Source organism: Paenibacillus sp. IHBB 10380 (genome assembly GCF_000949425.1).
Lineage (GTDB): Bacteria > Bacillota > Bacilli > Paenibacillales > Paenibacillaceae > Paenibacillus_AQ.
Genome location: NZ_CP010976.1, coordinates 1499459 through 1557129 on the forward strand (window position 1 = coordinate 1499459; position 57671 = coordinate 1557129).

Below are 57671 nucleotides of genomic sequence, written 5' to 3' on the forward strand. Positions count from 1 at the left end.
AAGACAAAGCTCAGGAAGGAGCTGAGTCCTAATGGCATGGGTTTCTTTAATCTTAGCAGGGATATTTGAAATGTTGGGTGTTTCGTTGATAAATAAATTCCATAAGGATCGTAATTGGCAATCCTTAGTTCTGTTAATTCTCGGATTTGGGGCAAGCTTTCTATTCCTTGCATATTCAATGAAAACACTTCCTATGGGGACAACTTATGCCATTTGGACAGGAATAGGTGCGTCTGGTGGAGCAATATTAGGAATGCTCTTATATGGTGAATCAAAAGACTGGAGAAGAATTGTTTTTATAGCCATGGTTTTAGGTGCAGCAGTAGGGTTGAAACTCGTCTCGTAAAAGCTGGTATTTAAGAATATTTTGAGGGTACCGAAGACTTTGGATTTGTTGATGTTAAAATTTTTGCAGCACGTATGCTTCGGGAACACAAGGCATCATACATGAAGAAAAACCTGAGAAATCCAGTTCTTCCTGGATATTCTCAGGTTTTTCTTCATTTCATTCTAGTACTACTCACGAAATTAGTTGATATATAATGACGCATACGAAGAGTATACTCCGTTCAAGATCGTATTAAGGGTATACATGTATCGTTTACTCGAATCCAGAGATCCGTAATTGTAGGTTGTTGTTCCCGCAGACACAATTGTACTGTGCACTTGTTTATTAGTGGTTCTGTTAACTAAGATAATCCGAATGCTAGTATAAGGAGTCGTGGGATTCGTCCATTCAATGCCGCCGTTCGCCTTCAAATGAAGGTTTGTGACAGGGTCCGGCATCACAGTGGCTGAGGCGATGGGCACAAGCGTAAACAACATAAGGAAACATAAAACCAGAATACGGAAAGCCGAGCGTTTGGGCTTGCTTTTCAATGAAATCATCATCATTATTCCTCCTTATTATTAGTTAATCTACGTCCCCTACCTATATTATCATATTATTGTTAATTTTGGTATAATATTGTTGGAATATGTACTTGTTATTAGAACAGATGCATATACAAAAAGGGAGAGGTTGAAGTAGCCCCAGCTTGGTATTCACTTTGGTGAGGGTCATTAACTTGCATTTTTTCATGAGACTTATAATGAAATGATTGAAAAAGGGAGACCTAGAGCTAGCAATCTTACTTGCTGGTTTAGCATCTTATACTTAATTCCCCCCCCCTTTAAAGTTTTTTTTAAAGAAGCCCAGTATCCACTGCCTTCTGCACCGCTTCTTCTCGATTGCGCACGTCCAATTTAAGATATACAGATGAGGCATAATTCCTCACAGTTCCGTCAGACAAGTATAATTTTGAAGCGATCGTTTTATAACGTAGTCCTTGGGCTACCAATTGTAAAATTTCTAATTCACGCGGAGTTAGCCCGTAAGTGTCCAATGTCTCCGTCTCCACAAATGGTACTTCCGTTTCCTTCTGGGGAATTTCAAGGTCTTCAAACAATTTTGATGACATATCTTGAGCGATTATCGCTCCCCCCCGATGGATGAGGCGAATCGTTTCCGCCAATTCGCGCGGCTCCATAGACTTCAACAAATAGCCGTCCGCTCCACTTCGCAGTACTTCAATGGCTTTTTCTTTTTCTTGAAATGTAGTTAGAATTAGCACGTGAATGTCTGGCCATTTTTGTTTGATTATTTTTGTTGCTGAAACACCATCCATATTAGGCATGTCCAAATCCATAAGTACCACTTGCGGCTGCACCTGCTCGCACATAGTCACAGCTTGCTGGCCATCCTCAGCCATTCCAACCACTTGTAGATCTCGTTGTCCTTCTAAAAGGGTGCGGAGGCTTTCCCGAATGAACGGTTGATCGTCAACAAGGAGTAACCGAATGACTTCGTCAGGTAGCTCCACTTGCCTTGGCAATGTGCAGGTGACGACTGTTCCTTCGCCTAGTTCGGAGTAGACAGATATTTGCCCTTGGAGATTAAAAGCTCGTTCTTTCATGGCCGTCAATCCGAAGCCTTCCTGCAAATACTCGGCCCCGAGACCATTATCCTGCACTTCTAGTCGCGTTTGCTGCTGTTCAAATTGCAAGGACACTACAATTTCTGTAGCTTGCCCATGACGCACCGCATTGGTTAACGATTCTTGCAAGCAGCGATAAAAGGTTATCTGGGCCTGTCTTGGTATTGGACATTCTTCCCCCATGGATCTAAAGCGAACGTTGACGTTGGAGTTTGTCTGAAACTCGTCTATGAGTTGCTTTAATGCCTCGATTAATGGCAGTCTGTCTTGCGGTGAATCCATTTGATGTACATAACCTCTGACTTCATCTATGCTCTTACGCGCCAAGTGTAGCAAAGAATCGAGCTTATCTTGGCCTACGCTTGTAAATAATTCAAGTCGTAATGTTTCCATACCCATGATGATAGACGTATATGAATGTCCTATCGTATCGTGAAGGTCTTTGGAGAGGCGGTTTCGCTCTTCGAGGATCGTTACGCGTTCAATTTGGGATACATACTGTTCTAATACGGTATTCTGGTCGCGAATAATTTCATTTTGCCGATGATTGACGACGAGTAGATGAAAGGCAAAACCTAACGCATAAGCCAATCCTGTGTGCACAATTATTAACCAAGGCGTACTCTGGCGTGAGACCACACTGATCAATATTGGAATAATAAGGATGGTAATAGGACCCGACCAACGATATGATTTTTGGGCACTATTCGCTGCGATCATGAATGCAGGCATCAAAAAGGAAAGATAAGCTTCAGGAAATAAAAAACTCAGATACAAACTTATTCCACCGGTAAGGATCATTTCCGTAACGAGATAATATTTATAGTTGAGTAGCAAACAAAACCAAGGCACAGAAAAAGCGATGATTTCCCAAGAAATTGCTCCCCACAAAGGTAGCGTCAGTCCTCCTTGAAATTCCACCATAGCTAGAATGAGGGAAACAGAGAATATAAGTCTAAATAATAGCAAAATCCAGTCATACCAGAACCACTGCTTGACCATATCAAACAAGTCAGTCACCTCTTTCAAACTTCAACCTAATGAACCCTAACTATTATAGAACAAACTCTCCCCACATGCACTTAACATTATTGTGCCTATGCATGGAGGGATTTAAGCAGGTTATCCTTTAATCGCTTTGATCATAAGACGAGTATAACTTCCACTCATTCGTACGACCCAATTTCCGAGCCAAGATCCAATGACCCCAAGAATAAGACCGAAAACAACCATAAGTAACGACTTTGGTAATGTATCTATTGGTATATTCATGAAGTGAACCCCTCCGAATGGAATCAGAAAAGGACTCAAAATGAGTGTCAAAGGCACGATGTACAAGACAACTGTACCGATGAGACACGCAACCCCAATAACAAATTTCTGCATCAACCAAAGAATCGCTCTCCAGTTACGAGGATCAAGAAGTTCTTCTTTAGCTTGCATCCAAAGCGGACCTTCAATTGGTTCTTTCCCTTCGTATGGCTCTATGGAGATATCTGTATAAATCTTCGTTTGAATACGTTCATACCGTACGAATGTTTGCGTAGTACGCATTACATAGGTTAGCAACGGAATCCCTATTAATGTAAAAGACATGCTTACACCAAACGTTAGGCTAACTAAGTAAAAACAAAAGTAAAACAATCCCGTAGTGAAAGTAAGTAACAAGAAGATCACATTTTGTATGTTGCGTACGAGCCGGTTTTTCAAATTTATTACACCTCCTATGATTGTTGTGCCTCTTTAATCGTCTGTAGTTTAATCCACCTACCCTTATGATTGCTAGTGTCAAAATGTCATATGACAGGTATTCAAGACAATTTGAAGACAGAATACAAAGAGGTGACAGAAGGTAACTTGTTAGGATGACAACCATTTTGTGATACTGAGAAAGTGTTATCCATTCAATACACAAGCTGGAAGGGGGAACCGTAAACAGTCTTTAACCCGTATCAGAATGAGATCAACAAAAAATACTAATAACCATTTAAAGGAGAATAAAGCTATGAAAAAAAGGACTCTTAATCTCTCTCTCGCGGCTCTACTATTATCTTCAACAGTATTTACAACTTTTACAGCGCTGGAAGCCAGTGCAGCACCTAACAAAACCGTATCTAAGCAAACAACTAAGGTAAGCTCGAAAGGCCCTATAAATTCAAAAGAAATTCAGGCGTTCATAGATCCTGTGTTTGCGGAAAAAATGAAGAAATACAATGTGAACGGGTCTAATTTTGTAGTCGTCAAAGACGGCAAAGTGCTCGTAAATAAAGGGTATGGCTATGCCGATAAGGAAAAGAAAACACTTGTAGATAAAGATACCGTTTTCCAAATCGCTTCCGTTTCGAAGACATTTACCGCCTTAGCGGCCTTGCAGCTTGCAGAAAAAGGAAAGATCGATCTCAATCATGATATTAATGAGTATCTTGGTGGCATGAAAGTACCTAATAAAACGAATAAATCGTTAACCATGTACGATATGCTAACCTACACAACTGGATTTGATTATCCGGATAAAGCACTCTATGTTGCACCTGAGTATGTGAATCAGGACATTCCAATGAAAGAGTTTATGACAGAGCATATGCCAACAGTCGTTCGAACGCCTGGAGAAGCTTATACCTACGACAATTTTGCTTTTCTACTTGCTGGTTATGCCATACAGACCGTAAGTGGTATGCCGTTCCCACAGTATATGGAAAAGAATGTGTTCAAGCCTTTAGGGATGAACTCCACTAGCTCTCGTTTCACTCCTAAGCTTCTATCCAAAATGGCCACACACTATGATCCAGATGGCAAACCTCATCCGGCATTTGGACATGCGCCAACAGATGGGGGCCAGGGTAGTATCCTTTCAACAGGAGATGACATGGCCAAGTATTTGATCATGTTTCAACAGCAGGGGACAGTTGGAGGGAAGAAAATCATTAGCAAGAAAACAGCAAAGCAGATGCAAACCTACTCGGTGTTTGCCGACAAATCGATTCCTATGACGACCGTTGGTGGATTTGAAGGCTATCGTAATGATCTCATGAATGGTCATCATGTCGTCCTCAAGGGAGGCAACATGCCTGGTCATCAATCTTTGGTCGTATTATTACCAGAGAAAAATACCGCTTTTTACATGTCCTACAACAATGATACGATGATGAGTTTAGAAGTTTATGAAGCCTTTATGGATCACTATTTCCCTGACGAGAGAGTCCCAGAGAAACAGACTTACATCCCACTGAGTGAGTCAGACGCGACTAAATACGTTGGATCTTATCAGAACACCCGATTTTTTTTCTTGAAAGCTAACTTTACATATGCAGATGGGAAGCTGCTTATGGAGACAGGAGCTAGCGGCAAACATACGTTGAAAATGATTAATCCGCTATTGTTTGAAGATGAATCTGGTAACAAACTGGCTTTTAAGAAAGATCATAAAGGTCAGGTAGAATACTTCTATTACACGAACCCCAATTCCTTAGATTTTGGTTCTGATGCCCGTAAGGTTCATCCGAAGCCAGCGTTCGCAGATGTACCTAATGACAGCGTCTATAAAACCTACATCAACAATCTGCATTCTCTTGATGTTATAAGCGCTAAATCTGGCAACCTCTTCGAGCCACGCGGCACAATGACCCAAGGCGAGTTTATGGATGTCGCTATTCTTGCCCACGGATGGGCTTTTCTTGAGGATAACAAAGAGAAGATAGTGTCCGGTGTACCTGGATTTGATCGTAATGCCCCAATTACAAGACAAATCGCAGCGGTTATGATTCAAAATCTAAAACAAGCCGAACCCGCAACCGATATCAAGCTGACGGGTGACACGGATCCTTGGGCGGTTAAAGCGATCACCGCACTAGTTTCTCAAGGTATTGTAGATCCAGATACAAAAGTAAAAGCGGATGGTTCCGTCGATTTCCGCTCTAAACAACCTTTACTTCGTCAAGAAGCTAGTGCTTTACTTGATCTTGCATTTGGATACTATACGTTGCCGATCAAGACCAAATAATCCTATTTAACAAAACACCTCGTAGTTTCATGAACACAGAGGACTCCTCTATGTTATGACTTCTACGGGGTGTTTTTTTAATGTAAAGCGTTGTTGGAGTTAGGGGGAGATATATGAAAAGTCATTGTGTATATATGAAGACTCTTATAACATAGTAGATGGTATGAAAATACACATGGAACCTTAACTGGAAAATAAAAACTAACATTCATGACAATGATTTATCATTATATTTTTTTGAAGAGGGCCCTGATAATGTCTTTGAAAATCCTCAATGGGAGGTTAATATGCAAATTATCAATTTGCTAATTAGTGCAATTTTACAAGTAATACTATTCTCAATTATCCCCTTTGTTTGGTGGTTAACTTGTGGTAGAAAAGAACTTGGATTTTTTAAATGGTTAGGCTTAAAAAAACCTATTGTTAAAAACAAAATTAAATATACAATAACTTTTGTATGTTCAATTATTCTTTTGTCGATCCCATCATTTTTAATTTTTCCACTTTTCATAGATAAATCTACGATGGCTACATCCCAATTTTCCGGACAAGGATTGTCTGCATTAATTCCAGTTTTGATATATGCTTTTTTTCAAACAGGCTTTTCTGAAGAATTGTTGTTCAGAGGTTTGTTGACCAAAAGGCTGGTACATAAGTTTGGCTTTCAAGTAGGTAATATGGTACAAGGTTTACTGTTTGGGCTTATGCATGGAATGATATTTATATCAACAGCAGGATTACTGGGTGCAATCATTATTATTTTACTTACAGGTACAGTAGGTTGGTTAATGGGCTGGATTAATGAAAAACAATCAGAGGGCTCTATCATCTCAAGTTGGTTACTTCATGGTTGTGCCAATACTTTAGCATCCATTATAGTGATGTTTAACATTCTTTAGATATATGAACCGTATATACGTTTAAAAACGCAATTTAGGCGTTTCTGCGGACAGATCAAAAACGGAGCGACTAGATGCTCCGTTTTTTTGCTTTGCGAATCTCTTGCGGACTTAAGAAGGGCAGAATTTTTCTTTGAATATGTCATTTATCGCATTATACACAAAATAATACGGTATCGTTAGCCATAGCCTGAACACTCTTTTTTTAAGTGTCTAATCTATGAGTACCCGTTTAGACTTTTGGAAGGCAACTGGTGCTTTATTTTTTTGTGCGCTAATAAATTATTCATTTAAGGTTGAAGTAAAGGCTTAAGTACAAGCGATAGTAGTGGGAAATCCATTTACTAGTAATAGAGATGGCATATGGAGGTATTGAGTAAAATCAATGTCTGTAAGAGTGTAGTGCAAATGTTAGCCTTTATATAGTTTTTGTTGATAGAAAGATTGGGGAAAGGAAGGGCTAATATATGAGTTATAGCAGCTCGAAATCTAACAGGGAAATCTTAGAATGCTCATTTAGTGATTGTTCATGTTCCGGCACTTTAAGCTGTAACGGAATTCCGCATAAGAAAGGTCCAACCGGTCCAACAGGAGCAACAGGAGCAACAGGAGTAGCAGGAGCAACGGGAGTAGCAGGGGCAACAGGAGCAACAGGAGCAACAGGAGCAACAGGAGCAACGGGAGTAACAGGAGTAGCAGGAGCAACGGGAGTAGCCGGGGCAACGGGAGCAACAGGAGTAGCAGGAGCAACGGGAGTAGCCGGGGCAACGGGAGCAACAGGAGCAACGGGAGTAACAGGAGCAACGGGAGCAACAGGAGCAACAGGAGTAGCAGGAGTAGCAGGAGCAACGGGAGTAGCAGGGGCAACAGGAGCAACAGGAGCAACAGGAGTAGCAGGAGCAACGGGAGTAACAGGAGTAGCAGGAGCAACGGGAGTAGCCGGGGCAACGGGAGCAACAGGAGTAGCAGGAGCAACGGGAGTAGCCGGGGCAACAGGAGTAACGGGAGCAACGGGAATAACGGGAGTAACAGGAATAACGGGAGCAACAGGAATAACGGGAGCAACGGGAGTAGCAGGAGCAACAGGAGCAACAGGAGCAACAGGAGCAACGGGAGTAACAGGAGTAGCAGGAGCAACAGGAGTAGCAGGAGCAACGGGAGTAGCCGGGGCAACGGGAGTAACAGGAGCAACGGGAGCAACAGGAGTAGCAGGAGCAACGGGAGTAGCAGGAGCAACGGGAGCAACGGGAGTAACAGGAGCAACAGGAGCAACGGGAGCAACGGGAGTAGCAGGAGTAGCCGGGGCAACGGGAGCAACAGGGCCCAATTTTGCTGCAGAAGGATTTTCGGCGTTCTTGTCTACTCTTACCATATCCGCTAGTACCCAACTTACTAATTGGTCTATAGCGAATCCTAATTATGGAAGTGCCAATTTTAATCAAGTGACTGGAAATTTCACAGTTCCTGTTACTGGAAGGTACTCCATTTTAGCAACAATAAATTATTCCACGACGGCTGCTCTTGGCGTAAGTCTGGGTGCCGGAATAAATCCTTATTTTATTGCCCAAAGAACATCGCCTACAATCACTGGTCTGGTGAGTGGTCTTTTCCCTATATTAAATGTTAATATTGCATTGCTTTTGACATTAAGAGCTGTTCTCGGAAATGGAGTTGTAACTTTGGCAGGAGAGTTTACACTCTCAGCAGGTGATGTTATTGGGCTGTTCTATAATGCGAACGGACTGACAGTCTCAATTAACATAGGTAGCAGTACTGTGAATGGAGTAGTTTGGTCCATGCATGAAATAACTTAAACTTCATTAATAAGACTTATTGTTGAATTTTCTCTTATAGGCACCCTAACCTCTTTTGAAATAAATCTTGATAATGTATAACCATGTGCTGGATAGATTCATTTAATAGCAAGTAAGTATTTGAATAAGCGTTTTTGAAAGAGGGGGGAGAATGCTGAAAAGGAGAAGTTGTTCAAGGAAAGAAGCCTTATTAACATTGATGATAGTTCTCGTGTTGCATTCCTCCTATATTCAGAAAAAAAAACGAAAAATCAAATGTATGATAAAGAAAAAGCGTTCTGGAAATCGAGAGCGAACGAGGAGATTCTCTCCCGTATTTCCGTGTCCTCCAAAGCCTTGTCACAGACAAAGATCAGAGCCAAGGCGATGCACCATTCCACATTGTATACATCCTGCAGATCCTGCAAAGCATCCTTCCAAATTCGTTGTAGAAAAAGATTGCTGTGGAAATATATTAATCCAAGGAAAGCAGCTTGGATTTCAAATATGGGAGATTGATGTAGAATCAAATATCAATGTGGCACAGATTAGCATTTATTCTAATTCAATGAGCACAGATGCTTTAGAGGTAGAAATTGATGGTGCAGAAAGGAAGTATATGTATGTACCTCCGGGCAGTACAACCAATTTTATAGGGCAGGGCATCAAGTCAATAAAAATTTCTTCACAAGGTAATGAGTTGACGTATGTGGAAGGGAGATATGTCATTTCAACTACCTTTCAATTACAAGCTAATTCCGCTTTAGTTAATGAACAATAAGAAAGGTGGTTCTTCAGAAAGGAAGAACCACCTAATTATTAGACTAATCGTTTTAAAGGCTGTAACGCACTGTGATACAGAATTCGCCTTGTGCTGCTGCTGTCGCTGTTAATGAAATGGTATCAAATCGTGCTACAGTGAATGATGAGCTTCCTCCTGCTGGAATAACAATTGTTTGAATGGCAGCAACGATTCCCGTCTTGAAAAAGTTTACCGTCAAAGACCCAGTGCCGGTTTCAAACTTAACATACCCTGTACCACTGATAATTTGTGATATGTTGTCAGAATAAATGGTTTGAGTACCTGCTGCAGCTAATTGCCAATTCGTGCATACTTTATCTTGCACAATGATTTTATCCGAGCAACAACTAAGTGCTGAATTACACATATACGTGTAGCCCTCCTTTAAATCTTCTTATTGGACAGGGTAACGAGTCGTTATACAGAACTCGCCTTGATAAGTACCTGGTGTCGCTGCTGGTAGCGTTATTTGTATAACGCTGAAGCGTCGGTACGTAAAAGCTAGACTTGTTCCAGGTGTAAGTGTAATTGGAGCAGGATTAATAGCAGCTCCTGTACTGTCAATAGCTGCTGGTCCGATGTCATATTGCAAATATCCCGTACCCACTATATTTTGATTAATGTTATTCGTAAAGGTAACAACTAGAACATCAGCCGCGACAACAGTGCCACTCCATGGTGTACATACTTTATCCTGAACAAAGTTCTTATCATTACAACAAGTTAAAGCGGATACAGCGGTATTACATGCCATAGCTAAATAGCTCCTATTGGAATTTCTAAACTATTAAATGCAGGCAGGAACCTGCTCGCTTGGACATCTGCCTGATCATCAAATATTTATTAAATTTTTGTATATAGCGAAATCCTATTAATAAAGTTAGAATTGACGAATAGGTTGTAGGAGCTACGGCATGATGAGAGACAAAAGTCTAATCGTTTGATAGATGAAAATCACCGTATCTACTTCAACGAAAATAATGCTTGGATTCATCAAAAATTTCTCGTTAAAAAAATTAATGAAATGACTCCATACTTGTCCCGAATATTGGATGAGGGAACTAAAGAAGGATTTTTTAAAGTTGAACATGCACAAGAAACTGCTGAATTTTTACTAACCGCAGTTAATTTCATGTTAGATCCAGGTATCTTCGAGTTGGAGGATAGTAAGCTGGAAGAAAAAAAGAATGTGGTGAAAAATATAGTTAAAAATGTAGTGATAAAAGACTGATTACATCAAAGTCGGGTAAATAAGCAATACAATCCCGTCAAGGGATTAATACTACGTTAGTGTTTGGAGGTTCTACAGAGGAATGAATATAACTACACAATTAATTAGACCTTTCCCTTCTTATGAAGAAGTATTTTATGATGATCTTGAAAATCACCGAAAGCATCTTTTACTAAAGAAGATATGGTAGGTTTTAATGTTATTGATGGAAAATACAAATTTGAGGCAGACTGGAATTACTTTATCCTCAATCAAAAACAGCAGTTAGAAAAGACCCGTGAGAATTTGAAAGCCGACGGAGACAAAAAACATTTGAGAATGCTTAGGGATTTAGCAGAGTTGAATGACTTGGAGAAAGCATATTTATTGAATGAAAAGGATTATCAAATCCGAAAGGAATTCTTTCATCAAAATAACATGATCTACTCTTATTCCAGTTTTGGTGATGATTTATTATCAACAGAAGCATTATTACGTGATTTTGAAGAAAAACAGTCTAGTGGTTGGGGACTTGAGTTTCCTGAAGTAAATGGTATTTTAGATGATGTAGCTTTCATGTCTGATAAGGCTCAGGAGTTTATGAAGGAAGAGGATGAGTCCTTAGAAGACATGCTCAAGTTCGAACAGACCAATCTCAGCAATGTTCCCAAAAATATGAATGGCGAAGTGTTTACATATGTTGGCTCATTGACTGGTTATTATTTTCAAGCGTATGGAGCCGATTGTGCGTATTTATTTTATGACAAGGATTTAGGAAAAGCTGTAATGTGTTTTGAATATACTTGATGCGAGATTTAGTAAAAAACAGATATTCATGGGGGACTTTATAATGTGGGATAATGTCTTTGAAGATGCGTTCGAAAAAAATCAAGGAGCAGGTCATGACGAAGTAACGGATTTTCTAAAGACGTGGAATGTTCAATTGTCTGAGCTAGAGATTCAGGAAATGAAGAGCAGACAGGTGCAATATAATCAATACATAACATTCGATCCATCTCTCTGGGATTTTCCGCAGAGGCAGCTTCCTTGTAGTTATATTGAATTCATACAATACTCAAATGGTGGAGAATTTCAAACCGGAGATCGATATTTTCAATATTTTAGTATAAAAGAGTTTAGAGAGTATAATCTAGCATATGAATTTCCTGAGTACATGAAGTTTGCTGTTTCTTTTGGTATGGATGGTTGTGGTAATCATTATATTTTTGATATGAGAGAAGATATGAAAAACAACGAATATCCAATCCTTGTAGCTCATTCAGGATATTTAGACTACGAAGGCAGTGTACAAGTAGCTGATTCGTTTTTGGAACTCTGTAAGGGTAGAACGTCAATGGATGATGAAATGGATAAATGTTGAACCATATCTCCTAAGCCTCAGGCCGGGGATTGGGAACTGTCGCAAGGGTGGTTTATAACTTCATTTTAATTAAGTTTTTGAGCCTGGACCACCAATGCTAGATTGCTGATTACGAGTCTCTTCTAGGATTTTTCAAAATCATCAGATGCTATGAATATACCGCCTGATAATTGACAATGATTATCGTTATCGAATATCATCATAGTGAATTGCAAAGGGATTTACTGCTGAATAATAGGTTCAGCATGTTGTCAAACGGGGGAGAAGAAATAGTGAACTGGGAAGAGTATATCCAAATGTGGGACAATGCATCGATTCAGCTGGTGGATATTCGCCAACTTGTGATAAGTAGCCGGGGGAAGCAGCAATATCTTCTCCCGGCCAGTGGTTTTATATATGTAGTGCAAGGACAAGGCACCATTTGGCTGGATGGTGATATGCATATATTTGAACGGTTTTATCTACTGCATGCAGGAAAAGGAAGCAGTATAAGCATCGAGGTTGGACAAGATGAAGTCACGTACTATTACATTTTATATAGAGGTAGCATGTCCGCCAAAGCTAGTAAGGAAATCCTGAAGATCTATCACATGAACAACCCTTTTCAGCTTCAGTATGCTTGCCGGCCTCTTGCTCCGGTCATTTTATATCGTCACGTGGATTCAATGTATGAGGAATGGAATCAGAGACAGATTCTGGAACGTTTTCATGTGAAAATCCGGTTTTATCAGTTCGTACATACACTTGTCCAGCAGCTTCAGCATCAGGGAGTTGCTTCAAAGGAAACCGATATGGTAGAACAGATCATTCAGTACATTCACGAACATTTCAATGAGTCTATTTCTCTTGAGTCATTGGCAGAGCTATGGAATTACAGCATTCAATATTTATCGAGGCAGTTCAAACGCCGTACGGGGAGAAGCCCTATCGAATATGTGATTCAGGCGCGGATGGCTAGAGCGAAGGAATTAATGATTCGGACGGATGCCACTGCACAGGAGATTGCTGCAAGCGTAGGTTATAGTGATGTTTTTTATTTTACACGTCTATTCAAGAAGCAGGTCGGGATGACGCCAGGTCAATACAAAAAGAAAGTGAAGGAGAGCCCAGGCGGTTCAGATAGTCCATGGGAAGGGTTCGTATCCTCCATGGGCAAGAATGCTTCTTCTTGTTATATTATTGATGATAATCATTATCAATTGAAAGCAGAAGGAGACAGGCAGATGTTGAAAGGAACAAGATCGAAGATAGCGTTAACGCTGATGTTATGTTTTACACTGATACTTGCAGGTTGCACGAATGGGAACTCCAGTCGAAATAATAACCAGGGCTCAGCAGGTGGAAATTTAAAGCAAGGGGCGGAATCTACTCAAAATACGTCTTCTAATCAGGCGAAAGATGATACGAGCATGCGGAAATTATCAACAGTCATAGGGGAAATTAATGTTCCAGCACATCCCAAACGTGTTGTTGTTGACTGGGATCTAGGACCTGTTTTAGCTGTAGGGGTAACTCCGGTTGGGGCGTCCAGTACACAAATGAACTTTGCTGAATTTCTAAAGCCGTATTTATCTGACACGGTTCAAGATATTGGTTTAGAAGGGAGTATTTCCTTGGAGAAGGTATTGGATTTGTCTCCGGATGTGATTATTACTTGGAATAAGGATGATTATGAAAATTACTCCAAAATTGCGCCGACCGTCGTGTTTGACACAAGTCAGTACTCAACAATTCAGGAAGAAATTACGGCCATGGGCGATATTCTAGGTCGACAAGAAGAAGCTGAAAAATGGATTGAAGATTTTGAAATACGTACGGAAGCTGCCCGCAATAAAATCAAAAATGCAATTCCAAAAGATGCAACTATCTCTATTGTGGATTATGTTACTGTAGATAAATTTTTGATGGTGATTGGCAATTCAGGTGAACGAGGAGGTAGAGCGGCTTACGATATTCTGGGTCTGAACCCTACCCCAAAAGTAAAAAGTGAAATCATTGACAAAAAGGCGGGCCGTGTTGAAGTATCTTGGGAGACTGTAAACGATTATGTAGGCGATTACGTCATTGTGCTTAAAGTTGATGGTAAAGAGCCACCCAAGCTGCCAGTAACATGGACATCCTTGGATGCTGTTAAAAATCACCATGTGATTGAGATTGAAATGAAGAAATATTTTGCGGCAGATTCATTCTCATCTCTTTTACAAGCGGAAGATATTGCCGACAAGATCACGAAACTGGCTGCGACTGCTAAATGATCAATTTTTGTGCGATTTTTGCAATGGATATGTGTTGGAGGAATTCGCTTCTTTAGTTATCAATAATTTGGACACAAAGGTCTATTAAGCTTCTGATATAACAATAGTATAATGAAATAGACTATTCATTTCAGAGAATGCAGGTGGACGAGTGATGAAGTATTGTTATGCTTGTGGAACGGAATTACATTCCAAGGAATGTGAAGGAGAGGGCCTGATCCCGTATTGTGATTCATGTCAGGTGTTTCGCTTTCCTATCTTTAGTACGGCGATTAGTACAGCAGTGCTGAACAAAGAACGGAATAAGGTACTGTTGATAAGGCAATATAATATGAAGGATTACATCTTGTTGGCTGGTTACGTTAATCGCGGGGAATCAGCGGAAGAGACGCTGATCCGTGAGGTGAAGGAAGAGGTAGGACTGCATGTGGATGAATACAAGTACATGCGAAGCCTGTATTTCGAACGTTCCAATACGCTGATGTTAAATTACGTCTCTGTGGTATATGATGAGACACTTATGCAAATTAATCAGGAAGTTGAGCATGCTGAGTGGTTTACTTTTGATGAAGCCAGAAATGTTATTATGAAAGAAAGCTTGGCGGAGTCTTTTTTACTGACTATTCTTGAACAGGCTGAAGCAGATGACTTTGGGCGGCTAGACGGATTGATTAAAGAAAACATAAATTAAAGAAATTCTTTTTCAAACTAACCGGGTGCTTTAATTGAATAATATAGGACGATTTTATTGTGGTAAAGCTTAAATGTTGTTGTAGTAAATGAGGTTATATGTAATTTAAAAAGGGATAGATAAGGCAGGTTTATCTGCTTTATCTATCCTTTTCTTTTACTTTACATAATGCTCAACATAACCTAGTAGATTGGTATCCATGGGGAGAGGAGACCTTTGCGAAGGCAGTAGCAGAGAATAAGTCCGTGTTCTTATCTTGGACATGCTGTATAGTATCACGAGAAAGATTAGGTGCTGCTGGACTTTGAGCAGGGTACCTACATTGATAGGATGTCGTGTGAATCACTTTATAATGGTGGCTTCTGCTGTATGTATTGGCGGGAGTCTTTTTGTTCGCAAGAATGAGTTCAGCAACCATCACATTCACATGGAAATTGCGATGAGAAAAATTGTGAGCTAAAATGTTTTTAGCTAGTACGAGGGCGGTGAGATTGCTTGGTTGATATAGAAAAGAACTTTAAACATAAAGAATATGCATCACTCGAAGGTATGTGCTTCAAGCTTCGAGAAATTGAGCATATCAAGAACCAAGCAAATGATTGGGAATTAAGGCTTCAGTTTATCGAATCCCACATGATTCTTGTTGCGGCAAGCGGTCAAGGCTGGCTAACGATTGATGGGCAATTCACCGAACTTCGACAAGGCAGCGTTTACGTGTGTACGCCCGGTCAACTCGTCGAAGCAGCCGTGCACACCTTTGATGAACGGGGATTTTACCATATGCGATTCGATGTTATGGATGATGAGGGATCTTCAGTCCATTCGATGCAGATTATTAAGAGGAACAGCCCGTTTCCGGCAAAAGGGGAAGTTATCGTTACGTCTCCGGTTTCTGTTAATGCTTTGTGCGACACCATTTGCCAATACTTGCAGGACGAGGATCGTTTAAAACGGTTTCGCGGTCAAATTCTCTTTCAAGAACTGCTGCATACCATCCTGCAAGATGCCCATCTTGTACAAGAGAATGATTCGGAAACGGCCCTAGAATACGTTAAAGGCTATATCGAGCAGCATTTTCAACAAGAGCTGACGATCGATCATTTGGCCAAGGTGGCGGGAATCAGTACCCGTCATTTTATGCGATTATTTAAAAAAAGGTATGGCTGCAGCGCGATCGATTATTTGGCAGTTTTCCGAATTGAGCAGGCACAACAGCTGATGAGGTCGGGTGGGCAAAATCGTCTTCGGGATATTGCACGACATGTAGGTTACCATGATGATATTTATTTTCGGCGCAAATTTAAACAGGTATCGGGTGTGCCTCCAGCGGCATTTATGAAGAACAGCAGGAAAAAAATAGTCGCTTACGATTTCTCCAACATTGGACAACTTATTGCGCTTCAAATTAATCCTTGCGCCGCACCAGCCGATCACCCATGGACTGATTATTACAAGCGAAAGTATCAAATGGATTCCGTGCTGCCGCTAAGTTCAAATCAATGGATAAAGAGAGAAGAAATTCGACTTGCTGAACCCGATTTCATTATTGGTATCGACAATCTGGTACCTCCCGAGGAACAGGACATGCTGAGGGAAATCGCACCTACATTTTTTGTGCCCTGGGTGAAGAACGATTGGCGTATGCATTTGCGCTTAATTGGGCAATTTCTGGACAAGACAGTAGAAGCGGAGACTTGGCTTGGAAAATATGATCGAAAAGCCCTTTTTGTAAGAGAGCAGGTGAAACACGTATTCAAGGATGACAGTCTCCTCATTCTGAGAATCACCGGTGATCGTTACAATGTTTTGGGTAATAGAAGTCTGGGCACGGTGTTTTACGATGATCTGCATGTTGTGCCCGTGCGAGGCGTCGATCTTTTGAGGCCGGATCAGCAGGTAACGCCGGATCAGCTAGCGGATTTTGATCCGGATCGTTTATTGCTCATCGTAGATGAGGGCATTCTATCACAATTAAGCTGGCGAACACTCATGAACTCTAAGCTATGGAGTGATCTGAAAGCCGTCAGGAACAGCCGGGTGGACTTCCTCCCCTCATATCCTTGGGTAGAATATACGGCTTTCACCCATGAGCTTATGCTGGATGAAGTGTTAAAGATTTGGCGGGATCGTGCATAAAAAAATGTCGCTATCGTCAATATTTCCAAATTAAAAATTCATCTATACTCCTAATATATGATAATGATAATCAATTTTAATTAGAGGTTGTCATAAATAAATCAAATTATCGGGAGGATCATCAAAGAATGAAGCAGCAACGAAGTTTGATCACAGGGTTAATTATCGTATTGTTAGTCATGTTAAGTACTGCTTGTGGAACCGATAATGCCGGAAATACAGCTGGGAACTCTGGAAAAACGAGTGAAGGAGCAACTGCTGAACAGCGTGTTATTACAACTTTAAAGGGAGACATTAGTACTCCAACAGAGCCGAAGAGGGTCATTGGACTTTCGGTTGTCTACCCGGAGTTGTTATATGCACTTGGCGTTACACCTATTGCGGTGCAAAACTATCATCCGGATTTCCCATCCTATTTAAAGGAACCGTTTAAAGATACACTGAAGATGGGAGTTGCCCAAGTACCTAATTTTGAAGAAATTCTGGCTTCTGAGCCGGATTTAATTATTGCCCCTACGTGGTGGTCCGATAAAGATTATGCTCAGCTTTCCAAAATCGCACCAACTGTGCTTTTGCCGCAGCGGGATGATTGGCGTGATGAGTTACGGGATATTGGCGAGGTTCTAGGCAAAGTTGAACAGGCTAAAAAGGTCATTCAAGATTTGCAAACGAAAGAAGCTGAAGCCAAGGAGAAACTCCAATCTTTAGTTGGTGACGAGTCAGTCATGTACATGATGATTATGGCGAAGGAGATCGTTATTTACGGAGAAAATAGTGATCGGGGAAACTTCATCCATAAGAAGCTAGGTCTAAAGCCGATTAAAGATTATCCACAAGGTGAGTTAAGCCGTTCAATTTCATTGGAAAAAATACCGGAATATAATCCTGACCATATTATTTTGCAGTTAGATGATGAGTCCAGCGAAGAAGTTCGGAATAGATCTGAGGAAATGATGAATAGCTCTTTGTGGAAAAACATGACAGCCGTGAAGAAAAATCAGGTTCACATCATGGGAGGAAAGGAATGGTTTAGTCTTGGCATGTCTCCACTGGCAGACCTTAATGCTATTGACGACATTGTTCATGCTTTTGAAAAATAGACAATAATAATGGGAGGGTATGCAGTGGGCACAGTTGATTTTCAACAATTGGAAGAGAAATTTTTCCTTACTTTGAATAAGCTCGAAAACATCGTGCTTACCATCCCTGCATTGGATCTATTAAAAGTTGAAAATATGAAGCACTTAATCGACACATACGGCACGCTCATTAAAGCTAGAGAACGTTCTACAGCGGCAGCTTTTTTTATTAGCTGGTATGCTGGGGTATGCGGTGCGATGCAGTACATGCTGTATCGGGGCGACGAGTTGCTTTTGGATTTGTCATTATCTAATTTATCCGTACAATTATATGCAGGTGACCACTATCCGCTTTTTTCATTTAAAATCAACGAAGCGCGATTTAGCCAAGTTCCGATAATGGACCGTGATGATGGGTACAAGAAATCGCTTGATTCCTTTTACAGGGAACAGGTAACGCCTGTAATCCAAATTTTGTCCCAACTGGCCCAAATAAACGTTATTCCATTATGGGGACAGATCGTTAATGCGTTATATGCTCAAATGGAAGAAGAGTTGATCGAAGCATCTGATGAAAAAAGTAGAACCAGGATCATTTATTATTTCAAATTGCTCACACACGATGTCGATGCTAGTGCGTTCGCACTCCGGAAAAACCCGTTTGATATTAAACCAAACTTCATTCAACACCCCAATATCCCTGACCAAAAAATGCTAATGAAAACTGCTTGTTGCTTGGCTTATTGCTTGGATAGCGAATTTGGCTACTGCTACGCATGTCCACGATTAAAAGAAAAGGATCGGGCATTAATGAGAGCGAATGAACGTTAATTTATAGATTGAAGTTTGTAAGCTAACTCAGGGATTGAGGCGTGCCTGTTAGAAAAGGTGATTCACGCTAGTGGGATACACATAGAGTGTATGAGTCGGATACCCAGTACATTGAAGGTTTCTCCCCATACAAGATCCGGAAAGGATCTCTGCACCTTTTAGCAGAGGTCTATTTGTGTAGCAGCATGTGAAAATATCATTTATTAGAATCTATACAATTTTGCTTCTACTGGCTGCCTCCCCTAGGTAGGATTTTTTATTTTTAATTGATTAGTAGTTACTTAAATACTTCCATTTTATAGTATGATAAGACTATAGCTCATAGGGGTCTATCTGAAAAACATGAAAAAAGAATATAACCTATGGCATGAAATAGGAATTTATTTTTTTTGAGGAGGTTTAAAAATGAAGTTTTGTCTTAATCATAGTGACACTAATTTTATTGCGCTAGTCAATGCAGATAAATATAACACATTTGTAGATGAAGATTGGGAATTAGGATTGAATTGAAGAATGGGTTGTATAAGGTAGAAATTGTTCAATTTTATAATGCCGATAATGACGAACATATTGGTGGCGATAAAATAAATATGTTAATGAATTTTAATGAGATATCAAATTTTGGAGCTAATGCAGATAAAGTAATTTGGTGTAGCTATATTTAAATTAAGAGGGTACTGTGATATCACTGGTCTTTCGCCCCTCGGCCATCCAGAAACATTACGAATACATATTTTTAGATGATGATAAGGAGATGAGAGCATGACAACAAATACTACAGCGGAACAAATCCTCATTATCGAGTACGACCCTTCCTACGCTGGGGCGCTCGCTGATATGTGGAACCGCAGCAACGAAAGTTGGGGAGGCGGCACGAACCAGAGAACGGAGGACACTGTGCGCCGGGAGATGGAAATTTCGTCCAATCTCTATGCGTTTCTCGCCGTCGATGGCAAGGAGGTTGTCGGCTTTTGTAGTTTCGCGCACTACCGCCAAGACGAAGGGGCCTTGTATGTACCGCTGTTGAATGTGCGACCCGATTATCACGGCTACAAGGTCGGCCGCAATCTGATTTTGAACGCGGTTCGCAAAACAGTCGAAGCGGGTTGGCCGCGGCTCGATCTGTTCACATGGGCGGGCAACACCAAAGCTGTGCCGATGTACAAGAAATGCGGGTTCTTCTGGGAAAAAAATGATGATTCCGTCCACCTGATGAACTTCATTCCGACCATCTTGCAAACCGAAGCGCTCGCCCCTTATTTCGAGGAGCTGGATTGGTACGCAGACAGCACCCGCGAGCTCGTCATTGAGCCGGATGGTCGCCGGGAGCGCGGCTTCGATTTCTTTGATTACACCTGGGGTAAGGGAGATCTCTCCGTGCGAGCAGAATTCGAAAAGACCGGTCGTGGGCTAACCGCTCTCGACACGCCAGACTATGCAATCTCCACCGAGATCGACGATCATGATCTTGTGTTCGGTTCCGCCTACAAAGTTCGCTATCGCATCAAGAACTGCTCGGCTTCCGAACTGGCGATTGAGATCAAGGGCCAGGACGACAAGAGTATCCGTTTTGCTCTGGCTGCTGCACAAAAGATCGCTCCGGGAGAAACAGTCATTGTGGAGGGGGAATTCGAGCTTGACCCGGTCCGGGAGGAGCAGAATGACAAGAAGACCCATCCCGTTGTCATGAGCCAATGGGTTATTGGTGGCAAGCGGGCCGAATTCCGCATGGGCATCGCTCCGAAATTCCCGGTCAAGATGAAGATGGCGCTGCCAGCCAAGGCACTTTATCCGGGCATTCCGGCTGAGCTGTATCTGAACGTGGAGAACAATTTTGCCTCGGAAGCGGAGTTCGCTTTTGAATGGCCGGAGGATGAATGCGTGGAATGGGCCGAGCGTGCAGTACGCTTCACAGTTCCGGCTAAGGGCAAAGCATCTGTCCCGGTACCCTTCACCTTGCGGTCCTACGGACTTTACTCGCGTGAGGTTGAGGTGACGGCTGTTCCAGCCGAGAAGAAGGCAATTTCCTTCACAAGCAAGTTGTCTTTTCTGATGAAGGGAACTCAAGGTCGTTACGGAGGGGAAGACGGGGAACAGTGGGTCGCCGTGAACGGCGCATTCTCCCTCCATCTGGGCAAGCTCGATAATAACATGTGGATCGATTATCCTGGCTCCCACCACAGTTTCTGGTGGAACTATCCGAAGCTGGGTAAGCCGTTTGCGGAAGAATTCTCCAAGAAGCAGGCCAAAGAAGTGACGATCTACCCGGAAGGGGAGAGCCAGGTTCTCGAAGCCCTCTACGAATCGGAGGACTTTCCCGGCCTGCAGATGAAGTCGGTGGCTAAGCTGTTCGCAAGCGGCATCGTCGAATTTCATCACGAAATCTGTAACACCAGTAGCAAAGGGCTGGAAGAGAATGTGTATCTGCTGACGAATTTCGGTTTCTTCGGTAACCGGCTCATCCTGCCGTACCAGGGCCATTATGTGGATATGGGCGACGCTTACTCTGGCGATCCGGATCATTGGGACAGCGCCCAAATCACGGAGAACTGGCTGTTCTGCAAGGAAGAAAACGTCGCTTGCGGTATCTGCTGGGATCCTTCCTTGAAGCTGCTTCGCCCGGAATACCCGCTTGGGCTGGAGCATGATCTTGGCCGAATTTCCGCCGGAGCCGTCGTGCGGACGAAGCCGACCGTGTTTGCTCTGAACACCTTCGCCAAGTGGTGGGATTTCCGCTCCTTCGCCCGGAAACTGCGGAACCCGGTTGTACCGGTGCTGGACAATCATCTCGAACTGGCGCTTGGCGGCGGCAATCCGTTCGTGGCGGGGTCGCTGAATGCGGAGCTAATCGAACGAAAGATGGTTCCGCTCGCCGGGAGCCTCGAACTGTATGTGCAAAATGGTGGGGAACCGGAGCGGAAGGCCGCCGACATCGAGTTGCGCCGAGAGCAGGACCTGCACTCCGCGCACGTTGAGTTCTCTCCTGAGGAAAAGAAAGACCCGGATAACGGCGAATCCGGTTGGAAGATCCGGGCCGTCTATCGCGGTGAGGATCGGGTTCAGGAGCGGTCGGCTCTTTGGTTCCCTCGTACAGAAGCAAGTGTCATTTGTGAGATAGAGGAAGGTGCGGCAGGTCCCGTGTACACGGTGAGCAACGGAGTTCTCTCGATAGCGGCTGCCCCCGGCTTCGGCAGCGTCGTGCATTCCCTGAAGCACCAAGGCGAAGAATGGCTAGACAGCTCCTATCCGGAAGCGGTCCCGCGTTCCTGGTGGAATCCCTGGTATGGAGGACTCGGTGTGGACATCTCCGGCATGAGTGGCTTTAGCCGACAGCAGGAGCAGAGAAGTGCGACTTGGGCGGAGCGGAGTGATATGCACGGCAACATCTGGAAGGGACTCCGAATGACGACTGTCATCGAAAAGCAGGAAGCGAATCGGGGGATCACGATACACCAGCATTACCTTATGCTGCCCGGTGTCCCTGTTCTCTGTGTGCTGCATTCGGTGACCAACGAAAGTGGCATGGTTCTGCCGCATTATTCACTCACTGACGATAATTTCTTCAAGCCTTCACCTGTCTTCTCCGAAGGATGGATGGAAATCCCCGGAGAAGGAAAATTCCTTCTCGGAAAGCTGGAAGCCCATCTTCATTCCAAGGGACTCTTGCGAATCGGTGCGGTTTCTCGTCAGAACATGCTGCATGTAGTGAATAGTTGTCACAATCAGAGCGCTTCGGCGTATGTGAACAACAAAGTGTTCAGTCAAGATGTGCATCACCATCTTTCACTTCTGAATGGGGAAACCGTCTGGACACAGCAGACCTTTCTGATCTTGGGTCGAATGGCTCTGAATCCGGAGGATGTTCGTGACCTTCTGAAGCTTACCTTTGCCAGCCCTACCGACAAAAAGGAGACCTTATATGCCGATCATTGACATTCATATTCATCTGTCGGACATCGACAGCTTTCATCAAACAGCGATTGATCATTCCAAAGTCGATTACACCGCCGCCGGCCTCAAGGCGGAGTTTGACAAGAACGACGTCATTCTCGGCATTGGAATGGGCGTCACGGAGCAGACGAAGGGAGCTTTTCCCGATTCCAGTTCACCCAATCCGATGGGCCTTGACTTGGAAGACAGCGTTCCGCCGTTCTTAATGGAATGCGTCGGCATCAATCCGAACATGCTCACCGGCAAACATGCTCTGGAGGAGCTGGACCGGATCGAAGCGCGGCTGCAAGCTCCCGAGGTGGCGGGAATCAAGCTGTATGCCGGGTACTATCATCATTACGTCCATGACAAAATCTACACACCGATATATGAGTTGGCTGCCAAGTACGGCATGCCCGTGGTGATTCATACCGGCGATACTTACTCGATGAACGGATTGCTTAAGTATTCGCATCCGCTTACCGTAGATGAATTGGCTTACCAGCAGCGCGGCGTGAACTTCATGATCTGCCATCTGGGCGATCCCTGGGTGATGGACGCCGCCGAAGTGGTGGCCAAGAACCCTAACGTCTACGCTGATTTGTCCGGCCTTGTCGTCGGTGATCGGCCCCATTTTGAACGGTTCATGAACGAACCGCTGTTCATGGACCATTTTCGCCGGGCGCTGGTGTACAGTGATCATTACGAGAAAATGTTGTTCGGAACCGACTGGCCGCTCGCGCCGATCGACCTGTATGCGGAATTCGTCCGCCGTCTCGTGCCGGAGCAGCATCATGAGAAGGTGTTCTACCAGAATGCCTTTGGGCTGTTTCCGCGCATCCGGCAGCGGATCGCGGCGCTTTGAGACCATCGGCGACAGCACAGCTAGCGCAATAAAGCGCAAGAGAATGAATCATAAGAAAACAAGCCATCCCCGTAGATAAAGCGAAGGGGATGGCTTGTTTTTTGGTCAAAGTATAACAGCTTATAAGGCTTGCAAAGTCGATATAATTGCAACACTTGCCCATTTGTAGTAATAGCAATAAGCTTTATTTCCGTTGGATTTCGCTCCGAGCCGACTTGATGGGAGTTACACGACAAGCCGCTAATGTATGTGTTGGAAGATTGTTGGAAATTACGATGGAAGATGGTTCATAGCTTATAGAACGTAGTTGGAAAGGACACGGATCCAGCAAGCGCTCTATCTATTGTGTCCACAAGGCTTGTGGTGTGTTTATGGGGAAAGAATTGGTGATGCGACGTGGACTAATGTCAAATCTACTATACAACGATGGCATCGGGTTTGAATTCTTTCATATCAATATCTATGTTATAATTTTCCTGTTGATTTTCATATTAAACTAACAATAGGTCCCATGAAGCTGGTATTTAGGATGGTCGATAACAATTTAAGGAGTTGTTTATTTTGAATAGAAGATTTAAGGGGATTTATTTGGCTATGGTATTGATATTATCTTTGTCCTTAGTGTCTTGTTCCAATAACGATGGGTCGAAAGTTGCTAGTGTGCAAGAAATAGAAGGTTTAGGAACATCTATACTTCCAACAGACTCGCAAGTTGATGCCCAAGAAATAAAAGATGATAAGACTATTTCCTCTAACAATGGTTCATTCATAAACAGTCAACAATTGGGAACTACTGCATTTGAGAATTCATTCGGATGTTCTCCAGGTAATGGTAAAACCTTAAATGTATATGTTAAAAATAACAATAAGTCTGGAACCGTAATATTCAAAGTACTTAAGGATAACCAAGACTTTGAATATGTTGATGTTAGCGCTAGTAAAGGCGTATCAAGAACATTTACAATGACTGATGGCAGTGGTATGTCTGGGGATTGGAAAGTCTATGTAACTACTAGGGATGGACACTCTATCGACATAAATGTAAAAGCTGGACAATACTAGATAAATAAATAACTGTTAGTAAGGGGCTATATCAAAATGAGGCATCCCCTGCGGTTGAGCTAATTGTGGTTCTGTCGAAATAAGCCTATTTTCTTATCTATCGGCTATTCAACCTGTCATTGGTGGGATGTTCGCGTGAATCAATTATTAAAGAAGCTTCCCCCGTACTTGAGCCGGGGGAGCTTCTGTGTTTAACTTTTTTTTAGTTTTCGTACCACTGTTGTTAAAAAAAGTTTAATGTTAGACTGAGGAGTGTTATTAAGCCAACGGGAAAATTAGTGGCAAAGGGTAATTCCCTTTGCGTGAAGAATAGCTAATTAATAACACTATTAAAGTTTAAAAAATTAGCTGGTATAAGTAAGCCATCAATAAAACATATAGGGAGTAAACGATGTCTACATTATAAAGACTGTTTTGCCCGAATAACTAGTGATAAGTCATTTGAGACTATATGATATAAATGGTTATATGCATAGTGATAGATTTATAAGAAAGGCTCAATAAATATCTACTTTAACTGGATTAATGGCTGGTGGTGTAAAGAATGTTTCATATCATTATGGTTATTCAAATATTTAGCTTCTTTTGTATTTTTCAATCCATTTCACGTTATCCATTTACAATCAGAGAAATAACAATTTGGTTAGTGGTATTTCTAATGATTGGATGGGTTTCCACTTATTTTATCGGCGTATGGGGGGCCGTTACGCTATTTGGTTGTTTTATTGGCATATCCTACTATAAAAATCATAAGACTTTGACCGCTTTAGGTGTGTTTTACGGTGCCTATGCTTTGGTCATGAATTCATTTTTAGGTTATCTCGCAGCAGATCCGATGACATGGTTCGTTGAATTCATCTTTAGACAATCATCAGCCAATATTGAATATCTTCCGTATCTTTTTACGGCTATGGCACCGCCTATCATCAATGAAATCGGGCTTAGAGGTGTACGTCACTATTTTCCGCAGCTCAACAAGGATCTCATACAGGAATCCAGTAAAGTCATTCTTTTTCCGGTGATTGTTCTATTCATAATCATTATAGTTTCGGTCTATCCGATTCTATCTATTGGCAATCGAACGGGGGATTATAGTTCCTTCCATAGAACAATACTTTTAGGCATGTGGTTGCTATTTATTATTGCTTTGTTATATATGCAGTTTCAATACAATCATATTCGAAAAAGGGAAATTGAAAAGGCCAAAAGTGAGCAATTGGAGCAATTAAAGGATTACGCAGCACAGCTCGAAAAAATCTATGATGAATTCAGGGGTTTTCGTCATGACTATGCGAATATCCTATTGACGCTGGAGGATGGGATCTATAGGGAAGATTGGGATCAAGTCAAACACGTCTATGAAAACACGGTTAAGCCGACGGGGCAATTGATGCGGAAGAATGAATACAGCTTTGTGAAACTAAGGAACCTTCATGTCTCAGAGGTTAAAAGTATCTTGGCAGCCAAAATCATTATGGCTCAACAAATGAAAATAGATGTTACGTTAGAAATCGAAGAACCGATTCATGCGATTCAGATGGAATTGATTTCTTTTACCCGGATTCTTTCTATTTTATTAGATAATGCGATTGAAGCAGCGGCGAAGACGGAAGAACCCAAGCTTTGGATTGTGTTATTGGAAGATGCTATGGTTCAACGAATTATAATAGAAAACAGTAACGAAGAGAAAGTCAATTTACGGAGGCTGGAAGAACGCGGATACTCCTCCAAAGGTAAGGGACGTGGCCTTGGTTTATATAATGTACAGCAAATCTTAAAAGAAAATAAATATGCTTCACTAGAAACAGAAGCCCACTCTCATCTATTCTCACAAACGCTAATCTTAAGAAAGACTGGAGAACGGGAATGAATATTTTTATATTAGAGGATCATTTGATCCAGCAGCAACGTTTAGAACGAATCATTAAAACATTGTCGTTAAAGCATCAGATTCGTTACCGAAATCTAATTTCGACCGCCAAACCTGACCATTTATTATCGCAAATTGAACAAGTGGCCAATCATCAATTGTACTTTCTGGACTTGGAGATCAAAAACGAGAAGCATACGGGGCTCGCTGTGGCGAAGGAGATCAGAAAAAAAGATCCCTATGGCACGATTGTTTTTGTCACCACACATTCCGAGTTAGCACCCAAAACCTTTGCCTATCGGGTGGCTGCTTTAGATTTTATTGAAAAGGATTTACCAGAAGAAGAATTTATTCAAAAAGTTGAAGCGTGTCTATTAATTGCCGATGAGCGCAGAACCATTCCGGTAAGTCCCGATCTTTTTTCTTTTGAGAATAAATACACCAGCTTTCAAATTCCCTTTTCAGATATTCTGTATTTCGAGACCATTGAAATCGCACATAAAATAAGATTAATTACGAAATCTAAAGTACTTGATTTTTATGCCGAATTGCATGAAATTGCGGAATCTGATGAACGCCTCTTCCGTTGCCATCGCGCATTTGTTGTGAATTTAGCCAATATTAGATCCATAGATAAAAAGAACAAGCTTGTCTTGTTCGACCATGATGAAAGTTGTTCCGTGTCAAGAAGACTGCAAAAGGAAACCATTGAAAAGATGGAAGCATTAAGATGAAAAGAGTTTCCTAATGATCGTTCCTGAGAATTTAGGGTATACATGTTACATATGAAGTGCTAGTAGCTATGTCTTCCATGGCTGCTGGCGCTTCTTTTTTTTGGCTCAAAAGAGTACCGTTTATGAAGGTTAAAGGACTGTTGGTGATATTGCTATCTGGAATCTAACTCAAAAGCCTTATGCTAGGAATGCAGCAGGAGGCAAGGCCACACTTAATAGGTTAAGTGGTCTGCAATTGCCAAAACTAGAGCGGAAATAAGGAGCGAACAGTCATGGAAACAATGATCCAAATCAATCAATTATCCAAAGCCTATAAAGGTACCGAAATCGTGTCGAATGTCACCATGCATATTGAAAAAGGGGAGATTTACGGGTTCTTAGGACCGAATGGTGCAGGGAAGACCACAATCATGAAGATGATTCTGAATTTGGTGAAGCCCACATCAGGTGAGATCCGGATCAGCAATCAACTTGTATCCCATACGTCTTATCAATATTTAGAAAATATCGGCAGTATCATTGAATACCCCGTTTTTTATGAGCGCCTAACCGCTGTTGAAAACTTAAAGCTTCATTGTAAATACGTTGGGTATGCTGGTGAGAATCGAATTCAAGAAGTGTTAGAAACCGTGGGCTTAAAAGGCGTGGAACATAAAAAAGTGCATGAATTTTCATTAGGCATGAAACAACGTTTGGGAATTGCCAGAGCCATTATGACCAAGCCGCCCCTTTTGATTTTGGATGAGCCGATTAATGGGCTGGACCCGGTAGGAATTAAAGATATTCGAATGCTGTTACTGAAGCTAAAGAATGAGTACGGTGTAACGATTTTAGTATCCAGCCATATTGTTTCGGAGATTGAATCGATTGCGGATACGATCGGCATTATCCATCATGGAACCTTATTGAAGGAAGTGAAGATGGCTGAAATCCGAAAAGAAAGTAATTTAGAAGAGTACTTCCTAAATATTATTCAAGGAGGCAGACAACATGTTTAAACTAATAAAAATAGAATGGAATAAAAATAACCTAGCAGGATATGGGATAAAGGCTCTGATTTGTATGGTTTTTATTTTTGGAATGGTGGGAGGAATGGCTTTAATGTCAAATGCTCAAAATGAACCTATGTTTTTAGATTTTACAGCCTTTATGTCACTGGCCAATATCTTTATTCGTATTACCTTTGTCGTTTTTTCAGCCATCATTATTTCTAGGTTAGTGATTGATGAATATAAGAATAAAACCATTCAATTGCTATTTACTTATCCCATACAACGCAAAAAAGTGATTCAAGCAAAGTTAATGATTGTTCTTGGTTTCTGTTTCTTCAGTGTCGTGATTTCCACCTTAATCATTGAAGTATTGACAATCTTATTAAATCCGTCAGTTCATTTTTTCGAAACGCCAGCGTCGATGGGAGAATTGTTGGTTACTATTCCATCCATCTTAATCGCTTCAGCTATGACAGCTGGCTTAAGTCTTATTCCTTTGTCTTTCGGCATGCGTAAAAAGTCTACTGCCACAACAATTACGAGTTCAGTGATCATAGGAACACTGCTAAATGCTACGGTTTCTGATGGAAGCAGTTCAGTAACTATGTTTCAATTTATAGTCGTACCTACAGTTTTCTGTTTGTTTGGTCTAGCTGTAGCTTATCTATCGTATCGAAAAATTGACAGAATAGATGTTGCATAATCAATTAAACTTCTACAAATTTTTAACTAGAAAAGAGAGGTAATCATGAAAACAAATAAGTGGATTTGGCTAGTTATGATAGTTGGTTTGGTGGGAGTACTTTTTATGACTTCGCAATTTGGATCTAAAAAGTTGGAGATAACAGAACACATCTCATCGGAAGAAGTTCAAAGCATTGAAATCATGAATGATTCATGGGATATTGAAGTGAAAGAATCAATAGACAATCAGGTTTATGTAGACATTACGGGCAAGCAGAAGGATAAGAAGAAAGCTCCTGTTGTAGTGACTCATAAAGATAATCAATTAATCATTCAACAACATAAACAAATTGGTGGGGCCTTCTCGGCCTTTACTTTTGAGAAAGAGGGAACCATCACGATTTTAATTCCAAAAAATACAGTAGAACAAGTTACATTGATAAATAATGAAGGAGATCTCAATATTCAAACGTTAGCAACCCAAAAGCTAACGCTTCAAAATCAAGCGGGTAATGTAAAATTCAATCAAGTTGAAGCATCAGTTTTGAATGTTTTTTCTAAAAATGGCGAAATAGTTATAAAGAGGGTAGATGAAAAAGGTGAAATGAACGTTGAAACAGAAACGGGTGATATTCAAGTTGCTTATCAAAATGCGCCATCCAGCTTGAAAGTAGCAGTGGAAAATGCTAAAGGAGATACAACGGTTAACTTGGCGAATCTCTCAACTACGAAAAATACAGACGCGGAAGTACATGGAACCATTGGCGCTGGGGAGAATTCATTACATGTCAAAAGTTATTCTGGAAGCATTGGTATTAAATAAAAGAGAGACTGCTCAGAAGTCACCAAAAGCGACATAAGGCAGTCCCCAAACTCTAGAAACTAGTCTATAATTTTTTGTAAGCTTTCTGCTCTTTGTTTAACATCATTAATGGCTGTTTTGATATTACTAGTAAGATTCTCTATTTCTGCACTTAAATCATTAAGTTCACTTACAGCAAAAATATTTGCTTCCAATACAAGAGAATTTGAAGATACAATCAAGGATTTTTGACTATCTATATACGATTTTTTTGTATCCAGTGCTTCCTTATATTTTTTCAAAGATTCAGTATAGGCGTTGTGTTGATTTGAATATTGAGCTGGTGGTTCTAATCCCTCCAAATCAATAATGTCCGTATTTGCACTAGCACTTAGGTCTTCTAATTCTTTAGTGGTTTCATTCACATCCTCAAAAGTATTCATCAATACTACAAATTTATTAGACTTGCTCATTAAGTTTTCATTAACTTTCACATGATAATTCAGAATGTTTAGTGTAGAATCATCTAATTTATTTAAATAATCTATCTGCTTGCTAAACAATTTTAATTTTTCGTCAGAATATTCTTTTAAAAGTAGCACATCTTTTGACAATTTAGACAATGTCTCTGTTCCTTCATTCAATTCTGAAAGTTTTGAATGAGCTTCAATTTTATAAATGTTATTTTCTTTGATTTTAGAAATATAGCTCTCATATTCCTTACTATTTCCATCTTTTAGCTTCTCAATATCTGTACTAAATTTAGAAAAGTTTTTAGCCTCAAAGGCTTTATCTGCATCTGATGTTACCTCTTGAATATTGATAGAACTACAGGCTGTTAATAAAACAAAAACAAGCCCTAATAATATGCTCTTCGATGATTTCATGATTATCCCCCATCTGTAATATATTCGATCATTTTACCAATAGATGAAATATATAACAATGAAGATAATGGGAAATATTAAACCTCCTGATTAAAAATAGATTAATGTCGAATGCATAGTTTTCCTGCGATTACCCAAGAAATTAAAAATAACTGGACAAGCTATTGGTGCAGATGCAGGCTGTTATGACTCTACTAATACAAATTTGATAAATATTTTAGAGGTGAACAACCGAAATATTACTGTGATGGAGTACTTTAAATTACTAGCTACAATCGCTGGTAATGATGCAACGATAACCGGCAATCTTCGATCAACCTTTAGTGATGTAACCTTGGATGGAGTAGCTAAAACTCCAGTGAAAGACGCGGTGGATTACGCTACAATATCGATAAGTGGAAATAGTGCGACTATCATTGTAAAAAAGTAAATAGAGTGTTTGCCGCCTTCAAAGCCGCACTTGCTTAATATGCAAAGTGTGGTCTTTATTTTTTGCTGAATTTATTGATTTTTATAACTTTTTGTAAATAATAATCGTTTAATATGTGAAGATAAATTTTATTGGATATGAAGGAGGAGGATGTAAATGAATAGAAAGAAAAATATCTTATGTTTAATGGCGTTCACTTTATTGCTGCTTCAATTCCCTTTTAAAACTGACGCAGCAAGCTCATCCGTTAAGGCGATAGTCGAGTTGGGGGAATCTAAACGACTATCTGAATTAAAAGATCCACTAATTATCACTGATGGAAGAGTATTGGTTCCGATTCGTGAAGTTGGAGATTTATTAAGTTTAAAGGTATTCTGGGATCAGAAAACAAAAACTGCAGAACTGTATGGTGTAAAAAAGGAAATTAGTTTGAAATTAGGTAGCAAAACCGCTTATGTTAATAAGAAAAATGTTACACTTGATGTTCCAGCAAAAGTGGTCAATGGTAAGACATACATTCCGCTAAGATTTGTGGCTGAATCTTTAAATGAGAAAGTACAGTGGGATTCAAAGGGAAAAGTGCTATCTATCCCTAACACCTATGCCATGGGAATGGATGGAAATATTACATTTTGGTTGAATAGAAAGAGTGGAGAGCTTTATCAGGGCATAGGAAAAGAAGCCGCTTCTAAAATTGGGGAATTAGAAATAAGAGTAGAGGAATTAAGAAAACTAAAAGTAGAGCGTTTATCTGATACAACATTTTATATCAAATTATACGAAGCAGTGGGAACATCAGCGGTTGTTAAAAGATCTGGACAAGTATTTGTAGTAAATGGAAAGGTATCTAAAGAAGCACAATATTCTTTTTTGGGATATTACCCTGACACGAATATAGAACAGTCTCAAGGCAATGTATTGCTGACGGACGGTAAGAAAGCGGAATTTTGGAATAGCAAGGGCAATGTTGTATTTTCTTATGATTTGACAGAACTTGTTGGAAAAGATGAGATTTATATGATTGAACATCACGCAAAAGAGTATATGGTATTGAGGGAATACACGACACAGCATCTTATTCTTTATGATTTTATAAAGAAGAAGGCTATTTATGTTCATGAGGTAATTTCATTAACACCATATGAACAACAATATTTAAAGGAAATTGCACTGGACAGAATGGGTGATCAAGATCCGGAACACATTATTCATTTTGTTAAAGAGGATAAAGGTGTTTTGATGTTTGAATATAAAAGCAAAGAAACAGAAAAAATCAATACTTACAAATACAAATTATAGATGAAAAATGGTCGTAGAATCTGTTAATAACCTACTGTCTTATCTTATGAAATACGTCTGTTGCAATATAGGAAGTTATGATACTAAAAGGTAACGGAAGCACCGTCCACTAATCGCGTAATTGTGGTTTTTGAACGGTGCTTTTTTTGTTTTATTTTGGAAAGGGGGAAAGGCATGGTTCCTGTTAAAATAAATTGTAAAACAATGTGGTATCCACCTTCTATTCCTTATTTTGTACTTACCTATGGGACATGGGATTAAATGTTTTAATTGTCACGATTCCGTGACAATGGTATTATTTTCATATTAAGATACCATTACTTGGAACATGGATGGAGGAATTTATGGGGCATCTATTGTGTTTTCAGGTCATTTTATCGAATGGGGAAAGACTGTGGCCCGCATCTATTTTTCCTGCCCGGGACGAGATCATGCCGTTAAAGGATTTACAAATGGTTCGTAAACTGCTGGAACGAGATGGAAAAGTAATCATTTCTGTTATTGCTTACGATGTTCAAGGGGAAAGGTTGCAAGGGCATAGACAGGTATTTGCGAAAGATGAGCTCTCTATGATTCAAGGTCCCATTTCATCTTTTCCTCCGTATGGCATCAGCGTCAATGAAGTATTCGGTTTATCTGAAGCGGCTCGACTGTGGGGAATTGAAGGCGGGGGAGCGACAATTCGTAAAGCTCTAGAGCGCGGTGAGTTTAGTCCAAGTGAGATTCGTAAATCGGATGGGATATTGCTTGTTACTTTTTCTGGAATGCAACGTAGATACAATGCAGTGATGAAAAACCAGTGGATGGAGATACATACTTATTTCGTTCAAGAAGGAGTAATCCTAGATGTACCTGAGAACCTTCATAGATCATATAACAACTCATTATCGACCATTTCACGACGCCATCGCAAGGCATCAGAAATCTAATACACCCGCGTTCATTTTAACTTGTCCTGTAATATTTGCAGAGGAGGATTGAATGTTGTCTAGCACAAATATGATCAAATTATTAGGTCTTATGCTTATCGTAGCTGTAGTTAACATCCTCGTACTCTCACCTGGGTTCATAGGCGTACAAATCGGAACAAGCGCCCTCTCAACAGCAACGGGTGTTACATTACTATTTGCCAGCGTATGGGCTCTTGTAACCGGAATCTATCAGCTATTGTTCAAGAAACCCGTTATTATTCCTGTGAAAGAAATCAAAACGTACGAAGAATATGTCGAAAATCTATCTCGATATCGATATGTAAAAGGAATTGAAAGCGATATAAGTTTGGCCTTAGAACAAATGGAACGAATGCAAAAGAGGAAGAGTACCTTGATCCAAGTTCTGAAGCAGCGATTTGAAGAGACAGAGATGAGTTTTAAGAAGTTCGCATCCGTATCCCAAGAAGTTGAGAATCTATTCTACCAGAACATCAGGAGTATATTGAACATCCTTTGTGTCTTTGACGGAACCGAGTTCGATCGTGTTATCCATCGCAAGTCATCCGGTTTTTCCACAGAACTTCTCCAGAAAAAAGCAAAAGTATATAACGACTACCTCTCATCCGTGAAAAGCTCACTTTCGAATAATGAGGAAATTTTATTAAAGCTCGATAGACTTCTATTAGAGATATCCAGCTTAGACAATATTGAACCCGGTGATATTGAACAACTATCTTGCATGCAGGAATTGGACGCATTAATCAAGCAAACCAAATACTATAAATCGTGAGAGGTGCAGCGAATGACTGGAAAGAGTAAGTTTCTATTATCTGTCTTTATTTTGGTTGTCGTATTTATCCTTATCTATCTAGGGGTGAACTTTACCTCGAACTTGGGGAAAACAAAATCGCAGGTTACTACAGAAGACGCAGGGAAGCAGCTTAACAAGCTTTACTCTAACATATCCGTGACGACCGAAACGCCTGTAAAAGGTCAGATCGATATTAATCCAGCGGATGTTGGCGAGACATTGCCGGATATATCGAAGTTTCCCATCACAGTGAATAACACGACCAATCAATTTGTGGAGATATTCTCTTCAACGGAGAAGTCTGGAACAGGAATGGATAGTTGGCTAGCGGATGTTGCAACAGAATTTAATAATGCGAATATCCAAGTGAATGGGAAGTCTGCTTCCGTTAAAATTCGTAATATTGCCTCCGGTACGGCTGCTGATTATATTAAATCCGGTAAATATATACCTGATGCCTATACACCTTCGAACGAGTTATGGGGCGAAATGGTAAAGGCGAGCGGGGTTAAAACACAGCTTGTATCCAAGCGACTTGTAGGAAACGTTCCTGGTATTGTTATTTCGAAATCCAAACACGATGCATTAGTAGCTTCTTACGGATCTGTAAATGTCAAAACCGTGACGGAAGCGATCGCAAATAATGAGTTCAGCATGGGCTATACGGATCCTTTTGCAAGCTCAACAGGCTTAAACTTCCTAGTGACGGCGCTCAGTACGTTTGACAGTTCGAATATTCTTAGTGATAAAGCCGTTCAAGGATTTGAGAAATTCCAAGCGAATGTCCCTTTTCTTGCTTCGACAACGATTCAAATGCGCGATGCAGCTAAATCGGGTATGTTAGATGGATTTGTGTTGGAATATCAAACCTATCTCAACACGGCTGACTTAAAAAGCGGGTACATATTTAGCCCCTTTGGTATGAGACACGACAGTCCACTGTATGCACTAGGTGATCTCCCGAAGGACAAATTAGATGTGATTAAGAAATTTACTGAATTTGTGACGCAAGATAAATATCAAAAAATGGCTCAAGAAAAAGGATTTAATGAGCTAAACGACTATAAATCTGAACTCGCTGTCGTGGACGGTGGCCTTCTTTCATCCGCACAGAGAATATGGAAAGAAAAGAAAAACGGAAGTAAACCGATTGCAGCTGTTTTTGTAACAGATGTTTCAGGCAGTATGGCGGGTGAACCCATAAATCGTTTAAAAGAATCGTTGCTTAAAGGACAAAAATATTTGGGGAAAGACAATAGCATCGGTCTTGTGTCTTACTCCAATGATGTAACCATTAATTTACCGATTCAAAAGTACGACACGACACAGCAATCCATGTTCGTTGGTGCTGTAAATAGCCTACAAGCGGATGGAGGTACGGCCACATTTGACGGCATTATTGTTGCATTAAAAATGCTTCAAGATGAGAAAGCCGTCAATCCATCGATGAAGCCAATGATTTTCGTTCTGAGTGATGGCGAGACCAATCTTGGTTACTCCCTCAAAGATATCAAAGATCTCGTCGCAACCTACAAAGTTCCGATTTACACCATCGGCTATAATGCAGATATTGAAGCGTTGCAGAGCATCTCGAGTATTAATGAAGCAGCAAGTATTAATGCAGATACAGATGATGTTGTCTATAAAATAGCGAACTTGTTTAACGTCCAAATGTAACTCTAATCTAAAGGAGGATCTCTATGTCATTTTCGATGGAAGTCGTAAGTCCGGAAGAAATTCAAGCTGCAATTGAGCAAGAGGTTAAACCCGTTCCCGAAGAAGTTGCCAAACTTCAAGCGTTGGCTGATTCCAATGTCGCATCCATCATGTCTTTAGATCTTGATTCGCTTGAGAAGAGGAAAGAAATTTTGCAATCGATGGACACGTTCGGTATGAATACGATGAGAACATCCTCAGGTAAAAATAATTTACTGCAGGTTTCGGTCGGGAACCTTTCCAAAACGGGAGACGAGGGTGGTCAAGTAGCGAAGGGATTAACGGAATTGCATATGCAATTAAAGGATCTGGACCCGAGCGTCATCGACTTTACGAAAACAGGATTCTTAGGCAAGCTATTTAATCCGTTACGCGCGTATTTCCTGAAGTATCAAAAAGCTGACACGGTGATTGCGGATATCGTCGTCTCCCTAGATAAAGGGAAAACAACCCTGAAGAATGACAATACGACACTCGAGATTGAACAACAAGCGCTGCGCGACTTGACCAAAAAGCTTCAAAAAGAAATCGAGCTCGGTACATTGATGGACACATCCATTGAATCGCAGATCGAAGCGGCTAAGGCACGAAATGAAGATCCAGACAAAATTCGCTTCATTACCGAAGAGGTCTTGTTCCCACTTCGTCAACGGGTGATGGATATGCAACAAATGATGGTCGTCAATCAACAAGGGATTATGGCGATTGAAGTGGTCACCCGCAACAACAAAGAATTGATTCGAGGCGTGGACAGAGCTAAAAACGTGACAATTTCAGCCTTGAAAATTTCTGTAACGGTAGCTAGTGCACTCTACAATCAAAAGATCGTTCTTAAGAAAATTGAGCTTTTAAATCAAACGACGAATGAGCTGATCGCTGGAACTTCCAGGATGCTGAAAGACCAAGGGGCTCAAATTCATAAGCAATCGCTAGAAGCCAATATCTCTGTAGAGACCTTGAAACAAGCGTTCACCGATGTATTATCCGCGCTGGATTCCATCAGTACCTACAAACAGGAAGCACTTCCTAAGATGCGCGAAACGATCGACCAGTTCAGGGAATTAGCGGATAATGGTGAACAGCAAATCCAGCGTTTAGAAAAGGGACACAAACTGGGGTTGTGATTATCTATTTACAACACCAATATTGGTCAACACTTACGCTAAACAGATAGTTTCCCCTTTCGGGGAAACCCGTAAACGAGGGTTTATACAAAAATGACCAACCTAAGAATGAATCCTTGGGTTGGTCATTTTTGTATTTTTATGCAATATTTATCATGATTCTTTAACGAAAAAATCAATATTTAGCCCTTTTTGTTTATAGGAATTTCTTCATTTCATTAAATGCTAACTCCCTATGACCTGCCTGACAGTGTTGTTCACCACCAGTTTCTTTCGTAAATACTTTAGTTGTAATTGAAGCAGCATTACTTAATTCTTGTTGAATTTGTGGCAGTCGGCTAATGGGTACGTATTGATCATCTTGTCCAGCTAATAAAAGAACATCTTGATTAATGAATGGTCCAATTCCGTGCATCGTGTATTTTTCAAAATTTTTAAATAGATCAAATGGCGTTGATTCACCTGTGTTTTCCATCCCTTTGGTAAGTTTCCAGCTTAAATCCATATTATTAGCCATCATCTTTTCAAGTAAAGAATTAGTTTTATCTACTTCATTATTGTCAACCAGCTGCATAATACCAATATAAGTTTCTTCTGGCATACGATTTTTTAATGCATCTAAACCACTATAGAAAATGTCAAAGGCAATTACTTTATCTATTCTCTTTTCGAAAGCTGCAGCACGCATAGCTAGATATCCTCCCCAAGAAGCACCTAAAATGCTTACACGATCCAATTTGAAATAATCAATCACAGTTGATATTGGTTTTTCCCAGTTGTGAATGAGTTTAAGACCGTTTTTTAAGGCAGTTCCTTGGCCTGGACCATCAAATACTATAATATTATAATCAATACCTTTGATAAATTTCATCATTTTAAGCATCTCTTCCATGTAAGAATCATAACCACCAAAGACTAGTAATGTTTTTTTAGCGTCAGGTGTCAATAATTTTACAGCAGGAAGATAGGAGTCTTCATAGGGAATTTGGAAGGATTCATAATCAAATTCATTGAATCCTTTATAGAAAGTTTCTCTATATTTTTGATACATTTTTTCTTTATTTGGGTCTGTAGGTGCAACATAAAATTCTGCAGCTTGATAGTAGACGGAAGCCAAGTCATAGTCCTTGCTATCTTCACGTTTCTTTGCAAAATCAAGCCAAGTTTCATACCAGCTATTTGCATCCTCTAGTCTCGGAATCATTAGTTCCAAGTCAGCCTGTGCTCGATTATCTTCTTGATAATAATCATTTATAAAACGATTAATCTGAAGATTAAATTGTTCATCATTAACATATTGTTTAAACATATTTATTCCTCCTTTTAGTTGTGTCTGTGCTTACTATAAAGCATCGTTATTAACTAAAAAATAAGTAATATTGTACAAAGTGTACGATATCTTACATGTTATATATGAAGTGTTCGAAAACTTACAAATAAGGAGGAATTGGTTAATGAATGAAGATATCAGAATTTATAAAACCAAAATAGCTATTGAACGAGGATTCATTGAATTACTCAAACATAATGATTTTAAAGATATTACGATCAAAAAAATTTGTGATCAATCTCTTATAGGACGTTCTACTTTTTATAGTCACTATTTGGATAAGTACGACTTGTTAGAAAAAATTGTTAAACAGTATGCTTCTGATTTTAAATATGAGATTGAACAGCGTTTTGATTCAATGGATGATGGTAAGGTGGCCAATGCCATAGAACTTGTAACAGATAATATGATTGAACATAAGTTCGAGATTTCAACATTGTTAGCAGTTCATGTAGTATCAGCTGATTTACGTAAAGAATTTGAAGGAATTTTGTTTAGTACTTGCTTAGAGTATTTAAATCAGCAGATTTCTTCAAGTTCTATCGCATTGGAATATTTAGCAGAATTATATGCCGCTAACTCAATGGTGTTTCTTCATTGGGTTTTGAAAAATGGTAAAGATACTAATATAATTTTTCTTTCAAATCAAATACAAGAATATATTTTTAACCAGTTAAAGTCTAACTTGTATAAGGATTAATTTATAGTAAAGGCGAAACGGAAAAAGCAAGAAAACGGTGGTCAGCAAGTACGGAGAACAGGAAATCATGGTGTCAACGCTAACGCTAAGTAGGCGCTTTTCCCATCGGGGAAACCCGTATGCGAGAGTTTACACAAAATCTTGACAGTCCCGTTACTAGCCTGGCGGAGACAGAGAATATACCGACTGCAGCGGCTGTCAAAAAGAGTCCTTTGATAATGTTCTAAAATAGATATTTATAGTAAGCTGGACTAATGATAAGATCCATATTTTATCGGGAACTTTTGCGGCTTTTATTTACGCTAACTTTTGATCATCGATGCCTAAATGAATGCTAATATTAGCCGAATTCTAACCAATGGGGTACCGTAGTATGAGTAAGATTATATTGACCAAAGGAGAAATAAAAGCCTTATGAATCTATTCGTCGTCGGGGATGTACATGGCTGCTTTCATACGTTTAAAGGGCTTCTTGACCAGCATTGGAATCCTGATAAGGAGCGCCTTGTCCAACTAGGGGATTTAATCGATCGTGGAAACGATACGCCGGGAACGCTCCTTTTGGCTAAGGAACTAAAAAAGCGGTATGGTGCGAACGCTGTTTTTCTCATGGGTAACCATGAATACGAGTTTTCACAGCATATAGAGAATGGTCCTAACGAATATTGGCTTCCGCAATGTGGCTTTGCAACGCTAGATCAGCTTAGGTCCGCTAACATGGGACTGCAGGAGGTAGCAGAATGGATCAGTGAGCTTCCTCTCGTCTGGGAGAATGAGCATGTAATGATAAGCCATGCTGGTATTGCAGATCAGGTAGAGTTCCCATTCGAAGAAGGAAATGAGATAGGAGTGCTTTGGAATCGCACACCGTTGAAAAATATTGGTAGACTTCAAATTATCGGCCACACCCCTTGCAAGTCTGGCCGGCCTGAGTATGAGGAGACGTCCCATTCGTGGAATATTGATACCGGAGCTTACCGGAAAGTCGCAATGAGTGCTATTCGAGTCACCACACTAGGTGAAGTGCTCGAGATTGTTCAGTTTAATGTCGATCCAAGAGATGTGAGTGAAAACGATTAAGATCGCGTAATGACTATGTCTACTGCAGTAACGCTTCAAAGTCGACACGAAGAGATACCAAAGTTGGTTCAACCGGGTGAACAGAAACGTAAATCATATTGCTTATGTACGTCCTCTTTAGGCGGTAACCCTGAAGACAGCGATCAATTATAAAGTATTTCCAGATTATAGTATGAAGCTGAAACTGCTGCGTACTTTATACATTTATACCTTTGGGAAATCTGCTGAAATACTTAAAGAAGTCAGAGCTTGTACTCGTACAAAGTAATATAAAAAAACAAGTCGGAGCGCATGTTGGGCAGCGCTCTGGCTTGTTTTTATTTGTGAAGTTTCATCCTACTCATGAGTAAGATGAATTCACTCTTGCTATAATTAGTAATTAGAGATATATTATTAATTAAATAACTGATCATTTAATTAATAATAATTAAATCTACAGAGAGTGGGAATGAACTTGGCAAGACCAATCAATGAAGAAAAAAGACAGGAGCGGCGTAGTTGTATCCTAAAAGAAGCCGTTGTCCTGTTCGCAGAAAATGGATATTCTAATACCACAACGGCTCTCATTGCGCAGAGTGTGGGAGTGACTGCTGGAACCATTTTTCAATATTTCCCTAACAAAGAAGCTTTATTCTACGCCGCTGTCCTCGAGCCGCTTGCTGATATTCAGGTGAAATGGCTTGCTTGTCTAAAAGAAGAGGGAACGCCGGGCGTATTAATTAAGAACATGGTAGAAGAACAATTCAATCATATCTACTTCTATACAAGTGAATTGCGTCTTGTTCAATATGTCCTAGGACAACGGATAAGATTTCCTGAACTTACACAGATGGTCCTTGAAAGTACAAAAGTAATGACAGATACTATCGAATGCGTCTATGCCAAGGGACAGTTAATGGGAGAATTCAACAAAAACTTTTCACCAGCTATGATCTCTCGTGCCTATATCTCTTTCTTAAATGGGGTAGGCTTAACTCTTGGAGAAAGTATTATTCATCACCCCGAGTGGGGAAATTTGAAGGAGCATGCCTTATATTTGTTCGCACCCATACAACCTAAAGAAAAACTGGAGGAGTCTGAATGAGTCAAACATCATTACAACCCGATCTGACATTTAACGTTCGTGTGAAAAAACGGAAGAAAATTTTATGGAGCCTAGGGATCGTACTTTTGCTTGTGATCGCTCTTGTATTTTTTATATCTCATAAAGTAGTAGACACCTTGTTACACCACCCTAGAGACACTGATGTCAGCTACGGATTGAATATCGATAAAACTCCCTACGAAGAGGTCGAGTTCAAGAGTTTGAAAAATGATAATACGATTAGAGGTACCTTCTTTCCTGTAAGTGGCCTTTCTGATAAAGAAAGTAATAAAACGATTATTGTCGTCCATGGATATACGAGCAATCGTTTAGTCAAAGGGCGGACCCAAAAGTTAGTAGAGCATTTCGTTCCGAAAGGCTATAATGTATTGGCATTTGACCTCAGCTCGCAAGGTAATTCCGATGGTGATTTGATTACACTGGGCCTCAATGAAAAATACGATTTGCTAGGAGCTGTAAGCTATTTAAAATCCAGAGACCATACGGGTGATAACATTGGAGTTATCGGCTTTTCAATGGGTGCTGCTACTTCTTTGCTAGCCACAAGTGAAAGTGATGACATCAAAGCCGTAATTGCGGATAGTCCTTTTCGTAATGCTGGTCTATTTCTGAGAGAGGGTTTGCCCTTCTTTTCAGGTTTACCTGCGTTTCCATTCAGTTATACATCGACATGGATGGCAAATTGGGTCTTTAAGGTTGATCTTGATTCCATATCTCCTATGGATGCGGTAAAAAAGATGCAAGACAAGCCAGTTATGCTCATTCATGGTACTGGAGATCAGCAAATTAGTTATAAAAATACAGAAGCAATTTTTGAGTCATTAAAAGATGACCCATATGCAGAAGTATGGTACCCGCATAATACGGAGCATATCGATGCCATCAATCATTACCCCACTGAATATTTCCAAAGAGTAGATCGCTTTATGGATAAGTATATAGGAAAAGAGTAGAAACGACATGAAAGCCGGTGTTCCTTATAGTAGGGGAAAACCGGCTTTTCTGCTGCCACTTAATTTTGAGAGCAATAAACAATAAATGTATAACCTCCGAGTAGCTTATTTCTTAGGTGTTTTTTTAGTGTCTATAAAATGGGGGCTTGAACCAAAAGGACTAAACAACGTTGCTCTTTTTATTTTTATCAGGTTGCAAAAACTACTACTGAATTGCAGATTGGTTGCAATGAAATAATGACTTTATGTGAACGGTAAGTTTCTCGCATTAAAGTAAAAAAGCCATAACAAACTGCCAGAGTAAAAAGGGAACTGGAGACCAAGCTAATCTTGCCAAATCAACTATCTGTTTCTGATCAACGCTTACTCCGAGATCGAAATGAGTCAACATGGGGAACTCGTCTTGTACACTAGGTTGGTCCAATCCATATTTCTCAGTCAACCTGTTCGTAGTTTCGCTGTTAATTGAGGAGATTCCGATAGCATCTACATGGACGTTTGCGCCTACTGTTGTAATAAGCAATAAGAGTACTACAAGAATAACAGTCTTTTTGTTGAGCATTATGTATCTCCTTCTTATACAGATTAAACTTTATCTAGTTTATTCTAACCCAAGAACCCCGTGTAGTCATTAACAGGAGCGTGAGAAGTCATGCGCTCCTGCTTGTTTTTTTGGTAAGTGTCCTTCCTATCTTGTGTAGAATGATGGACTTTGAGGAGAGGTGTGTCCATTTTAGCCTCGATTCGGGTGGTTCAGCTCATGATCTCGGCAACATGTTCATGATATTGCCTTAACGCTTTGCTTGATGGTTGATTGAAATCATATACTCACATTTCTTCATAGCAAACAATACTAAATATTTACAGTTGATCATTACAAAAAGGAGAGAAGGTGATTGAGAGAAATGGATGGAATAGCATAGCTTATGGAGTGCTTTCGACATTACTTTTGTGATGTCGATTCAATGACTGGACAGAATCCAGGATTCGTTAAACATAACAATTGGGTGAATTTCGGTTGGAGTTTGGAGAGCTCTGTGAAATAGCTTCCGATAATGTGATTGAGGTTAACTGATCCATTTTGAAAAGACAGCGACGAGAGGGTTTGGACATGACTGTAATAGTACTTTTTTTCCCGCTTGGGCAGCTTGTAGATAGATGGTGGAGCATGTGTTACGACGTCAAAGGGATTAGCAATACGGTAGCTGTTCCGAACATACTTTGTAAAAGTTTTCGTGAAGGTCGGATCGCCTACACGTGGGGACCCATATGTAAACAAGTTGGGTGAGATGTAACTAGTATTGGCTGCAATATCAATAGCACATAATGTCGCGAGTGCTGCACCAAGGCTATGACCTGTAATGTATAATGTCTTGTCGGGAGACAATCTAGAGAGTGCGAAGGTAATCTTACTACGAGCTGAGGAATAGATGTCTGTGAAGCCGCGATGTGTAAGACAGTCTTCCTTAATATATTTGAATCTCTTTTGTGAGGCGATGATGTTAGATATCCAATTGGTCGTCGAGCTAGTTCCCCGAAAGGCAATAATAATTTCTTGCGGAGACTCCAGAATAAACCCGAAGCGTTCCCATACGTTGCTGATGGATTTCGCTTGAATAGTATCACTGACCGAATAATTCAATGGAACGACGAACGAACCGTCCGTATTTGTAAATTGTGCATAGGTCTGTCCGCAGATTGCAGCTAGAAAGATAGCCCATTGCTCTTGTTCATTATTGTTACCCACGTTCACCCCGCCCTTCTCTCCTACACTATATTAGTGGGATGAAGGAGAGATTCCTATATTGTGCGAGACCGTGTGTTAATGAATTACGGAACATGGTACTGTGCGAAGGATTGAGGTAAAGATTGTTCTGAATAAATCAAAAAATCATTTATAGGGAAATGTCATCATGAGGTTAGGGACATCTCTAGTTGCGCAGTAATTATCTATATTGAGACTATATACTTTTGAATTGAAAAAAAGTAATTATCATCAATTTAGAAGATAATAGTGGAGATAAATAAACAGATTAGTTTCATCTAACTGTGAAAGCGAGCGGTTTCTTTCTTTAAGGGAAGATTTCGTTCGCTTTTTTATATCAGTTTTTTTCATAATTTGATTGAGAACGCTAATCGGAGTCGCTGTCTGGATTTATGCAAAATGCTCATATAAACGTCAAAGAGATAAGCATCAACATACTTAAAGCTTTTTTGGAGATTCCAACGTAAATATCATCGGATTATTTTTCTGGAACATTATCCTTTTATTGACAATATGTAACTAGTTGGTTACAATATAAATGTAACTAACTGATTACATATAGAAAGGAGCCTGTTACATTGATTAAAAATCGTATTAAAGTTTTGAGAGCTGAACGTGACTGGACACAAGCTGATTTGGCAGAACATGTTGGGATTTCACGACAAGCAGTCATATCCATTGAGAAATATAAATATACACCTTCGTTAGAGTTAGCTTTCAAAATTGCGAAGGCATTTAATGTATCCATTAATGAAGTATTTGTACCTGAGGAGGATGAAGAAAAATGAGTTATCAATTTGTAATGTTAGCGGTGTCGATTGTATTAGGTATATGTGCTATTTCCCTTCGATGCTTCAAAGCTATAAAAACAACGAAATACAAAAATGATGAACGTTGGCAACTGGTTCAGAATAAGGCGAACCATGTGGTAATGCTATACAATAGTACACTTGGTATCATAATTTGCATTGGATTTGTTATTACAATATTCGTTGATAGTCAATTTACAATGCCTCTTAATAGAGTGCTACAGTATTTGCTACTTGCAATTCTTTTACGAGACACAATTGAACTATTTGCTTTACATTATTTTGATAAAGTTTTATAGGGTTGTACTTACTCTAAACCAGGTTAATGATGTATCTCCAAATCAAAGACATTTTCTATACTTCATTGTAGAACTAATAGAAAAACCTGTAGTTTCTGTTTCTTAGTAATGGAACTAAATCTCCCCAAAAGACTGCCCTTTAGGGCAGTCTCAGGCTGTCGAGAAAGTCTCGACAGCCTTCTTTATATTTCATAAATTTAAGACGACACCGCGTTAATGTTATATATTATAGGTACCTATTTATAGAACGGATGGTAGGGAACATGGTACTGTGCGAAGGATTGAGGTAAAGATTGTTCTGAATAAATTCAAAGAGAGTAGCCATGAGGGCTGCTTTATTTGTTTTATGATGCGTAGACCAGATTTTATCTCTAGTATATAATTTCCAAGTGAGGATGGTGAGCACAATAAAACATCTCTTTAAGATCCAAGCTATCGTTCAACTCTACAACGAGAAGTTATACAATGACTACCTCAGAAGAGGATGTACACCTTTTTCAACGGAACATAAGATTAAAGGTGCTGAATTCGATAAATTGTTGTCGTATTGGAACCTTAGAATCTAGTTTGAGATAATGAATAGATAGGGAGTTTCTAAACACGCCAAACAAATAAATATTTGGATAGCTGGTGAAGCGTGAGAAGTGATTAATGAATGAAGGAGTTCATAAAATGAGTGATCTAGAGGTTAAGAAAAATGAAATTCTATCGTCATTTCGATTTCGACATGCAACTAAAGAATTTGATCCTACTAAGAAAATAAGTGATGCTGACTTTCATTATATATTGGAGACAGGTCGTTTATCACCAAGCTCGTATGGCTTTGAACCATGGAAATTTGTTATTGTGCAAAATCAGGACATTCGTGCCAAGCTTGCTGAACATGCATCAGGCGCCAAAAAGCAGTTACCAACAGCGAGTCATTTTATGATTATTCTGTCGAGATTACCTAAAGATATGGTTGCAAGCTCTGATTATATTAAAGGAATGATGGAGAATGTCCAGAAGCTGTCACCCGAAACTGCACAGGGGAAGCAGACAACCTATGATCATTTTTTGAAAATAGGTTTTGCAATTGAAGATGAGCCCAGAGTTATGTTCGAATGGGCCTGCCGTCAAACTTATATTGCATTAGGTAACATGATGAATGCTGCCGCTTTGATTGGCATTGATTCTTGCCCAATTGAAGGTTTTAACAGAGAGAAAATCAGCGAAGTATTAGTTGCAGAAGGGATTATGGACCTCGAACATTTTGGTATTTCTGTTATGGCTGCTTTTGGCTATAGGTTACATGACCCATCTGAAAAGACACGTCAATCTGCGCAGCAAGTCATTGAGTGGGTGGAATAACGGTGAAGGGGAGAACTCCCAAATAAATATCACAAGCATATGTGCTCTGAAAATAGCTATTGCAATCAACCCAAAGGAAAAGCGTCAGTAGTGATTTAATATAAACACTAACGCTTTCTTTGTCTTGAGAAAGATATTAAATTACTTTGGCCTTCAGAATGAACTACAGCTCTGTCCGATTGACCAAACATCAATAGATGCTTAAAGGCGGAGGAGAACCTCCGTACTGACAGTACTCGGGAAGAAAAGCGGTTCAAAGAGTTGATTGCAAATATCTCACATGATCTACGAACGCCGTTTACGGCGATTAAGGGGTATCGGCAGCTTATAGCTAAGAAGGAGTTGTCGGACGATCAGCGGCACAAGCTGCAAATCGCCTAAAAGCAGCCGATGAACTGGGTGTTTTGATCGAGCACTTCTTCGAGTATTCCTATCATGTGCACGCGGAGCCGGAGCCTAATCTGGAGCGAATCAATCTGACGAACCTTGTCACGGAGTGCCTTGCAGAATCCATTGCGGATTTTGAAGAAAAGAATTTAGCGGTGCATATTGAAGAAACTGTGCCGGTGTTTGCTTGTGCCGATAAAGAAATGGTCATACGAATTATTCAAAACCTGATCCGCAACTGTGTCGCGCATTCCGATGGAGATATAGAGGTACAAATATGGACTACGCAAAATGCGGTCATATCGTTTAGAAATCACGTGAAAAATGCTTCTGAACTGGATGTTAACTGGATTTTTGAGCGTTTTTATACTGCCAATAAAGCAAAGAGCAGAACCACAGGTCTAGGGTTGTCCATTGTCAGGTTTCTAGCCGAGCAGTTAGGCGGCAGCACAAGTGCGTCCATAGAAGACGGATTCCTAAAGATAAAAGTTGAACTTCCGGATGCTAATGCCGATTGTAATCCAGCAGCCTTTGAAGACTAATATGTATGGTCAATATAGTATGAGAATTGGGAACATTTAAAAGCCAAAATATCCGAGCCCCTTAACAAATATCATAACGGACTAGAAGTGCCTGGATTATGGCATCTATTTTGCCGAGGCTTGTTACTTAACATATGAACAAAAGAATAAAGCTCCTGTGACTAATCACGGAGCTTTATTCTTTTGTGAAGGTTATTCTTTTTTACCTGTGGAACGCTTAGGGTTGTCCGTTTGACCAAGAATATAGTCAACGCTTACCTTGTGGAAACCGGCTAATTTAATTAACACAACACTTGGTACATCCAAATTCCCATTTTCATAGCGGGAGTAGGTTGTTTGTGAGATATTTAAAAACTCAGCCATCTTTTGTTGTGTTAAATCCTTGTCTTCGCGTAGATCGCGAATTCTCTTATACACTGCTCATCACCCATGCTAAGTTTACTTTATGCGAAAACTGCATATTGATTTTTATGCGGTTTTCGCATAGAATTTATGCATGCAGAAAAAAACACTATGTATGGGGAGGTAGTATGAAGAGTATCTTGGAGGAAATATATTACGGGAACTGGCGCCCAGATGAATCAATAAAGTCTACCGATCACAGATCCCAGCAGATTAATCAGAAAGTCAGCGACTCCATGACAGACTATAATAAGAATTTATCAAAACATGATTTTGAACAACTTGAAAAGTTATTAGACTGGATAGGCGAGTTGAATTCCATGCACGCGGCAGCAGCGTTCACCCACGGCTATCGAACGGGAGCTTTAATGATGATTGAAGTATTTAGTGGAGAGAAGGAATCTACTCATGAGTAGGTAGTAAAACTTGTGATGTTAAAATTGGTAAATGCAGAAGATACTCTGGCATTTCGAAGTCAAGCTGTATATTGGTCGTCATGGACATTGACCGAGAAATGCGGATGGCAGCAAGTGTGAACAGAAGGGCAAGGTACTGGACGAAGACTTTTTCAATGTTTAATTTGACTAGATCATCTAAATAGACCCGAACATTATGTGGGTTATTGAATTGCACAGTCATGGTTACAACTATACAAAGGTCATAAATAAATTGAAGGAACAGGAATTACAAAAGAAGAAGCGGGCATTGGATAAGCTGCATGAATCATATGAAGAAGATATTATTACGAAGCAGGTGTTTATGGAACGGAAGGTGTGGTTCGGGCGAAGCAAATAAAGAAGTTGGAAGAAGAGCTGAATGATTTGCGGAAAGTGATAGTAGACGAAGTGGATTATCCGACGACGGAGCAGATAGTTGAGCGGGTTGGGTAGCTTAGGGAGCTTTGGAGCACCGCGTTAACTTGCGAAGAAAAGGAATGGGCGTTGAAGACGTTGGTGGAGTTGACGGTTTGTTATAGGTGAAAATTAAGAGCAGTATAGTAAGGGGCTGAGTTGATACTCAGCCCTTTTTTATGGTTTTTCTAACATGAGATTTTTTTGAAAATTTTTTATACCCCTATCTTAGTGCAAGCGACGTAGTATTTTGTGAAGCAAGCTTCAGTAAATTGTTTGGGAAAAAGGGATAACCAGGAAATTGTCGAAATTAGTATTAAAGTCTCACAAATTTAGTATGAAAGTTACAGGTGGTAGAGGAATCAACTTCTTGAGGGGCCTATGGTCTGTACAGGTACAATTCTTTCTAATTTCTTACGCATCAGAAATTATTAAAGCACTTTAGGGGGATTAATTAAATGCAAATATCAAAGTTATGTCTAAAGAACTTCAGAAGCTTTGGTGACAGCGGAACAACAATAAGCTTGAATAAACTTTCTGGTTTCGTAGGAGAAAACTCTTCAGGTAAAACTGCATTAATACATGGTTTAGTTAAGCTTTTTGGAGTATCCTCACATGATCGTGCGTTAGAAAAATCAGACTTTCATATTCCCGTTCAAACTACAATAGAGTCGATAAAGGAACATTGGTTATCAATTGAAGCTCGAATAGATTTCCCTGAATTAGTAGATAGCTCTGGAGATAGTCAAAGTAAAAATAGTTTACCACCATTTTTTAATCAACTCGTGGTTCGTTCAACTGCCGAGGCACCTTATCTACGTGTGAGATTAATTGCTAAATGGACTGCTGGTAATACTCCTGAAGGAGAAATTGAACAAAAGTTGTACTTCGTAACTGTAGCCGAAGGAATTGATGAATCAGATGAGGATTTGGTACCTGTTACTCCACATCAACGTTCAGCAATACAAGTCATTTACGTACCAGCAGTAAGAGAGCCATCCATACAACTTAAAAATGCTTCGGGTACAATTCTTTGGAGAATTTTAAATAACATCTCATGGCCAGATGATATTGACGACACCATAAAAATAAAAATGGAGCCTGTGAACGAATTATTCGATGGGATAGATGGGGTTGCTCAGATAAGAAGTGTTATTGGTGAAGAATGGAAGAAATATCATAAGGATGTTCGATATCAAGATGCTAAATTACAGTTTAACAGTTCAACATTAGCTTCAATATTAAAAAAGATTGAGGTGTCATTTTCTCCAACTCATGATTTGGGTGAATATAGTGTCGATAAACTTGGGGATGGACTTAGGTCTTTGTTCTATCTATCGTTGGTGTCATCGTTACTGGAAGCCGAGATAAAAATTACTGGCAAGTCAAATGCCTCTCTGACTCTCCTTGCTGTAGAAGAACCAGAAAATCATATATCGCCACACTTACTTGGTAGAGTTATGGAAAATTTAAAGGATATTTCAAAAAAGGAAAATGCACAAGTTGTATTAACATCACATAGTGCTTCAATAATCAAGCGAGTTGACCCAGAAAATTTAGCCCATCTGAGAATTGATCAAACTAGTTTCACGACAATTGTGAAGAAGATTGTTCTGCCTAGTAAGACATCAGATGCATACACATATATTAAAGAAGCCGTGAGAGCCTATCCCGAAATATATTTTTCGAGATTGGTCATTTTGGGCGAAGGTGATTCAGAAGAGATTGTTATTCCGAGAATATTGGAGATAAACGAATTATATCCTGATGATTATGGAATATCGATCGTACCACTTGGAGGAAGACATGTTAATCACATGTGGAAACTTCTTAATGAGTTAGATATTCCACATATTACTTTATTAGACCTTGATCGTGAACGAGGTGGCGGTGGGTGGGGCAGGATTAAATATGCAATCAATCAGTTATTGTTAAACGGCCGAGTGCGTGATGAATTATTAACAGTATGGTATCCAGAAGGTGATGGTTTTAGAGAAGATATCCTTACTGAAAATCAACTTGAAATTTTTGAAAAAAATCCGATGACTCCTGAGTGGATAAAATCGATGAATGATTTTTGGCTGCCAAGATTAATGGAGGACAAATATAATGTTTTCTATTCAGCACCACTGGATTTAGACTTTCTTATGTTGGAAACATTCCCTGATGCCTATAAAAAAACAGTGCCTAGAGGCCCTAGTATCCCGAGTCGTGCTGATGACCTTCAGAATTACAACAAAAAAATAAAAGGTGGCATTATTGCTGCATTAAAAAATGAAAAATCAACTGGCTATACTTATACAGAAAAACAACATGAACTTATGGTTTGGTATAACACGTTGTTTCTCGGTAGAAGCAAGCCAAGTACCCATATTGAAGCTTTATTAAAAATAGATGATGATGACTTACTTATTTTTATGCCCGAAGTTTTTACCAAGCTTGTTGAGAGAGTAAAGGAATTACTTGAAAGGAATGTATAGAACTTATGTCATATATTAGTCCGGAAAACTGGAGTCCAGCAGATAGATTCACATTAGAACCGGCTGCAGAAATAGCGGTTAAAGCTGAGATGAATAATCTTATTTTGGCTGGTCCAGGTGCGGGGAAAACGGAGCTACTTGCACAACGCGCTTGTTATCTGCTGCAAACAAATTTATGTCCATCACCTCAGAAAATATTGGCGATTAGTTTTAAAACAGACGCTGCAGAAAACTTGAAAAAAAGGGTAGAGTTAAGGTGTGGTAAGGAACTTGCGTCGAGATTTGAATCAAGAACATTTGATTCATTTGCTAAGCAACTTCTAGACCGCTTTAGATTAGGAATCCCAGAAGCCTATCGACCAGAGAAAGATTACAACATAGTATTTTCTCAAAGAGAAGTACAAGATATTGTCACCAGCTATATACAAGAGCGACATCCTAATCGTCCTAATTGGCAACAGGAAATTAATTTTAGTATTTTATTTAGACGCTTGTCTGAGGATAGATTGCCTATTTATGAAGATGGGGAAGACATCTATACTTGGATTTTAGTAAGGCTCTGGGATATTCTGGTTCATGGAAGAGAAGGGCTTTCAAGCACATTAACGTTTCCCATGATATCAAAACTTGGAGATTATTTACTACAACATAATCTTTTAATTAAAAAGGCGCTTCAGATGACTTATAGTCATGTTTTTCTAGATGAATTCCAAGATACGACCTATCTCCAATATGAGTTAGTTAAGACGACCTTTTTAGGAACTTCTTCAATACTGACAAGTGTAGGGGACGATAAACAGCGAATCATGGGATGGGCTGGGGCACTCTCGGATTCTTTTGAACAGTTCAAACGTGACTTCAATGCAGGTCAAATTGAGCTGACTCAAAACCACAGGTCTGCACCCAGACTTATTGAAATTCAGAACGTTTTGGCAAAAATAATAAATGAAAATTCGACTGACGCTAGCGTTTCAAGTTCACACAGTGAGCAAGAAGGGAAATGTGAAGTTTGGAATTTCCAGACTCATATTGATGAAGCTATTTTTGTAGCTTCAAATATCGTAAAAAGAATTCAGCATGAGGATATAACTCCCCGAGACATTTGTATAATTGTAAAGCAACAAGAACAAGTATATGCAAGAGCAGTAATTGAAGAACTTGGACGACAAGGAGTTCACGCTAGAATTGAAAAGGAATACCAAGATTTGCTTGCGGAAGAGTGTGTGCAACTAATCGTTGATTTTTTTAAACTGGCAACAATGGAAAAAACTCATGAGTCATGGGTACGGGTATCAGAATTGTTAGTTTATGTGCATGGGTATGATCTGGAACTGGACCATCAAAAAATACTAAGGATGGAATTAGATCTTAATGAACACATTTTACAAATGAGAAGTGTTTTAAATCAAGTATCTAACGATGCGGAACTTTGTAAGCAACGAATTGATGAAATTGTTGAGGGGATTTTATCTTTTATAGGAAATGAAAAGCTATTTCGACTATATCCCAAATACTCGAAAGGATCATATTTCAATAAGTTAACCAAAGATACTGCTGAAAAATTAAGCGAGGCATACTTAAAACATTTAAATTGGATTAATAGCATAGCTGATTTTTTAGGGCTATTTAGTGTGCCTATTATGACAATTCATAAGAGTAAAGGGTTGGAGTATGATACAGTCATATTCTTAGGGCTAGAAGATGATGCATTCTGGACTTTTAGAACACAGAGACTCGCTGACATGTGTGCTTTCTTTGTTGCACTATCAAGGGCTAAGAAACAATGTTTCTTTACTTTTAGCAATTCAAGAGAAACATTACGTTTTGGGGACATCCAAGTAAGATCCCAGTCCAGTAATAATATTTCATCTCTATATCAGTTATTGCAAGAGGCTAATGTTGATGTTAGAGAATTTAATAATGTTTAATTCCAACTCAAAATTTTGTTAATAATATGGAGGATGAAAAGTTGTATGAAAGTCATTGGAATTGATCTATCTGTTCTTATCATTGCAGTGATAACAGCCTACATAGGCTATCAGTTTAATCATCGCTCTAAAAAACGAGATGCTTTTTTGAAAGAATTGATTAATAGCTATAATGAAGTATATTTTCCGATGTTTGAGCGGCTATCTATCATTATTGAAATAGAAGAGAAACCTCGAAAACTGGAATTAATTGATTCATTTATGCAAGAGCATTTAGGGACTGCTTCAAAGATTCGTTTTATAGGCTCTTCATTTATATTGGACTACTTTTATAAATTAAGAGAAGCATACTCAAAGTATAAGAAAGAAAGTAATAGGGGAAATGAACGCAAACTGTTGGAAAAGGTACAGGGATTCTATATTATGATTGAAGATGAATATCGGAATGCTCATGATATTATCTATGAAGATTATAAGCAGTTTGTGAGTGATACGTTTAATAATCCGTTTTTTGTCGTTTTGTCGAGTATATTTAGAATCTTATATCATCTATCTGTATTTTTATTCTGGATTAGTGCACTAATTCTTTATTATACAATTTCTCATCTGATTATACCTATTGATTGGGTTCCTGAATGGTGGAATATTGGTACCGCATTATTGTTATTAGGATTAGCAACCATGCTGTTTGGTATCATGATGATGTTTAAAGAAATGGTTATGAAGAAAAATAGAAGAGAAAGTAAAGTTGTGAAAAATTTGAAGGGGAGAATAAAAAGAATATTCTGCAAATGATTTTTTTAACTGTTTTTGATTAAATCAACTTGTTTTTCTCATATTGAGACAGTTTAAAGCTAAGGCGAAGTATTGAATCTTATTCCTCCTTTAAGATGTAGAGTTGGTATCTATTAGAACGATTTCAAGTTCGAATTTTGTGTTTCAGTCAATTGGTTTACCAAGAAGGGAGGGGAGCTGTTTGAAAAAGACAGCACCATTAACAGATGCAATTATCATTGCAGTGTCTAAACTAATTGATGATGCCCAAGCAGACGTTAAACGTGAGCCGAGCCATTATGATCTTGATATGCTTTTAAAAAAAGTAGGTCTTGCTCATGCAGACCCAAGGACACAAGGCCAGCAAGTAGGGAAATCTAAACGTATCCGAATTGCACTCAATTGGGCAATTGAAAAAGATTTTAACTCCGGGGAACGGTTAGTTGGATTTTTAATAAGCAATATAAGGGGCTATGGTGGATTCAGGTCCGAATCAAAAAATTATTGTGGAAAAGAGCCAATAGACAATCTGATTGATGTATTCAAAAATGAGGGCTACTTGTTAACGCTGGATGGTGAGCTTAAACCGATACTACTGGATAACATAAACGAAAAAGATATGACGGAAGCTCTATTTGCATACGCTCAACGCGCACGGAAGGGAGCAGAGGATGCTGCACTATTACTAGGGACAGGAAAGGATTTATTGGAGGCTGTTTCTAAACATGTATTAACAGTAAAATCAATAAATTATCAAACCAATAGCTTTCCCTTCATTTTAGCTCAGGCATTTATTGCATTAGGAATGGTCACTTCTCAGCATACCGCCCAGCCCAATGAAGCTATAACAGCTAAATATGAACGTGCTCTATATGATCTTGGCTGTGCAATTAACAATATGAGAAATAAAGAAGGTACTGGACACGGTCGACCATTTATGCCCACGATAACACAAGCAGAAGCATATAGTGCTATTCAGTCAATTGGAATTATCTCAGATTACATGATAAGAAAATTGAAACAGGAAGTATAAGCTCTAAAGCTATAACAATTGTGTATGAGCTTGCAAGATTTAATGGTAAAAAAGCTTGCAAGAAGTATTTTAGAAGAATGTGCAAATATAAGATATGTATGAACTCAATCAAATCGGGGCGGACCGTACAGTGAAAAAGTTTTAGATAAGCTGCTTGAAGATATTACACCTCCGAAGAAGGATCGTATTTAAAGCAAATAACTGGGGTATCCACAACAGGGGCGCATACATCAAAATTCTAAACAAAAGGATAACGGCAATCTTGCCCCATCTCGCTTGATCAAAATACGAAGAGGAACTCATGCTTGGGATAGCACAAATAACTGTTAATCTACTTGAAACGGAAGAGGGTAACATTCAATGAAAGTATATGAAAGAGATTACACTGTTTTAACAAGTACTGAGAGAAGCGAGTATGATCTAATTCTAGAGAAAGAAAAAGTCGATAGACTAGGTGAGTTAGATATTAGAGTGAACCTTTTTAGGAAATATCCTAAAGCAGCCAGACATTTTTTGAGCCTTTTTCCGAACAATTATTTAGATACTGTAGATTTAGAAAATAGTGAAGAAATTAAATCTGTAGTGAACCAGTTCTTAACAATGTTGAACGATGGTTCAATTACTAATGAGCGTGAAATTGCAAGATTTATTCAAGAAATCAAAGCGTATTATATACTAGGTTCAATTTTTAATTATTATGATTTTGGACATCACGAAGCTTTCATATTTCCTGAATTTCAACTAAGTTCTACTTACAAAGTTGATTATCTATTAATTGGTCGTAACTCTGATGGTTACTCTTTTATTTTTGTAGAACTTGAACATCCTGAAAAGCAAATCACTTTGGCAGATGGTGAACTTGGAAATGCTTTTAGGAAAGGAATAAAGCAAGTAAAGGATTGGAGAAGTTGGATCTTTGGAAATTTCTCAACTTTAACTAGCACTATTATAAAATATAAACATCCAGATAAGCAATTACCTGATGAATTTTATACATTTGACCCTACTCGATGTAACTACGTTGTAGTTGCTGGAAGAAGGGAAGATTTAAATGATACTACTCGTAGAATTAGACGAGAGCACCTTGAGGAACAAAAAATCAGGCTTCTTCATTATGATAATATTTGCGATATACGTTAGCTTTAATTGAGAAACGTAATTACTAAATCGGCATAAGGACCCTGCTCTGGAAGAAATTCCAACGAAAAAGAGAAAGGAGATAGTATGTTTAATAATAATATTGAGTTACTAAATAGTTGCTCTGATGATCTCATATTTATTCAAAATATGAGAAGGGTATACCTTACACATCCTTTCACAAAAGCAAAATCTGTTAAAATGTGGCTGGATTCTTTTAATACCAGAATATTAAGCATAAATCTCGTAGGAAGTATAGAGTTTTTAATTCGTGTATGGCGAGATAAAGTAAGTGATATTGATACCTTTTCAAATCAGGGCTGTTCAAGAGATAATATAAAACCTAGGATGATAAACGAGGAATTTAGTAATGCGTAGGCCAGAAGTTTTTCCGTATATAACCAACACCATTTGCCACTTTTCCTTTTGTTCGCGGGCGATAGGGCTGCAACGACGAAGAATGGATCCATGATGGTTGGCGAACTTTGCAAATCTCTCGTTCCATATGACTTCACCTTGTTCGTCTTGTCCGACGGCAACGGTCTTCATATTGTCATACAAGCAGGTTCTTGTTATCCATCCAAAGTACGCCATAGCTCGTTCATGGCAGCCGATAAGCGTCTGTACTTTCTCATCTTCTGTATATCCCACATACAACGTGCGCGAATAACCAAGTACCATAACAAACGCATATAACCGCTTTTGGGATTGATTCCAATCTACTCGAAAGTGACCCCAGTCAACCGATGCTTGCTCGCCTGGTTCGGTCTCAAAGCGCTCGATAGCCTTGGAAGAAATGATGGGCTTCAGTGGCCTCATAAATTAGCGAAGGGTGGTAAATGCCCCCAATGTATCCATTTAGTTTTATCTCGTCGTATATGACCACTGCGTTTAGACAACCATCTTCCATACGCTGACGTATATAGTTCTTATATGCATCCAGTTTGCCAATTCTTTTGTTAGTACGTTGATAACGGTTGGGTTCATCTTGCTCTAACCATTTTCGTATCGTCTTCGGATCTCTTCCTAATTCGTTAGCAATATGTGTGACATACATACCCTTCGCATTTTCCTTGATCACAAAAAACTCCCCATTCTTGACCATATATTTCTCTTCTCTCGGAGAGTATGTTGGATAATTATGGGAATTTTCAACTGCTGGTATTAGGTATTTTACAATTGATGTTCACAACATATTGGAGAACAGAGAAGGAAAAAATTCTAATCGATTACTACAAGAAAAATCACCATACTTACTTCAACATGCCCATAACCCAGTAGATTGGTATTCAGGGGGCGAAGAAGCCTTTGCGAAGGCAGTAGCAGAGAATAAGCCTGTGTTCTTATCTATCGGCTATAGCACCTGCCACTGGTGTCATCTACATTAAATACAGTATTTGTATTAAACAGCTCTGCTAATTATATAAATCCAAAGACACACCGACCTTACAATAAGGTGGGTGTGTCAGTAGGAGCCGAGAATTTCGTCTAAATACGATATTCACGCATCGACGAGAGAAAGACGCAGATATTCAATGGATCAAAGATAATGATT

General features: G+C 39.6%; 55 protein-coding genes and 3 pseudogenes (2 of these 58 running past the window's edge). 45 read left to right on the top strand and 13 right to left on the bottom strand.

Annotated elements, in window-relative coordinates; translation table 11 throughout:
- Together UB51_RS06670 and UB51_RS06675 are read left to right on the top strand one after the other, a co-directional pair.
- On the top strand, nucleotides 1-32 hold the end of the coding sequence (locus UB51_RS06670; RefSeq protein ID WP_044876638.1) for a DMT family transporter. Its footprint begins 310 nt before the window's first position; the window shows 32 of its 342 coding nt (coding positions 311-342); the start codon falls outside the window, past its left edge; the stop codon is at nucleotides 30-32.
- The gene (locus tag UB51_RS06675; RefSeq protein ID WP_044876639.1) at nucleotides 32-346 is read left to right on the top strand and encodes a DMT family transporter; all 315 of its coding nucleotides are present in this window, start codon (nucleotides 32-34) and stop codon (nucleotides 344-346) included. The genes UB51_RS06670 and UB51_RS06675 overlap by 1 nt, the downstream gene beginning before the upstream one ends.
- Nucleotides 347-528: 182 nt before the next feature.
- Here UB51_RS06675 and UB51_RS06680 read toward each other — a convergent pair whose 3' ends face one another.
- The 3 genes from UB51_RS06680 to UB51_RS06690 all read right to left on the bottom strand — a co-directional run bounded on the left by UB51_RS06680 (nucleotide 529) and on the right by UB51_RS06690 (nucleotide 3686).
- Nucleotides 529-894: a hypothetical protein gene (locus UB51_RS06680; RefSeq protein ID WP_144406968.1), complete on the bottom strand. Its 366-nt coding sequence runs from the start codon at nucleotides 892-894 to the stop codon at nucleotides 529-531.
- A 290-nt stretch (nucleotides 895-1184) separates the two neighbouring features.
- A complete protein-coding gene (locus UB51_RS06685; RefSeq protein WP_044876641.1) occupies nucleotides 1185-2987 on the bottom strand; it encodes a helix-turn-helix transcriptional regulator in 1803 nt (600 codons plus the stop codon).
- A gap of 111 nt (nucleotides 2988-3098) precedes the next feature.
- Entirely contained in the window at nucleotides 3099-3686 is a 588-nt protein-coding gene (locus UB51_RS06690; RefSeq protein WP_044876642.1) for a sensor domain-containing protein, read from the bottom strand.
- Between the two features lie 295 nt (nucleotides 3687-3981).
- Here UB51_RS06690 and UB51_RS06695 point away from each other — a divergent pair, with 295 nt between their 5' ends.
- From UB51_RS06695 to UB51_RS06710, 4 genes are all read left to right on the top strand, one after another.
- Nucleotides 3982-5976, top strand: a complete 1995-nt coding sequence (locus UB51_RS06695; protein WP_044876643.1) for a serine hydrolase domain-containing protein — start codon at nucleotides 3982-3984, stop codon at nucleotides 5974-5976.
- 287 nt (nucleotides 5977-6263) lie between these two features.
- Nucleotides 6264-6875 (top strand): CPBP family intramembrane glutamic endopeptidase, encoded by a 612-nt coding sequence (locus UB51_RS06700; protein WP_234405559.1) that lies wholly within the window; start codon nucleotides 6264-6266, stop codon nucleotides 6873-6875.
- Between the two features lie 467 nt (nucleotides 6876-7342).
- The gene (locus tag UB51_RS06705; protein ID WP_082063055.1) at nucleotides 7343-8689 is read left to right on the top strand and encodes a hypothetical protein; all 1347 of its coding nucleotides are present in this window, start codon (nucleotides 7343-7345) and stop codon (nucleotides 8687-8689) included.
- A gap of 259 nt (nucleotides 8690-8948) precedes the next feature.
- Nucleotides 8949-9449, top strand: coding sequence for an S-Ena type endospore appendage (locus tag UB51_RS06710; protein WP_144406969.1), 501 nt, complete (start codon nucleotides 8949-8951; stop codon nucleotides 9447-9449).
- Nucleotides 9450-9501: 52 nt separating this feature from the next.
- Here the strand turns inward: UB51_RS06710 and UB51_RS06715 are convergent, their stop codons facing one another.
- Both UB51_RS06715 and UB51_RS06720 read right to left on the bottom strand, forming a co-directional pair.
- Nucleotides 9502-9837 (bottom strand): DUF3992 domain-containing protein, encoded by a 336-nt coding sequence (locus tag UB51_RS06715; RefSeq protein WP_044876645.1) that lies wholly within the window; start codon nucleotides 9835-9837, stop codon nucleotides 9502-9504.
- Nucleotides 9838-9864: 27 nt separating this feature from the next.
- Entirely contained in the window at nucleotides 9865-10224 is a 360-nt protein-coding gene (locus tag UB51_RS06720; RefSeq protein ID WP_044876646.1) for a DUF3992 domain-containing protein, read from the bottom strand.
- 186 nt (nucleotides 10225-10410) lie between these two features.
- On the opposite strand from UB51_RS06720, the gene UB51_RS06725 reads away from it, so the two are divergent.
- The 17 genes and pseudogenes from UB51_RS06725 to UB51_RS06800 all read left to right on the top strand — a co-directional run bounded on the left by UB51_RS06725 (nucleotide 10411) and on the right by UB51_RS06800 (nucleotide 30013).
- Nucleotides 10411-10701, top strand: coding sequence for a hypothetical protein (locus UB51_RS06725; protein WP_044876647.1), 291 nt, complete (start codon nucleotides 10411-10413; stop codon nucleotides 10699-10701).
- Nucleotides 10702-10783: 82 nt separating this feature from the next.
- Nucleotides 10784-11487: pseudogene (locus UB51_RS06730) on the top strand (siderophore biosynthesis protein).
- Nucleotides 11488-11530: 43 nt separating this feature from the next.
- Entirely contained in the window at nucleotides 11531-12061 is a 531-nt protein-coding gene (locus UB51_RS06735) for an SMI1/KNR4 family protein (RefSeq protein ID WP_044876648.1), read from the top strand.
- A 272-nt stretch (nucleotides 12062-12333) separates the two neighbouring features.
- Nucleotides 12334-14316: an AraC family transcriptional regulator gene (locus tag UB51_RS06740; RefSeq protein ID WP_052675780.1), complete on the top strand. Its 1983-nt coding sequence runs from the start codon at nucleotides 12334-12336 to the stop codon at nucleotides 14314-14316.
- Nucleotides 14317-14470: 154 nt separating this feature from the next.
- Nucleotides 14471-15007, top strand: a complete 537-nt coding sequence (locus UB51_RS06745; protein ID WP_044876650.1) for an NAD(+) diphosphatase — start codon at nucleotides 14471-14473, stop codon at nucleotides 15005-15007.
- Between the two features lie 134 nt (nucleotides 15008-15141).
- On the top strand, nucleotides 15142-15315 hold the full coding sequence (locus UB51_RS26910) for a DUF255 domain-containing protein (protein WP_234405634.1): 174 nt from the start codon (nucleotides 15142-15144) through the stop codon (nucleotides 15313-15315).
- A gap of 187 nt (nucleotides 15316-15502) precedes the next feature.
- Complete coding sequence (locus UB51_RS06750; RefSeq protein ID WP_052675781.1) at nucleotides 15503-17143, top strand: helix-turn-helix domain-containing protein; 1641 nt, start codon at nucleotides 15503-15505, stop codon at nucleotides 17141-17143.
- A gap of 128 nt (nucleotides 17144-17271) precedes the next feature.
- On the top strand, nucleotides 17272-18243 hold the full coding sequence (locus UB51_RS06755; protein WP_044876651.1) for an ABC transporter substrate-binding protein: 972 nt from the start codon (nucleotides 17272-17274) through the stop codon (nucleotides 18241-18243).
- A 24-nt stretch (nucleotides 18244-18267) separates the two neighbouring features.
- Nucleotides 18268-19053, top strand: coding sequence for a hypothetical protein (locus UB51_RS06760; RefSeq protein WP_044876652.1), 786 nt, complete (start codon nucleotides 18268-18270; stop codon nucleotides 19051-19053).
- 762 nt (nucleotides 19054-19815) lie between these two features.
- Nucleotides 19816-22986 carry a GNAT family N-acetyltransferase gene (locus UB51_RS06765; RefSeq protein ID WP_044876653.1) on the top strand — a complete coding sequence of 1057 codons (3171 nt, stop codon included), beginning with the start codon at nucleotides 19816-19818 and terminating at the stop codon, nucleotides 22984-22986.
- Nucleotides 22973-23848, top strand: coding sequence for an amidohydrolase family protein (locus UB51_RS06770; protein ID WP_044876654.1), 876 nt, complete (start codon nucleotides 22973-22975; stop codon nucleotides 23846-23848). The genes UB51_RS06765 and UB51_RS06770 overlap by 14 nt, the downstream gene beginning before the upstream one ends.
- 561 nt (nucleotides 23849-24409) lie before the next feature.
- Nucleotides 24410-24910, top strand: a complete 501-nt coding sequence (locus UB51_RS26260) for a hypothetical protein (RefSeq protein WP_052675782.1) — start codon at nucleotides 24410-24412, stop codon at nucleotides 24908-24910.
- A 544-nt stretch (nucleotides 24911-25454) separates the two neighbouring features.
- On the top strand, nucleotides 25455-26780 hold the full coding sequence (locus tag UB51_RS26265; protein ID WP_052675783.1) for a sensor histidine kinase: 1326 nt from the start codon (nucleotides 25455-25457) through the stop codon (nucleotides 26778-26780).
- Complete coding sequence (locus UB51_RS06785; protein WP_044876655.1) at nucleotides 26777-27514, top strand: response regulator transcription factor; 738 nt, start codon at nucleotides 26777-26779, stop codon at nucleotides 27512-27514. Before UB51_RS26265 ends, UB51_RS06785 begins: the two co-directional genes overlap by 4 nt.
- Before the next feature lie 272 nt (nucleotides 27515-27786).
- Nucleotides 27787-28458, top strand: a pseudogene (locus UB51_RS06790) (ABC transporter ATP-binding protein); the annotation flags it as partial.
- Nucleotides 28459-28504: 46 nt separating this feature from the next.
- Nucleotides 28505-29209: an ABC transporter permease gene (locus tag UB51_RS06795; protein ID WP_044876657.1), complete on the top strand. Its 705-nt coding sequence runs from the start codon at nucleotides 28505-28507 to the stop codon at nucleotides 29207-29209.
- A 45-nt stretch (nucleotides 29210-29254) separates the two neighbouring features.
- Entirely contained in the window at nucleotides 29255-30013 is a 759-nt protein-coding gene (locus UB51_RS06800; protein ID WP_044876658.1) for a DUF4097 family beta strand repeat-containing protein, read from the top strand.
- 59 nt (nucleotides 30014-30072) lie between these two features.
- Here the strand turns inward: UB51_RS06800 and UB51_RS06805 are convergent, their stop codons facing one another.
- A complete protein-coding gene (locus UB51_RS06805) occupies nucleotides 30073-30879 on the bottom strand; it encodes a hypothetical protein (protein WP_044876659.1) in 807 nt (268 codons plus the stop codon).
- Between the two features lie 148 nt (nucleotides 30880-31027).
- Between UB51_RS06805 and UB51_RS26920 the strand changes: the two genes are divergently transcribed.
- From UB51_RS26920 to UB51_RS06835, 6 genes are all read left to right on the top strand, one after another.
- Nucleotides 31028-31309: a YrpD family protein gene (locus UB51_RS26920; RefSeq protein ID WP_267884753.1), complete on the top strand. Its 282-nt coding sequence runs from the start codon at nucleotides 31028-31030 to the stop codon at nucleotides 31307-31309.
- 156 nt (nucleotides 31310-31465) lie between these two features.
- Nucleotides 31466-32608 (top strand): copper amine oxidase N-terminal domain-containing protein, encoded by a 1143-nt coding sequence (locus UB51_RS06815; protein WP_044876661.1) that lies wholly within the window; start codon nucleotides 31466-31468, stop codon nucleotides 32606-32608.
- A 344-nt stretch (nucleotides 32609-32952) separates the two neighbouring features.
- Nucleotides 32953-33537 (top strand): helix-turn-helix domain-containing protein, encoded by a 585-nt coding sequence (locus UB51_RS26270; protein WP_052675784.1) that lies wholly within the window; start codon nucleotides 32953-32955, stop codon nucleotides 33535-33537.
- A 52-nt stretch (nucleotides 33538-33589) separates the two neighbouring features.
- Complete coding sequence (locus tag UB51_RS06825; protein WP_052675785.1) at nucleotides 33590-34330, top strand: hypothetical protein; 741 nt, start codon at nucleotides 33590-33592, stop codon at nucleotides 34328-34330.
- Between the two features lie 12 nt (nucleotides 34331-34342).
- Nucleotides 34343-36028: a vWA domain-containing protein gene (locus tag UB51_RS06830; protein ID WP_044876662.1), complete on the top strand. Its 1686-nt coding sequence runs from the start codon at nucleotides 34343-34345 to the stop codon at nucleotides 36026-36028.
- 23 nt (nucleotides 36029-36051) lie between these two features.
- Nucleotides 36052-37191, top strand: a complete 1140-nt coding sequence (locus UB51_RS06835) for a toxic anion resistance protein (RefSeq protein WP_044876663.1) — start codon at nucleotides 36052-36054, stop codon at nucleotides 37189-37191.
- A gap of 196 nt (nucleotides 37192-37387) precedes the next feature.
- Here the strand turns inward: UB51_RS06835 and UB51_RS06840 are convergent, their stop codons facing one another.
- A complete protein-coding gene (locus tag UB51_RS06840; protein WP_044876664.1) occupies nucleotides 37388-38500 on the bottom strand; it encodes an alpha/beta fold hydrolase in 1113 nt (370 codons plus the stop codon).
- A 145-nt stretch (nucleotides 38501-38645) separates the two neighbouring features.
- Here UB51_RS06840 and UB51_RS06845 point away from each other — a divergent pair, with 145 nt between their 5' ends.
- The 4 genes from UB51_RS06845 to UB51_RS06860 all read left to right on the top strand — a co-directional run bounded on the left by UB51_RS06845 (nucleotide 38646) and on the right by UB51_RS06860 (nucleotide 42359).
- On the top strand, nucleotides 38646-39221 hold the full coding sequence (locus tag UB51_RS06845; RefSeq protein WP_044876665.1) for a TetR/AcrR family transcriptional regulator: 576 nt from the start codon (nucleotides 38646-38648) through the stop codon (nucleotides 39219-39221).
- A gap of 414 nt (nucleotides 39222-39635) precedes the next feature.
- Nucleotides 39636-40301 carry a metallophosphoesterase family protein gene (locus tag UB51_RS06850; RefSeq protein WP_044876666.1) on the top strand — a complete coding sequence of 222 codons (666 nt, stop codon included), beginning with the start codon at nucleotides 39636-39638 and terminating at the stop codon, nucleotides 40299-40301.
- A gap of 448 nt (nucleotides 40302-40749) precedes the next feature.
- Complete coding sequence (locus UB51_RS06855; protein WP_044876667.1) at nucleotides 40750-41385, top strand: TetR/AcrR family transcriptional regulator; 636 nt, start codon at nucleotides 40750-40752, stop codon at nucleotides 41383-41385.
- Nucleotides 41382-42359: an alpha/beta hydrolase gene (locus UB51_RS06860; protein ID WP_044876668.1), complete on the top strand. Its 978-nt coding sequence runs from the start codon at nucleotides 41382-41384 to the stop codon at nucleotides 42357-42359. The genes UB51_RS06855 and UB51_RS06860 overlap by 4 nt, the downstream gene beginning before the upstream one ends.
- A gap of 268 nt (nucleotides 42360-42627) precedes the next feature.
- On the opposite strand, the gene UB51_RS06865 is transcribed toward UB51_RS06860, so the two are convergent.
- Entirely contained in the window at nucleotides 42628-42921 is a 294-nt protein-coding gene (locus tag UB51_RS06865; RefSeq protein WP_044876669.1) for a hypothetical protein, read from the bottom strand.
- Nucleotides 42922-43302: 381 nt separating this feature from the next.
- Complete coding sequence (locus UB51_RS06870) at nucleotides 43303-44106, bottom strand: lipase family protein (protein ID WP_044879945.1); 804 nt, start codon at nucleotides 44104-44106, stop codon at nucleotides 43303-43305.
- Between the two features lie 596 nt (nucleotides 44107-44702).
- Here UB51_RS06870 and UB51_RS06875 point away from each other — a divergent pair.
- The 4 genes from UB51_RS06875 (at nucleotide 44703) to UB51_RS06890 (ending at nucleotide 47511) form a co-directional block, all read left to right on the top strand.
- The gene (locus UB51_RS06875) at nucleotides 44703-44912 is read left to right on the top strand and encodes a helix-turn-helix transcriptional regulator (protein WP_044876670.1); all 210 of its coding nucleotides are present in this window, start codon (nucleotides 44703-44705) and stop codon (nucleotides 44910-44912) included.
- 992 nt (nucleotides 44913-45904) lie between these two features.
- A complete protein-coding gene (locus UB51_RS06885; RefSeq protein ID WP_044876672.1) occupies nucleotides 45905-46582 on the top strand; it encodes an NAD(P)H-dependent oxidoreductase in 678 nt (225 codons plus the stop codon).
- Between the two features lie 261 nt (nucleotides 46583-46843).
- Entirely contained in the window at nucleotides 46844-46963 is a 120-nt protein-coding gene (locus tag UB51_RS28455) for a histidine kinase dimerization/phospho-acceptor domain-containing protein (RefSeq protein WP_199924989.1), read from the top strand.
- A gap of 56 nt (nucleotides 46964-47019) precedes the next feature.
- A complete protein-coding gene (locus UB51_RS06890) occupies nucleotides 47020-47511 on the top strand; it encodes an ATP-binding protein (RefSeq protein WP_199924990.1) in 492 nt (163 codons plus the stop codon).
- 192 nt (nucleotides 47512-47703) lie between these two features.
- On the opposite strand, the gene UB51_RS06895 is transcribed toward UB51_RS06890, so the two are convergent.
- A complete protein-coding gene (locus tag UB51_RS06895; protein WP_044876673.1) occupies nucleotides 47704-47928 on the bottom strand; it encodes a helix-turn-helix domain-containing protein in 225 nt (74 codons plus the stop codon).
- 113 nt (nucleotides 47929-48041) lie between these two features.
- Between UB51_RS06895 and UB51_RS06900 the strand changes: the two genes are divergently transcribed.
- From UB51_RS06900 to UB51_RS06930, 7 genes are all read left to right on the top strand, one after another.
- Complete coding sequence (locus UB51_RS06900; RefSeq protein ID WP_044876674.1) at nucleotides 48042-48329, top strand: DUF6809 family protein; 288 nt, start codon at nucleotides 48042-48044, stop codon at nucleotides 48327-48329.
- A 211-nt stretch (nucleotides 48330-48540) separates the two neighbouring features.
- The gene (locus UB51_RS28165) at nucleotides 48541-48708 is read left to right on the top strand and encodes a hypothetical protein (protein ID WP_160297232.1); all 168 of its coding nucleotides are present in this window, start codon (nucleotides 48541-48543) and stop codon (nucleotides 48706-48708) included.
- Between the two features lie 514 nt (nucleotides 48709-49222).
- Complete coding sequence (locus tag UB51_RS06910; RefSeq protein ID WP_044876676.1) at nucleotides 49223-51244, top strand: ATP-dependent nuclease; 2022 nt, start codon at nucleotides 49223-49225, stop codon at nucleotides 51242-51244.
- Between the two features lie 5 nt (nucleotides 51245-51249).
- On the top strand, nucleotides 51250-53172 hold the full coding sequence (locus UB51_RS06915) for a UvrD-helicase domain-containing protein (RefSeq protein WP_044876677.1): 1923 nt from the start codon (nucleotides 51250-51252) through the stop codon (nucleotides 53170-53172).
- Nucleotides 53173-53217: 45 nt separating this feature from the next.
- Nucleotides 53218-53967, top strand: a complete 750-nt coding sequence (locus tag UB51_RS06920) for a hypothetical protein (protein WP_044876678.1) — start codon at nucleotides 53218-53220, stop codon at nucleotides 53965-53967.
- A gap of 181 nt (nucleotides 53968-54148) precedes the next feature.
- Nucleotides 54149-54979, top strand: a complete 831-nt coding sequence (locus UB51_RS06925) for an abortive infection family protein (RefSeq protein ID WP_044876679.1) — start codon at nucleotides 54149-54151, stop codon at nucleotides 54977-54979.
- Between the two features lie 360 nt (nucleotides 54980-55339).
- On the top strand, nucleotides 55340-56119 hold the full coding sequence (locus UB51_RS06930; RefSeq protein ID WP_044876680.1) for a Shedu anti-phage system protein SduA domain-containing protein: 780 nt from the start codon (nucleotides 55340-55342) through the stop codon (nucleotides 56117-56119).
- Between the two features lie 321 nt (nucleotides 56120-56440).
- Here UB51_RS06930 and UB51_RS26925 read toward each other — a convergent pair whose 3' ends face one another.
- Together UB51_RS26925 and UB51_RS26275 are read right to left on the bottom strand one after the other, a co-directional pair.
- Complete coding sequence (locus UB51_RS26925) at nucleotides 56441-56935, bottom strand: DDE-type integrase/transposase/recombinase (protein ID WP_082063059.1); 495 nt, start codon at nucleotides 56933-56935, stop codon at nucleotides 56441-56443.
- Nucleotides 56886-57197: a hypothetical protein gene (locus UB51_RS26275; protein WP_144406971.1), complete on the bottom strand. Its 312-nt coding sequence runs from the start codon at nucleotides 57195-57197 to the stop codon at nucleotides 56886-56888. Before UB51_RS26275 ends, UB51_RS26925 begins: the two co-directional genes overlap by 50 nt.
- A gap of 115 nt (nucleotides 57198-57312) precedes the next feature.
- Between UB51_RS26275 and UB51_RS26930 the strand changes: the two are divergent.
- Nucleotides 57313-57498: pseudogene (locus UB51_RS26930) on the top strand (DUF255 domain-containing protein); the annotation flags it as partial.
- A gap of 171 nt (nucleotides 57499-57669) precedes the next feature.
- On the opposite strand, the gene UB51_RS06945 reads toward UB51_RS26930, so the two are convergent.
- A protein-coding gene (locus UB51_RS06945) for a DUF2798 domain-containing protein (RefSeq protein WP_044876682.1) crosses the window boundary here: on the bottom strand, nucleotides 57670-57671 show a 2-nt sliver of it. The gene runs 490 nt beyond the window's last position; just 2 of its 492 coding nucleotides fall inside the window; its start codon lies off the right edge, out of view — the gene reads right to left on this strand; its stop codon straddles the right edge of the window (only 2 of its three bases are visible, at nucleotides 57670-57671).

Bases quoted from the DNA above. Each gene is read 5' to 3' on its own strand.
- UB51_RS06675 (WP_044876639.1), top strand. From the start codon at position 32: ATGGCATGGGTTTCTTTAATCTTAGCAGGGATATTTGAAATGTTGGGT.
- UB51_RS06680 (WP_144406968.1), bottom strand. From the start codon at position 894: ATGATGATGATTTCATTGAAAAGCAAGCCCAAACGCTCGGCTTTCCGT.
- UB51_RS06695 (WP_044876643.1), top strand. From the start codon at position 3,982: ATGAAAAAAAGGACTCTTAATCTCTCTCTCGCGGCTCTACTATTATCT.
- UB51_RS06700 (WP_234405559.1), top strand. From the start codon at position 6,264: ATGCAAATTATCAATTTGCTAATTAGTGCAATTTTACAAGTAATACTA.
- UB51_RS06705 (WP_082063055.1), top strand. From the start codon at position 7,343: ATGAGTTATAGCAGCTCGAAATCTAACAGGGAAATCTTAGAATGCTCA.
- UB51_RS06710 (WP_144406969.1), top strand. From the start codon at position 8,949: ATGATAAAGAAAAAGCGTTCTGGAAATCGAGAGCGAACGAGGAGATTC.
- UB51_RS06715 (WP_044876645.1), bottom strand. From the start codon at position 9,837: ATGTGTAATTCAGCACTTAGTTGTTGCTCGGATAAAATCATTGTGCAA.
- UB51_RS06720 (WP_044876646.1), bottom strand. From the start codon at position 10,224: ATGGCATGTAATACCGCTGTATCCGCTTTAACTTGTTGTAATGATAAG.
- UB51_RS06735 (WP_044876648.1), top strand. From the start codon at position 11,531: ATGTGGGATAATGTCTTTGAAGATGCGTTCGAAAAAAATCAAGGAGCA.
- UB51_RS06745 (WP_044876650.1), top strand. From the start codon at position 14,471: ATGAAGTATTGTTATGCTTGTGGAACGGAATTACATTCCAAGGAATGT.
- UB51_RS06755 (WP_044876651.1), top strand. From the start codon at position 17,272: ATGAAGCAGCAACGAAGTTTGATCACAGGGTTAATTATCGTATTGTTA.
- UB51_RS06765 (WP_044876653.1), top strand. From the start codon at position 19,816: ATGACAACAAATACTACAGCGGAACAAATCCTCATTATCGAGTACGAC.
- UB51_RS06770 (WP_044876654.1), top strand. From the start codon at position 22,973: ATGCCGATCATTGACATTCATATTCATCTGTCGGACATCGACAGCTTT.
- UB51_RS26265 (WP_052675783.1), top strand. From the start codon at position 25,455: ATGTTTCATATCATTATGGTTATTCAAATATTTAGCTTCTTTTGTATT.
- UB51_RS06785 (WP_044876655.1), top strand. From the start codon at position 26,777: ATGAATATTTTTATATTAGAGGATCATTTGATCCAGCAGCAACGTTTA.
- UB51_RS06795 (WP_044876657.1), top strand. From the start codon at position 28,505: ATGTTTAAACTAATAAAAATAGAATGGAATAAAAATAACCTAGCAGGA.
- UB51_RS06800 (WP_044876658.1), top strand. From the start codon at position 29,255: ATGAAAACAAATAAGTGGATTTGGCTAGTTATGATAGTTGGTTTGGTG.
- UB51_RS06805 (WP_044876659.1), bottom strand. From the start codon at position 30,879: ATGAAATCATCGAAGAGCATATTATTAGGGCTTGTTTTTGTTTTATTA.
- UB51_RS06815 (WP_044876661.1), top strand. From the start codon at position 31,466: ATGAATAGAAAGAAAAATATCTTATGTTTAATGGCGTTCACTTTATTG.
- UB51_RS26270 (WP_052675784.1), top strand. From the start codon at position 32,953: ATGGGGCATCTATTGTGTTTTCAGGTCATTTTATCGAATGGGGAAAGA.
- UB51_RS06825 (WP_052675785.1), top strand. From the start codon at position 33,590: ATGTTGTCTAGCACAAATATGATCAAATTATTAGGTCTTATGCTTATC.
- UB51_RS06830 (WP_044876662.1), top strand. From the start codon at position 34,343: ATGACTGGAAAGAGTAAGTTTCTATTATCTGTCTTTATTTTGGTTGTC.
- UB51_RS06835 (WP_044876663.1), top strand. From the start codon at position 36,052: ATGTCATTTTCGATGGAAGTCGTAAGTCCGGAAGAAATTCAAGCTGCA.
- UB51_RS06840 (WP_044876664.1), bottom strand. From the start codon at position 38,500: ATGTTTAAACAATATGTTAATGATGAACAATTTAATCTTCAGATTAAT.
- UB51_RS06845 (WP_044876665.1), top strand. From the start codon at position 38,646: ATGAATGAAGATATCAGAATTTATAAAACCAAAATAGCTATTGAACGA.
- UB51_RS06850 (WP_044876666.1), top strand. From the start codon at position 39,636: ATGAATCTATTCGTCGTCGGGGATGTACATGGCTGCTTTCATACGTTT.
- UB51_RS06855 (WP_044876667.1), top strand. From the start codon at position 40,750: ATGAACTTGGCAAGACCAATCAATGAAGAAAAAAGACAGGAGCGGCGT.
- UB51_RS06860 (WP_044876668.1), top strand. From the start codon at position 41,382: ATGAGTCAAACATCATTACAACCCGATCTGACATTTAACGTTCGTGTG.
- UB51_RS06865 (WP_044876669.1), bottom strand. From the start codon at position 42,921: ATGCTCAACAAAAAGACTGTTATTCTTGTAGTACTCTTATTGCTTATT.
- UB51_RS06885 (WP_044876672.1), top strand. From the start codon at position 45,905: ATGAGTGATCTAGAGGTTAAGAAAAATGAAATTCTATCGTCATTTCGA.
- UB51_RS06900 (WP_044876674.1), top strand. From the start codon at position 48,042: ATGAAGAGTATCTTGGAGGAAATATATTACGGGAACTGGCGCCCAGAT.
- UB51_RS06910 (WP_044876676.1), top strand. From the start codon at position 49,223: ATGCAAATATCAAAGTTATGTCTAAAGAACTTCAGAAGCTTTGGTGAC.
- UB51_RS06915 (WP_044876677.1), top strand. From the start codon at position 51,250: ATGTCATATATTAGTCCGGAAAACTGGAGTCCAGCAGATAGATTCACA.
- UB51_RS06920 (WP_044876678.1), top strand. From the start codon at position 53,218: ATGAAAGTCATTGGAATTGATCTATCTGTTCTTATCATTGCAGTGATA.
- UB51_RS06930 (WP_044876680.1), top strand. From the start codon at position 55,340: ATGAAAGTATATGAAAGAGATTACACTGTTTTAACAAGTACTGAGAGA.
- UB51_RS26925 (WP_082063059.1), bottom strand. From the start codon at position 56,935: ATGAGGCCACTGAAGCCCATCATTTCTTCCAAGGCTATCGAGCGCTTT.